The sequence below is a fragment of the Bradyrhizobium sp. AT1 genome, assembly GCF_001590795.1.
In the GTDB taxonomy this organism is placed as follows: Bacteria; Pseudomonadota; Alphaproteobacteria; order Rhizobiales; family Xanthobacteraceae; genus Bradyrhizobium.
This window is the reverse complement of sequence record NZ_JXDL01000001.1, coordinates 7158219-7201486: the sequence shown is the minus strand read 5'-3', so window position 1 is coordinate 7201486 and position 43268 is coordinate 7158219. Positions and strand designations below refer to the sequence as shown.

Genomic DNA, 43268 nt, shown 5'->3' with positions numbered 1-43268 from the left:
CCACCGGCGGAATCGTCGGCGCCCTCACGCAAGCCGGCATCTCCAAGGAAGACGCCTCGCGCTATGCCGAGGGCGTTCGCCGCGGCGGCACGCTGGTCTCCGCGCGGGTGCCCGACCAGGACCGCGCGCGTCTCGATGCGCTTCTCAACGAGCGCGCCGTGAACCTGCAGGATCGCAGCGCGGCCTGGCAGAAGTCCGGCTGGAGCGACTTCGATGCCGCGAGCCCGCCGCTGTCTCCGGAAGACATCGGCCGCGAGCGTGAGCTCTACGGCGCGGGCACGCGGCGATAGGCCCCGTCAAACCCGACACGGAAGGCCCCGCAATGCGGGGCCTTTTTTTGCCGTGAGCGCGAACGAGCCACCTTGCCGCGCCGGGACAAACAGGAATTTCGCGGCAGATTTAGTCAAATCCGACGCATCGGATTCGGCGGAATGAAAGCTCTTCTCGCCATGTTCAAGCATGTCGCTTGCTCTCCTTGCGCGGACGTCATCGGGAGAGCCATGGAGAGATCGCCCATGTACTTCGTCGCCGCTGCATTGCTGGTGCTGTCGGGACTGTTCTACTCCGCGAGCCATCACGAGATCGGCTCGCTCGGCGTCACCATGTGCAGCTATGGCGGTGCGTTCTGCGACAATCCTCTGATCGTCTTTTCCGGCGCGGCGCTGGCCGCCGCCTGGGGCATGTTCGTCAGCGTCAAGTAGCGGCGGCTCGCAAGATATCCATCTCTGCGCTCGAGACCGCGCTCCGGTCCCACCGGAGCATTCGAGACGACTTGCGATGATGGCAATCTACAGGTGTTTTGCCCGCCAGTCAAGATGAATTAGTATTTTCAGAAACTGCCAGATCTTCCCGGCGGTAAGGAACTTATGTTCCCTGCCTGGCTTTTGCTTTGAACACCGCCCCGATCGAGGTCTCCCCTTCCATGAGCGACGACGCCCTCACCCCGACGAAATCCGCGCCGACGCTGCTGCAAAGGCTGGGACCGGGCCTGATCACCGGCGCTGCCGACGACGATCCCTCGGGCATCGCGACCTATTCGCAAGCCGGCGCGCAATTCGGCTATGGGCTCTTGTGGACGGTGTTTCTGACCACGCCGTTCATGATCGCCATCCAGCTCGTAAGCGCGCAGATCGGCCGCGTCACCGGCAAGGGACTCGCCGCCAATGTCATGAAGGTCGCGCCGCGCTGGGCGGTGCTGGGCCTCGTCGCCATGCTGGTGGCCGCCAACACCTTCAACATCGCCGCCGACATCGCCGCGATGGCCGAGGCGCTCTCGCTTGTCATCGGCGGGCTCAACCACGAGCACGCGCTGATCTTCGCGGCGGGCTCCACCATCCTGCAGGTATTTCTGCCCTATCGCCGCTATTCGCCGGTGCTGAAATTCCTCACGCTGGCGCTGTTCGCCTATGTCGCGACCGCCTTCACCGTCAAGATTCCCTGGAGCACGGCGCTGCTCGCCGCGGTGTGGCCGAAGGCCGATGTCAACGCCGATTATCTGATGATGGTGGTCGCCGTGCTCGGCACCACGATCAGCCCTTATCTGTTCTTCTGGCAGGCCTCGCAGGAGGTCGAGGAGATGAACCAGGGCAAGCGCGACAAGCCGCTCCGTGAGCTCAAGCGCGGCGGCACGCACGAGCTCGACCGCATCAAGACCGACACGCTCTCAGGAATGCTGCTCTCCAACGGCATCGCCTTTTTCATCATCCTGACCACCGCCTCCGTACTGCACGCCAACGGCGTCACCAGGATCAGTTCGGCGACCGAGGCGGCCGAAGCGCTGCGGCCGCTCGCCGGGAACTTCACCTTCGCGCTGTTTGCGACCGGCATCATCGGCACGGGCCTGCTCGCGATCCCCGTGCTGGCGGGCTCGGCCGCCTATGGCGTCGCGGAGATCTTCGGCTGGCATGCCACGTTGGAGGCCAAGCCCGACGAGGCGGTCGGCTTCTACACCATCATCGCTGCGGCAACCATCATCGGCTTCGGCCTCGGCTTCACCGGAATAGACTCCATCCACATGCTGGTCTGGAGTGCGGTGCTCAACGGCATCGTCGCCGTCCCCATCATGGCAATGATGATGCTGATCGTCTCGAGCCGCGCGATCATGGGCCGCTTCCGCGCCCGGTCATGGCTGATCGCGCTGGGCTGGCTCGGCACCGCGCTGATGGCGCTGGCCGTTCTCGCCTTGCTGGGCTCGTCGCTGATGGGCTGAGGCTAGGCCGGCGACAGCGCCGCCGAGATCTGCGAGGCGATGATGAAGGCCGCGAATACGGCCGGCACGCTGATGAAGCGCAAGAACTGATCTATCGAAAGCATTGCTGTCCCCCAAAGACACGAAGCGCCTTCGCCCGCCGCGCTATTGCACGGCGTGCGCGACGCGCCGCTCGGCCGTCAGAAGCTGATCGGAAATGGCGGCTCCGCTCATCGTGAGCAGCGCCAGAATCGAAATCACGGCGAGAAATTTCATGGCCGGAAGGTCGGGTCCGATTGTGGCCAAAAGCGTCAGAACCTGGCGCGATTTCGCGACGATCCCAGGAAAGATCATGGCTATCCCCACCGGATTCTACGGATCTTCCCCCCGCAGACGAGCAGGGACTTCTCAAGCTTGGCCGCGAGAGGCTGATGAGGCTAAGGCGTGACGGGATTGACGGTCGGCGACGTCTTCGGCCCCGGCCGCGCCGGCTCGATCGGCGACTTCGGTCTGGTCGGAAGCACGACCGCGCCAGCGGCCCGCGCCGCGTCGCCCGTGGTCGCATACATCGCGACATGAGCCGGTTGGGTCTTCGCGCGATTCCACGGGCCATGGTCGACGATCAGCATGGCCGCGATCGTCACGCCCGCCACGATGAGCGCGATCACGCCGGGATGGCGGAGGGCGTTAGAGATCGAATTGTTAAAGCGACCACTTGTCATCACAGGATCCGCTATTTCCCTATCAATGGATAATTCAAAAGCGCCCCTCCGGTTCCCGGTGCCAACAGCTTGGTTCCAACGTCCGTGATCGACATCGGGCGGCGCCCGCGTGCAGCATTCCATTGCCAGACAATGCGAAGCTTCAAATCAGGAGATCATGGGCCCCCGGCAAAACGCCGTGATGCGGATTGACGTGCTGCGCTGCGTGCTCCTCCGGGACAGGAGCGGCCATCTCGACGATCACCCCGTGGCCATCTTCCTGACCAAGGGCAGCGTGTGGTTTATGAATTTCTCTGGGCTCGGCGAAGGCGACGAGCGTGGGAGGAACGACCTCGCCATCGAAACGGAACATGTGTTGCTGATGGGCCGCGCCAAGCTCGAACGCAGCTTTCGCCGGCTGCGCGGTGTCCGACGGGTTTGCACCGGAATGCGCAGCCTGCTGCGGGTCGCCGCGGTTCATGTTGCCGGGAGGCGCGGCGCTCCCGCCTGCTTCCGCTGCTTTGTCGGAAGCCACGTCGACCGAATTGCTGTGCCCGGCCCCGCCGGACGCGACCGTCTTCGCGGCCCCTGGGGGATTGTCCGAAGCCTGGGAATGGTGCGCATGGTCACCGTTGCCGGGTTTGGATGTGGCTTCGGCCATCTCTGCGTCCAACGCCTTCGCAGACCCAGGCTCCGCGCCATGCTGTGCGTGGCCGTGCTCCGTGTGACCGGGAGGCAGGGCGTTCTCGCCCGCATGCGCTCCCTTCTCGGAAGCCGCGCGGTCCGACTTGCCATGCTCGGCGCCGCCGGACTCTGCCGCCTTCGTTTTTCCTGGCGGGCTTTCGGGCGCCTGATGGTCATCCGCGGCGCTCTTGCCGGGCTTTGACTCCGTCTCAACTTTTGCCGAACCTGGCTCTGGACGGTGCTCGGAGTTACCGTGGCCCGTGCTGTCGGCGGTGTTGAAGTCCGGTTGGACCATCTCGCTCTGCGTCGTCGACGAAGCCCCAGTATTCGGATTCGTCAGGGCATTCTTCCAGGAGAGGTTTTCCGCGGCCGGAGGCGCCGCACCATGATCGGGCGCGACCGATGATCCGTAAGCCGGCACACCGGACGCACCAGCACTCTCCTCTGTTGCATCCGCCGTATCGCTGCTGGAGGCATCGGACTTAGCCGCCGTCCCGGAGCCAGTTCGAACATGCGCGAATCGAAAACCCAAACCGGCATCGGCGGAAGCGCTCCAAACGAACGCCTCGAGCGAATCCTCACTCGCATCGCTGCTGTTCGCCCCCGGAACCGTCTCATCGGTTGCGGCGGTCAAGACCAGCGCTTGTTCGAGTTGCTCCAGCGTAACCGCGACAGCGGCGCCTTCCGATGCCTGAACGAAATCCGCCTCCGCAACGGATACAATTCCCTGCATATGGATTTCGAGCAGGCCGCGATCCCCCACATCGAGGATGCGGTCGGTTGGATTCACATAGACGATCGTCTGATTGCTTGCGGGATCATAGATCCAGGCGAGGGTATGCGGCGGGATGGATTTGGCTGCCGCCGTCAGATGCAGCCAGGCAAGTGCCCCGAAAGCCGCAAGATTGAGCCGGCCCGGCCCGGATGCGACATCCAGAACGGAATCGGAAGATGATGGCGTGGAATCTGTCGGAGAGCGATCAACAATTTCTGCGCCGCTGCCCCCCAGCAGCTGGTCGCGGCCATGTCCATCCGGGCTGGAAACGTGACCAGAGCCCAGTACGCCAAAAGGGGTTTGGAAGTTGTGACCCGCGGCGTCCGGGGCCGCCTGAGCCTGAACGCCTTCTTGCGGGCCGCTATTCGCGGGGATCACAAAGGCGGAATGCAAAGCGACATCGTGCGGAAGAAGATCCGCCGCTGCCTTGCCGGCGTAATTGGCATCGACAGGCGTGACCGCCGCCAGTTGGGTGGTCGCATTGTCTCCGATGCCGGCCAGGAAGCTGTCGATCGAAGCCTGATCCGGTTCGTGCGCCTGCGCGGCGTGCTGAGCATCGCTCAGTTCGTAGATCAATGCCCCCGCGAGAGCGGCGAAAGCGCCATAGCCTGCGTGAATCGACATCTGATCGGAAACAGGCCGCGGAAGGTAATGCTCCCCGGGTGAGTTACTTCCGGTCCGAAGGTCATTGCTTCCTCGCGGCAGGAGTGCTGCCAGGCTTGGCGTGCCCGATCCGATTGCACCACCCTCTTTCCACGGCTTCGCGCCCAGGAATTGCTCCGCTGCGCGTAGCGCTTCCATTGCCGCGGCCGGGTTCGCGTCTTGGCTTGCCTTGGCAAGCAAGTCCCTCTCGGCGAACGGAGAGGTCTCGCCCGACTTCGAGACGATGAGATGCTGCAGGATCGCTTTTTTCCAGACCTCAAATCCGGAGTGCTCGTCCATCCGATCGCGGCTATCATCATCCGCAAGGATGTGGTCGGCTTCCGAGGCCTTGAGCTCATCCGCAATTGCGAAGGCCAGAATGCCCAGCGCGAGCGCACCGAAGCCGGAGGTGCGTTGCAGCCATGAGATGGTCGCGAGCACCGTTCTATTGGTGATCTCGAGCTTCTGAAAGATGTTGTGCAGGTGAACTTTGATTGTCCCCTGGGACACATCGAGACGGCGCGCGATTTCCTTGTTCGACATTCCATTGGAGACCAACCGGGCAATCTGGCGTTCCCGAGGCGTCAACAGCTCCAGCATCTTTTCGATAAGGGCGCCGCCATCAGCTTCCTTGCCGGCCGGCGAGAGATCGGATGGCTCCAGCGACACGCCGCTCTTCGCCATCAGACGCAGTGATTGCAGCATGGCTCCAGGAGCAACATATTTCGAAATTGCGCTGCAGGCGCCGGCAGCGATCGCCGCGGTCAGATCGTCGTTGCCATCGGACTCGGTGAAGAACACAAGGCGTGTGGAAAGCTTCTCGGCTTTTACGAACGCAAGGATGTCGGATGCCGTCAGGTCCGGCAGGTTGTCGGCGATAAGCGCGACGTCGGGCGCTAAATTCCTGAGAGCTTCGAGGCAGCTCGTCCCATCGCTGGCGGACGCGACGACGTCGAAGTCCTGCTGCGTCCCCAATATCGACTTCAGTCCCTGCAGCACGATCGGTTGCCGATCGACAATCACAAGCCGAACGGGTTTGACAATCCCCGGCCTGGCGGACGCGTCCAACATAGGTCTCCCTCGCACCGGCTCTATATCCTTCGGCATATGGCCGCGGCCGGGCGGGATAATAAAATAAGTCTAGTGGATTTGGTTCCTCGGTGAAAATCAGTTGGACGGCTATGATGACAAACGTCTCTTTTGACCCGATGGCTGTGGCGGTCGACTGGCTTGATGCCTATCGCGCCGGCGATATCGAAACGATCCTGGAGCTCCATGCCGACGATGCCGTGGTGCACTGCGGCTGCTCCGGCGTTCAAACCATCACCGGCCGTGAGGCCCTTCGGGCCTATTGGATCGAGCACCTCCGAAAATATCCCGCGACCACGTTGGACGATCTCAATCCTTCAGACCGCGGAACCGTGATCTCCTACCTCACCGGCACGGGCGTCATGAGCGCGGTTTTGGCGTTTGACGCCGCCGGTCGGATCAAGCTCATGGACTGCAGCCCCTCGCGCTAGCCTCTGGCGCAATCCGAACCACCGCTCAACGGTACGGTCCCAACTAACTCTCAAACACAATGCGCAGGGCGATCACGATGATCGCCGAGATGAGAAACGAAATCGCGAGCAGCGTCCAGCTCGGTCTTGTGCTTGCGCGGGCGACCCGCGCGACGAGCATTCTCATGCCCGTCAACATCCGTCGCTGGGAAGCCGGTGCAGATAGGCGATCCCGAAGCTTGCGAGTTCTTCGGCATCGCTCTCGCGCTCTTCCCTCCTCCTGAGCAAATGGCGTTCCAGCAGGCATCGCCGGCTGTCGAACGGATCGACGTCGGGATGCCGCGCCCGGTATACCCTCCAGGCGGTGTCGGCGGCGTTCTTCAAGACGGGGTCGTCCACGATGATGCTCTCCACACACCTGTATCCGGCCTGCCAACCTACAGCATCTTCCATGTTTCCAGTTTTTCCCGAATATCTTTAGTCGAACCGCTGAGGTCGCCTGCGCGAGATCTGATCACACGTCAGATTTTCTGCTGTCACCACGACGAATGACGGTCCGCGATTTTGCAACCATTGCTTATTTATCCCGTTACATGGGCACGGAAGCTAAGCCATGTGAAAAGGTTTCTCGATGAAGAAAATCGCAATGTCGGCCCTGATGGCCGGCGCTCTTGGTCTAAGCTCGATCGCTGCGACGTCTCCCGCTGAGGCCCACTGGCGGGGCTGGGGACCGGGCATTGCCGGCGGTCTTGTCGCAGGCGCCGTGATCGGCGGGATCGCCTCCTCGACATATGGCTGGGGGCCTGGCTACGGCTACTGTCCTGGCTACGGCGGTGGCTATTATCGGGCCGGTTATTATGGCGGTCCATACGCTTACTATGACGATGCGCCGTATGGCTGGGGTGGCGGATACACCACGGCCACCTATTACACGCAGCCTGTATCTTACGGCTACCGCTACCGCCGCGTGGTGCGCCCTGCTTACGCCTATTACAGCGGATCCTATCCGGTCATGCGCCACCGTTGGCACCACCACAATCACTGGTGAGCTGACTTGACCTGAGCCGCGAAGGCCGCGCTCCGGATGAGTGCGGCCTTTGTCGGTGGCGCCGGCGTTTCGCTAGGGTCGCGGCGATTGCGCTGGCGCAGCAGGTTGCTGCGAAGGTGCGGCGGACGGTTTGGGCTGCTCCGCGGGCACAGCTTGATCTCCCCCGCCATGCGGCACACAGGTGCCGACATTGCTCAGCAATCTCTTCGCTTCGAGATCGCGAGCCTTCTTGTAGTCCCTACGCCGGTCTATTCGTGTCGCGGCCAAACGATCCCAGGCATCGAACGCGTCGGAGTAATGCTGCCGCATCTGCTCCTCGGCGGAAAGGCAATCGCTGAACTTGTCGAACACGAGATCGGTATTGACGGGCGCGACGCCACCCACGAGGACCACAAGCATCCATTTCATGGTTTAAGCCTACGTTCTGGGATCAGCGTTCATGATCAATAACCGGTCTCTCCGGATAGGAAAAAGGCCCCAGCCCACCGGATATTGGGGGCATCGGAGCTGGGGCCATCGGGGGTCACCCTTGGGGAAGGGCATCGGGAAAACTTGGCAAATGCGGGAAGGTTCCTGCCCGGATGTAGAAAGCGCGAGCCGCCATCCGCCGCCGAGCGATCCAAAACCACCGCCGGGACAGCAGCGGCGAAGCGACAGGCTGGACGCCTTCGCCAGATCAAGCTCATCGTCTTCGTCAGCGCTTCACTCGCCCGGAGCGATCGCGTTGCTCGGCGTCGGTCGGTCGGTGATCTGCTGGCCGAACAAGCTGCCGATCAGTTCGACCGCGGTGCGCGCCGTCCGGCCGCGTTCGTCCAGGAAGGGATTGAGCTCGACGATGTCGACCGATCCGACCATGCCGGAATCGTGCAACAGCTCCATGATCAGGTGTGCCTCGCGATAGGTCGCCCCACCCGGCACCGTGGTGCCGACGCCCGGGGCCACGCAGGGATCGAGGAAATCGACGTCGAAGCTGACATGCAGCACGCCGTTGCTCGCCTTGACCCGTTCGATGACCCGCCGGATCAACACGGCGACGCCGAACTCGTCGATCTGGCGCATGTCGACGACCCTGATCCGGCGTGCGCGCATCAGCTCCTTTTCCAGCTTGTCGATCGAACGCGCGCCGAACAGGTCGAGCCTATCCGGCTGGATCGACGCGCGCGGATCGTCGCCGAGCAGGCCGTCGAGGCCGGGCTCGCCACACAGGAACGCGGCCGACATGCCGTGCATGTTCGCGGTGATCGTCGTCTCCGGCGTGTTGTAGTCAGCGTGGGCGTCGAGCCAGAGCACGAACAGCTCCCGGCCACGCTCCTGCCAATGACGCGCCATCGCATTGACCGATCCCATCGACAGCGTGTGATCGCCGCCGAGGAAGATCGGCAGAGCGCCGGTTTTCGCGATCTCATGGCCTCGTTGGCTCAGCACGCGCGTCCAGCGCTGGATCTCGCGGTAGTGATTGGCCTTTTCCGGCGGCTTGTCGGTGAGGTCTGAGAGCTCGGTCACGGAAAGATCGCCGTAGTCGACAACCTCGAAATCCAGGCTTTCGAGCAGTGTCGCAAGGCCCGCGGTCCGCAGTGCCGCAGGACCCATCAAGGTGCCGCGCTGCGATGCGCCCATGTCGATGGGAGCCCCGAGCAAGGCGATGCGCCGGCGTCGATCCGTCAGGGCTTGATCGGTCACGGCTGGCTCCTCGCTTCATAAGGCATCGCAAGCCTAACAGAGATTCGCACCCGTCGTTTCCCGGATACTTTCGCTGTCGGAGGATCACCTCGGAACAAAAGCACGTGCGCTGAATTGCTCATTCAAGGCCGGCACCCGCCGTCAACCACGGCGCCTCTCGCGGATAGCCAAAGGTCGTCAGACCCGCTGTTCTAAACGAGCGCTCGCGCGGATAGCCAAAGGTGTCGGCCTCCATCACAAGGTTTGGAGTCGCGCGCTTGAGCACCGAGATACCGCAGTCCCCTTCCCAACCCGGCGTGGCCGAGCGTGCCATCGATGCGGCAGCCGATGTCTCCCGTACGATCGGTGAAGTCGCAGGCGGCCTGCACGCAGCGGTCGGCCGTGTGACCTCTACGATTGAGGAATCGCGCAAGCCCGGCGGAACTCTCGCAACAGTCTCGGCGATCACGCGCGAAGCGCCGCTCGCCGCCCTGTTCGTCGCTTTCCTCTTCGGCGTCGCGGTCGCGCGGCGGCGATAGGCAACGCGGCCGTCCTGCTCAGGCAGCGTCGACTGCGACGAGGTCGGCCGCCAGGAATCGCTTCTCGAATTCCGCGGCAGGCATCGGACGGCCGAAGAAATATCCCTGCCCTTCCTCGCATCCCATGCTGACCAGGAAGTCGGCGGTGGCGCGATCCTCGATGCCCTCGGCCACGACCGTGAGGCCGAGCTGCTTGCTGAGACCGATGGTCGAGCCGACGATCGCCGCGTCGTCGGAATTCGAGAGCAGGCCGGACACGAAGGAGCGGTCGACCTTGAGCCCATCCAGCGGAAACTTCTTCAGATAGCTCAGGCTCGCATAGCCCGTGCCGAAATCGTCGAACAGGACGCGGACGCCCAGCTGCTGGATCCGCTTGAACATGTCGAGCACGCGGGCTTCGTCATGGAGCAGGATGTCCTCGGTGACCTCGATCTCGAGCAACGCCGGCGCAAGCCCCGTCGATGTGAGCAGCGCCGCAACCGAATGGGCGAGATCGCCGGAGTGAAGCTGCGAGGGCGAGAGGTTGATCGCGACGCGCACGCCGTTGCCCGACAGCTCCCAGTGACGGGCCTGACGACAGGCGGTCTCCATCACCCAGTTCGCGATCCGCTCGGACAGGGCCGAAGAGTTGACCACCGGCATGAACTCTCCCGGCGACACGTAGCCGCGCACGGGATGCCGCCATCGGATGAGCGCCTCGGCCCCGACCAGGCTGCCGTCGATCAGGCGAACCTGGGGCTGGTAGAACAGTTCGAACTCACCGCGATCGGCGGCAAGCGCCAGTTCGCTCTCCAGCGTCAGCCGGTTCTCCAGCTCCTGCCTGATCGCAGCCTCGAACAGCACATGGCCGCCCCGCCGCGTCGCCTTGGCACGGCTCAGCGCGAGATGGCCATTGCCAAGGAGATCGTCGGCGTTGTGTCCGCCCTCGGGATAGACGGCAACTCCGATGCTGATCCTGACGCGGTGCTGCCGCGTGCCCGTCGCGAGCGGCGCTTCGAACGCAGACGCGATCCGCTCGGCCAAGGCCGCGATCGGCTCACCGGCCTCTGCACAGTCGAGCGCGATGGCGAATTCGTCGCCGCTGAGCCGGGCAACGACCGCCTTGCCACCGGCTTCGATCCGGAGTCGCTCGGCGACGGCCCGCAGCACGAGGTCCCCGGCCGAATGTCCAAGCATGTCGTTGATTTGCTGGAAGCCGTCGAGCCCGATCACGAGCAGCGCGACCTCGCGAGGTTGTCGCTCCGCATCCGCGATCATGCCGACCAGTCCGGCATGCAGCGTGTTGCGATTGGCAAGACCGGTCAGCGCGTCGTGCTCGGCAAGATATTTGACGCGTTCGGCCTCGCGTTTGCGCACCGAGATGTCGCGCAGGATCGCGCCATACTGAAAGCCATCCGTGCCCTGCCAACCCGAGAAGCTCGCCTCGACGGGGAAGGTTTCGCCATTCTTGCGCCGGCCCTCGAATTCCACGACGACCGCCCCGCCCGGAACCAGGAGCGCCTGGCGCGCGGCGTCGTGCATGGACGGTCTTGCGTTGCCGTCCGCCGGCGCGGCGCACAGCGTTTCGAAGGGGCGGCCGATCATCTCGGCCGGCATGTAGCCGAAGATCGCACTCGCGCCGGGATTCCAGACCGTGATCCGGTGATCCTCGTCGGTGCAAACGAGGCCGTCGCCAAGCGACATCGCGATGCGGTGGAAGCGGCTCTCGGCGATGCGTCCGAGGAGGCTACGGAAATCGATCTCGTCCAGCGCGATCGCGGTCAGATAGGCGATGATCGCGATGTGGAATAGCGAGGTGTCGATGACCAGGGGCCATCTTGCCTGCACCAGGGCTGCGACCAGTTCGATGGCGGCCCCGGAGGCGATGAGGACAGCGACGCGAATTCCCGGCGCGACGCGGCGCCAGGAATACATCATCAACAGGCAGATCACGCCCAGGCCCAGGATCATGCCGATATCGGACGTCCAGCGCAGCATCCGGCCCTGAAGGATCGATTCGGCGGCAAGCGCCTGGAGGACTGGCCCCGAGACGATCCTGCCGTTGGGAACGCTGAAGCGGTCGCCGAGCTCGAGCGCGGTGGCGCCGACGATGACCTTCTTGTCTCGAAGCTTGCCGACAGCGGCGGCATCGCCGTGCAGCACATCGACATAGGAGACGACGGGAATGGAGGCGGCCCGAATGCTGAAATCGATCAGGAAGGGCGGCCGCCGATTGGCGTCTTTCCCGGCCAGCACCACCGCCATCGACGGTATCAAGGCATCGCCGAGCTTCTCGCCGAATGGATAGCGGCGCACGAGTCCGTCGGATTCGACAGCGACGTTGACGACCGCCGGCCACGACTGGTTGCTGAACGGCTTCAAGGGGCGATTGATGTGGGCCGCGCCGCCATTTGGCGTCGGCTGCTTGAAGGACGGCAGGACCGTCGAGCCGCCGACCTCGCGAAGCGCCTTGAGAAAGGACTCGTCGGACGCCGCATCGGACGGCGTGCTGAAGTCGACGTCGAAGGCAATGTCCGCGGCTCCCGCCGCCGCAAGCCCGTGCAGCAGTTCCGCGTGCAGCCGTCGCGGCCAGGGCCACACCCCGATTTTCTCGATCGACGGTGCGTCGATAGCCACCACGACGACGCTGCCGCTGGCGTCACGCGATTGCCAGGCAAACCGCAGATCGGTGAGCGCATTGCGAAGCGCACCATGCCATCCCGTGGACAGCACGATCGCAAGCGCGATCACAACGAGAATATGCGGCCGATAACGTTTCACTCCGATCCTCCCGTGCGCCCGCTTCTGCAGGCGCGCCCTTCATTCCCCCAGCGAAACCGCCTCAGCGTCTGCCGTAGGCGTGACCATGGCCGTTGCTGCCATTACCGCCGCCGTTCCCATTGCCATTGCCGTTGTTGCCCCTGCCGTTGCCGGTGGCGCCATTGTTGCCGTTACCGTTGTTGCCGCTATTGCCGGCATTGCCGTTGTTGCCATTATTGCCGTTGCCACCGCCATTTCCGTTGCTGGCGCCGGGGCTGTCGCTGGATGCGCCGGCTGTCGCCGCAGCGATCACACCTGCGCTCGACGCGCCGCTGCCGGCCGGTGCGGCACCGCTGGTCGTCACCGCAGTCTGGACGGAGCTGTTGGACGCGGGCGTGCCGGTCGTGCTGTCGCTCCAGACCGTCGCGGTAGAAGCGTTGGCGTTCGCGTTGCGCACCTGGCCGGGAGCCACCGCGCCATGAGCGAGACCGCGCGTGACCTTATGGACGTTCAGCTTGACCTCGCCCAGCGAGCTCGAGATGCGCACGACACCGGCTTTGGGACCATGATGCCCTGCCGCCTGATGCGTCGGCTTCGGAGCGCCCGCCGCCTTGGTCCCCTTGTCGATCGGGCCAAGCGCGTGGATCGCGTGGCCGTTCGCGGCATTGCGCGGCGCCGTCAGGCCGGACTTCGGCACCGGGATGCGCTCGATCGTCGGAGCGCGCGGCTTGCCCTGCTCGATCGCGTTGAACGTCCCCGCGCCGCTCAGGCTGAGACCGGGCTTGCCGTGCTCGGAGACGGTGGCCGCCTGCCCCGGCATGACCTGGGCAATCTGCCCCGTCCTGAAGTCGGAGACCTCGACCTGGCCGCGGACAACGCCGACCTTGGTGCTGCCAGCCGCCACCGTGACGCTGAACTGCGTTCCCTTGACCACGGCGGCGAGATAGGGCGTCTCGACCTCGAAATGCTTGACGTTACGCTTCTCGACCTCGAGCAGGATCGAGCCCGCCTGTTGCATGATGGTGGTCGAGAGCCCGTCCTTCTTCTCCGCCGGCAAGCCGACCACGGAGTTGGGAGAGATCAGGATCGTTTCCTCACCGCGGACGAGCAGAACGCGACCGTTGCGCCCGGTGCGAATGGTGTCTCCCGGTTTCAGCGCGCCGTCCTGGCTCAGCGACACCTGCTGCGCGCCGCTCGTCGCAAGCCAGACCTCGCCCGAGGACTTGCTGACCGACCAGGCTCCGTCATCCGCGGCAGATGCGCCGGTGGCCATTCCCAGGATCAGCGCTGCCAGCAAAGCGCGCCGCATTCCAATTTTGCCCAACATGACAACCCTCAGTCCGCGTGACAGCCAAGCCTGAGGGGTATCCGAAATCACTCAAGATAGAATTAGCGGGAAGCGGCCAGCGGAGGGACCGGATTAACCAATCATTGACCATAAAAAACTATGAAAAATCATGCGCCTAACGAAGCCTTACCGCCGCATGGCAATTTCTCCGTGGAATCACGGGGAAAGAGTCCCCGCGCGCGGTAGGAAGCGGCACCTCATTACCGCGTTGGTATTGTTGGCACCGATTTTTGCTGAAGTTTCCCAGGCGTTCGCACAGCAGGCGAACCAGCCGGGCTTCGATCCGCGCCAGCCCGAGAAATACTTTGAAAACCAAACCGAGCGGGAAACGCTGAACCGCCCTCCGGTCCGGCTGCCCACGGTCGGCCAGCCCAACACGGGCGGCGATACAAGGCCGCAATTCGTGCTGCGCGGCGTCAGCGTCAGCGGCGCTCACGCCGTCGCTCCCGATCGCATTGCCGCGGTCTATCAACCGTATCTCGGCAAGAAGGTCTCGCAGGCGGATCTCGCCGGGATCGCAGGCGCGATCAGCGATCTCTACCGCGCCGACGGTTTCCATCTGAGCCGGGCGATCGTGCCGCCGCAGGACGTTGCCGACGGTCAGGTCCGGATCCAGGTGATCGAAGGCGCCATCGTGCAGGTCGAGCTGAAGGGCGACGGCGCCGAGCAGTTCGGCGTCAGGCCGATGCTCGGGCCGGTTCTGGCCGAGCAGCCGTCGCGCCTGCCGACGCTCGAACGCCAGCTCTTCCTCATCAATGGCAGGCCGGGGGTCCGGATCGCCGACACCGCGCTCGAAGAGATCGGCGGCGCCTCCGGCCGCTTCCGTCTCACCGTCTATTTGAAGACCTGGCACGTCTTCTCCTCGCTCGGACTGGACAATCTCGGATCGTCGTCGGTCGGCCCATGGCAGACCTATGCCACCGGCGCGTTCAACTCCTATCTCGCGCCGGGCGATACGCTGGCGGTCAACCTGTCGACGATAGCCAACGATCCGCGCCAGCTCGGCTTCACGCGCCTGTCTTACGACGCGCCGGTCGGGGTCGATGGTTTGCGCCTTGGCGGCTCGGTGCTGTACAGCGCGGTCCGGCCGGGCGATGCCCGCCGCCTCGACAACGACATCACGACGACCGAGGCCTTCGAGCTGCGCGCGAGCATCGTTCCGCTGCAATCGCAATCCTCCACGCTCACGCTGACTGCGGCGACGACCTTCAGCAACGTGTCGGAGCACGATCGTTACGGCCCCTGGTACAACGACCACATCAGGACCGCGAGCCTGACCGCCGACTACAGGCTGCAGGATCAATTCGGCGGCACCAATTTCGCAACGCTGACATACCGCCAGGGCCTCGACATCTTCGGCGCCTCGCATGTCGACGACGATCTGTTGTCACGCGATGGCGCCTCGTCGAACTTCTCGGTGCTGAACCTCTGGTTCACGCGCTACCAGACACTCAACGATGCCTGGTCGCTCAAGCTCGCCGCGGCGAGCCAGACGGCGTCGCGGCCGCTGTTCACCTCGCAGCAATTCTATCTCGGCGGCGCGGCCTTCGGCCGGGGCTATGGCGCAGCCGAGATCAGCGGCGACAACGGCCTTGCCGGCTCGCTCGAACTGCGCTTCGACCAGAAGCTCAGTTTCCGCTACTGGACCGGCTATCAGCTCTACGCCTTTGGCGACGCCGGCGCCGTCTGGAACGACGGTTACCGGCTGAGCGAGGGCCTGTCGCTCACGTCGGCCGGCGCGGGTGTGCGCTTCTTCCTGCCGGACGATCTCCAGGCGGATCTCGGCGTCGCCGTGCCCTTGAGCTATCGGGCGCCGGACAACGAGCGCCGCAGTCCGCGCTTCCTGTTCACGCTGTCGAGCGCATTCCGGCTCTGCCCCGAACGCGGCAAGGGCGGCTGTCTCTAGACGAGCCGCCCCGCCGTTCGCGCAATGGCCCCGGCCTGCAGCCGTCTTGCCGCCTGTTCAAAGGCTTGCCTAAATTTAATCCCGTAACCTGCTCACGATCGCTCGATCCGGGAGTTCCCAATGACCATGTTCAGCCGAATGTGATTTGGGACGAAACCATGAAGAGGGTGTTTGCAATTCTGGCGTTTCTGTGCGCTCTCGGCGTCGGGGAGTATTTCCTCGTCAGCCGGTTCGCGATCCGCCATGAGGCTGTGGCGCTGTTCGACGCCTCGCGCCAGCGGCCGATCGCCGTCGAGATGGCCGTCCGGCGTGACTACGAGACCAAGGCCAATCTCGGCCTCTGGAAGCTCCCCGTCGCCATCATCAGCAACGGCAACACCGTCAAGGCCACCGAATATTCCTTCCTCGCCAACGTGCTCGCCGCGCGCGGCTATCTGGTTGTCAGCATCCAGCAGGATCTGCCGAGCGATCCGCCGTTGATGACCCATGTCGGTCAGCAATATGTCGGCCGGCGTGACGTCTATATCCGCTGTGAGGCCAACATTCTTTTCGTGCTGAGCGAACTGAAGAAGCGGCAGGAGAACGTCGATTACGACCACATCACCCTTGTCGGCCATTCCAACGGCGGCGATGTCTCGATGTATGTCGCCCACCAGCATCCGGAATTGGTGTCGAAGGTGATTACTCTCGACAATCTCAGGGTGCCCTTCGTGCTCAGCGACGGCCTGAAGATCCTGTCGTTCAGGTCGAAGGACCCGCATTTCGTGACCGATCCCGGCGTGCTGCCGACGCCGGAAGAGGCAAAAGCACGTGGTATCGACATCGTCCACACCGGCGCGCAGCACACGGAGATGAGTGATCGCGGCCCCAACTCGGTCAAGGAGAAGATCCAGGAAACGCTCGACCGCTTCCTGCGTGACAGCGCCAGCAGCGCGCTCGCGCCGGCTGACACCAAAAGCCCGATGATCATGAATCCGGGCGACTATTAGCCGGCAATGCTTTGCGACAGATCAAGGCGGCTCCGGCGCGGCGGGATAGAAGAGCCCTATGGCCTCGGAGACGCACGTGTCGCATTATACTGAAAGTCTTGATACGAAAGGTCTGTCCGCTGCGAGGATGCCGGCTCCCGTACGGCATCTCTATCGTTCGATCCGCAAGCTGCTGCGGTCGATCATCGCCCGCATTGATCTCTCGCAATTTCCGGGATCGTGCTGCGGATAAGCGTGGCGCCGCCAACGAATGCATGAAGGTTACCCTATGCACCAGCATTTGAGACGAATCTGCCTGCTGCTTGCCGTAACCTCGAGCCTCGGCACATCGTCCGCACTCGCCGCCGATGCCGATCACGGTGCCGACCTCGCCAAGCGCTGGTGCGCAAGCTGCCATGTCGTCGCGAACGGCCAGACCCAGGCCAGTGCCGACGTTCCCTCCTTTGCCTCCGTTGCGCGCAGGCCGGACTTCAGCCCGGAGAGGCTCGCCTTCTTCCTGCTCGATCCGCATCCGAAGATGCCGAATTTCCCCCTGAGCCGGACCGAAGCCGGCGACATCGCGGCCTACATCGCATCGCTGCGTTAGAGCATGATCCGGCCCCGAAGGGCCCCCTCGGCACAATGCGGAGGCGCGTCACGCACCACATCTGCCACAAATGCAAATCCCTGCCGGAGGACCGACAGGGATCAGCAGAAGGGATGCCAGACGGCGAATGAGGTCATTCGGTGGCCCGGCATGGATCCGCTTCAACATCGAAGTGCGGATCGCCAAGCCATGCAAGTTCAATTTATGGGCACGCTGTGCACAGCCCTGAGAATCAGGACTTGCCCTTGCCCGGCTGCATGAGACTGCCGGTCATCTGGCGCATGTGATCTCCGGCGCTGGTGAACTGGCTGCGCAGGAAGTCGGACTGGATTCGCATCGCTTCCTGGAGGTCGGTGGCATGAACCAGCTTGCGCGCATGCTCGAAGGCCGACTTCATGTTCTGCTCGGTGAAAACCAGCGCCTGCTTCGACACCTCCGTCCCTGCCCCTGGAACGGACGATATCGATTTGGTGGCGGCTTCGAAAAACATGCCGAATGCTTTTTCCGCCTGGTCAATTGTCTTCTCGGCCAGGTCGCGCAGTTCGGCCGGAACTTCGAGCTTCGGTTCGATCATGGTCGCACTCCCTCTGTTTTCCCGTCTGAATACCACACTTGCCGGATCGCCTTCCAGCGCCAGCCTCGGGGAAACGTCCGCGGAGGGTCCGGCTCCGGCGGCAGAACGAAGCGGGAGAGCGAAAGAGACGGCGCGCAGCCCGGCTCAGGACAAGGGGTGCTCGGGAAGAGCTTCTTCGGTGGCGAGGTCTTCCACCAGCTTGATGACCTCGAAACGCTGTCGAGGCGCGAGCTTCAGGAACGCACGGAGCAGGCGCAGACTTTCGACCGTGCCGCTTGCGGGCACACCGAGCTTGAGGTGCAGTTCACCGGCGAAATTGAGGTTTTTCATCTCGCACCTATGACAAGCATCGGCCTTCGTGACCCACTCAGAAATCGAACACCACGACAAGACGCCACAACGGGACCGTATCGCGACGAGCTCCGGACCGGGTGGCGGGCCCGCCCCGTTGGCACGCTGAACGACATGCCCAAACAACGGGCTCAACCAGAGGGTTGCAACTATGTCAAAGAACAACCCGCCCGGCAAGTCCAACGATGGCTGCAGCGATGCTTCGTCTGCATCGTACCATGGCAATTCCGGATAACAGGAATATCGACCGCAGTCACCCACCTGCGTCAAGAAGCGGCATCAATCACGCACACGGCCCCGGCCGCTGTCAATCGGCGCAACGTTTCGGGATGTTTCCGATATGAACGGACGTTGGCTGCGAATGAGCGCCCCACCAGCGCATACACGCAATTGTTGCGCCCGCGCCCGGCGGTTGTATCAGCGGCGGAATGACGCTCGATCCCACAGCCGATCTCCAGCGTCCTGATCGCGGCACGACTGCCGCCTTGGGATTCACTGGTCCGGAAATGTCTTTTGCTCATGAACTTTTGTCCATGAGCGAACGACCAAGCCGTTGCGACACGGCCACGCAGACGACGGCGCCATGGCTGACAATTCTTCGATTCGGGCGCGCGTCAGCACCAAAGGACGACGGCATGCTTTCTCGCTGCGATCTCATCAAGGGCGCCGCGGCCGCGCTTTTCACCCTCTCGATACAAGGCGCATGGGCGCAGGAGACCAAGATGAACCTGTTCAAGATCATCACCGTCAAGGACGAGATCGTCGTCGGGTTATCGACTGAGGAGCTCCAGGCGCTCGGCGGCAACGATGCGAGCGCGGTCGCGCACGCACTGGCGCAGAAGGGCGATCTCACGGTCTGGCAATACAACGTGCATCGCGGCCCGAGCGGTGAATTGCAGCAGGCGCCGACGGCGAAGATCGGGCTCCTGGCCAACGCCTCGCTCCGGGTCGAGCCCTACACGACGCCGTACCAGATCGTACCGCACCCCTAGGCAAAAGAATGGCACGCCGGAAGCCGAGGCCGCCGGCGTGCCGTCTTCATCTGCGCCGCTCTGCCCGTTGCGCCCCCGTTTCCGTCGCAAAGCCGTAGACCAGCGCCAGCCGGTCCAGGCATTCGCGAAAGCGCCGCGCAAAATAATCGTTCCAGCGCTGTGTCCGAACGGCGCGACGCTCCCCGATCTGATCCATGGTCAAGCCCAATATCAGCACGTCATATGCCAGCGCGGCGCCGTCGGTGCCGAGTTCGCGCTCGACCCGGTTCAGCCGCAACACCGCTTGGCGCTGGCTGTCGGTGACGGGCTCGCGCGTGCGCGTCCCATCGACATATTCCCGGGTTGGGTCTATCGCCTGAGGACCCCGCTCCGCTCTCTCCCAATCGTTCTGAAAGGCGCGCCCGCCGCGGTATTGCGCCTCGTCGATCTGGTGGTGCGCGTGCAGCCGGCCCAGCGGGTCGCCGCGGATCGACCGGATGGCCAGGATCTTCTCTCCGACATCGAGCGCCAGCGGATTGTCGACCTCGACCTCCGCCACCTCGCCATTGAACGGCACCTCGCGGGACCGCCGGTCGTAAATTCGCGCCAATTTGTAGGATCTGTTGCGTCGGACACGTGCCACTCAAATACTCCTTGCAAGATTAACGATGGAACGGGGCCGACGAACTCAGGCGGCCGAGACCAGCTTCAGCACGACCGGACCGGGGACGCGGACGGACGCAGCACCGGAGCGGCGGGTCAGGCGCGCATGTGGCGCGCAATAGCTGGAGCCCTGCTGGCAGGGATGCCCACAGAAGGCGATCCCCTCCCCGTCCTTGTCGCCCCCATAGGGATAGCGGCAGTCGGCCGGCTCGAGCTCGACCAATTGGATCAGGCGCGGCTGAACGCCGACGCAGCGCAACTTCACTGCCACCGCAGGCTTCATTGCGGACTTCGGCGGCACATTCAGGTTCGGTAACACCGCGCGGCGCGGCGAAACCGGAGCCTCACCCTGCAGATACGGCGCGAGCGACGGGCTCGCGATCCATTCCGGTATGACGAGCCGGAGCCGCTTGGCGCGGCCGATCACCGCACTGCGCGTGTAAGCCGTTCCAAACCTTGCGTTAATCTGTCGTCCGATCTCCGCATAAGACATGCCCATGCGAAAATAGTCGCGAAGCGCGTCGGAATGCTCCGACGGCCAATGGCCCGGTTCCATGTTGCTGCCCTGTGATGCGCCTCCCCCGATCGCATGACCGGGAGGCGACACGCACATTCCGGTATTCCGAAGCGCAAGTCAAGCAATAATTCTGATATTCATAATTGCAACAATTCCGAATTTCGGATTACAAGAGCGGGACGGTGCGCAAGCGAGGGAATCACCATGTTGGACGTTGCAATGATCGAACGGGGCCTGGAGAAGACGGGCAAGAGCAAAGGCGGCCTGGCGGCGGCCATGGGCGTGCGGCCCGGCGCGGTCTCGGAGATCCTCGGCGGTGAACGCCTGGTGAAGGCCTCGGAAATCATTCCGATCATGGAATATCTCGAGCTCAATCTTGCGCCAATCATGGGTCGCGTCGGCGCCGGGGCCGTCATCGAGCCCGATTTCGAGCAGGTTCCGCCGGAGGGGCTCGGCGACATCGCGCTGCCTTTCCCGATCATGGAAGAAACCGTCGCCTTCGAGATCGTCGGCGATTCGATGCTGCCCAAATACGAGAGCGGCGACGTCATCGTGGTCTACAAGGACCAGCGCCATCCGCTGTCGAGCTTCTACGGCGAAGAGGCCGTGGTCCGGCTCAAGACCGGCGAGCGCTATCTGAAGACCATCGAGCGGGGCAAGAGCCCATCCGTCGTCAATCTCACCAGCTTCAATGCCAAGCCGATCGTCGGCGTCAAGCTGGACTGGGTCGGGGAGATCTGCCTGTCGATGCCCAAAGGGCAGCTCGAGCGGCTGCGCGCGAAATCGGCGCGCCCCCGCAAGAAAGGGAAGTAAGGGCTCCGCCCCGTTGATTTCGATTTTTTAGAAATACGGCTTGACTCGATTCCGTTTTTCGGAAATACTCTGCCGCGTGCCCGCAAAGGGACGCGGCAGGGTCGTTTTCATGCAATATTTGGTCGTGATGATCGACTATGGACGGCGGGGCCGCGAGGCAATCGTCGACCCTGAGATCACGCGGCGAGAGGTCATCTCCCGCATCGCCTCAGGTGAATACCGGAACGTTTCGTTCATCCACGAAGTTGACGGGAATTCGGTGGAAGACGTCACCGAGGCCATCCTGACCGAGGCGGCTCTTCCCCAGATCTCGCCTGAAGAGGTCGACCTCCAGGCGGTCCGTCTCGATCACACGCATGATCTGCGCAAGCACGAACGGACGTGACGCGGGCCAGACCGCCCGCGCCGCCGTCCGGCCGGACATCACACCAGAAGGACGGTCGATCCCGTGGTCTTGCGCGCGGCGAGATCGGCATGCGCCTTGGCGGCGTCCTTCAACGGATAGGTCTGGTGCACCTCGATCTTGACCGCACCGGATTTGACGACGTCGAACAGCTCGTTCGCCATCGCCACCAGGTTTTCCCGCTTGGCAGCGTAGGTGAACAGCGTCGGGCGGGTGACGTAGAGCGAGCCCTTCTGGGCCAGCAGGCCGAGATTGAGCGGCTCGACCGCGCCGGAGGATTGACCGAACAGCGCGGCGACGCCGAGCGGCGCGAGGCAATCCAGCGACTTTAGGAACGTGTCCTTGCCGACGGAGTCGTAAACCACCGGCACCTTCTTGCCGCCGGTGATCTCATCGACCCGCTTCACGAAGTCCTCGCGCGTGTAGATGATGACGTGGTCGCAGCCATGCGCCTTGGCGAGCTTGGCTTTTTCGTCGTTGCTGACGGTGCCGATCACGGTCGCGCCGAGATGCTTGGCCCACTGCCCCAGGATCAGACCGACGCCGCCGGCCGCGGCATGCAGCAGGATGGTGTCGCCGGCCTTCACCCGATAGGTCTGCCGGATCAGATATTGTGTGGTGAGCCCCTTGAGCATCATCGCCGCCGCGGTCTTGTCGTCGACGCCGTCGGGCAACTTCAGCAGGCGGTCGGCGGGAATCAGCCGCGCCTCGGAATAGGCACCGAGCGGCGAGGCGCCATAAGCGACACGATCACCCGGCTTCAGATCGGTGACACCGGGCCCGACTTCCTCGACCACGCCAGCCGCCTCGCTGCCGAGCCCGCTCGGCAGTTGCGCCGGGTACAGGCCCGAGCGGTTGTAGATGTCGACGAAGTTGAGGCCGACGGCGGTGTGGCGGATGCGCGCCTCGCCAGGACCCGGCTTGCCGACGCTGACCTCCTCCCAGACCAGGACTTCCGGACCGCCGGTCTTGTGAAAACGAATGGCATGCGTCATGGGTATTTGCTCCCTTATCGTTGGTTGAGGATCCGAAGAGTCGGATTGGCCGCAGAAATAGGCATTCAGTCCGCCAGTTACAGTGCGGACACGTAACAAGAATGTCACAGCGCGCGACAAACCTCCGCCGTTCCATCTCCGTTCGACAGAGTTAATGACGCGCCTGACGCGACCGGCAGTAGTTTCGGCACGGGGTTTGGTGGTCGCCTGCGAAGGAGAACCGAGATGCCAGCTTATGTACAGCATCATCAGGATGTCGAAATCGCGCCCGTGAATTGCCCCACCTGCATGGGGTTTCTGCCGATGTATGTGCGAGAGGTCGAGCCGCATTGGAGCCTTGCCAAGATCGACTTCGTCTATGAATGCGCCGATTGCGGCGCCGAAGTCAGACAAACCATCCGCAAGCCGGAGCTGCTGCGGCACTGATTGCGCGAGCGGCGAACCGCTCAACTATTTGCGTTCAGCGGAAAAACGCCGTTCACGCGGGTCTGATGCCTCCCAAACGAGGCTTGTTCTTTGCCGGGAACGCAGGCAGAACAAGCCTCAAGCAAGACCTTTGGGAGCGCCTTTTCGTGGCTGATCAGAAGGCCTCGACCTCGATCGAGGCAGTGCAGAGCGGCCTCGCCGCGCAGGGCTACATCGCGAGCCGGCAGATCGCGACCGCCGTCTATTTGTCGCAGCAGATCGAGAAGCCGATCCTGGTCGAGGGCCCTGCGGGCGTCGGCAAGACCGAGCTTGCCAAGGCGATCGCGGCCTGGCGCGGCATGAAGATGATCCGCCTGCAATGCTATGAGGGCCTCGACGAGGCCAAGGCGCTGTACGAGTGGAAATATGCCAAGCAGCTCCTCTATACGCAGATCCTCAAGGACAAGCTCGGCGAAGTCCTTGGCGGTGCGCAGACGCTGCATGCCGCACTTAACCAGTTGCACGATTTCGGCGACGTGTTCTTCTCCAAGGAATTCGTCGAGCCGCGTCCCCTGCTCCAGGCGCTGGAGCAGCCCGGCGGCTGCGTGCTGCTGATCGACGAGATCGACAAGTCGGACGCCGAGTTCGAGTCGCTGCTGCTGGAGATCCTGTCCGACTTCCAGGTCACGATCCCCGAGCTCGGCACCGTCTCTGCGATCACGCCGCCGACGGTGATCCTCACCTCCAACAGCGAACGCGACCTCGGCGACGCCCTGAAGCGGCGTTGCCTGCATCTGCATATCGGCTTCCCCGAGCAGCGGCTCGAAGAGCGCATCGTCGAAAGCCGCGTGCCCGGTATCTCGCAGACGCTGCGCCGGCAGATGGTCGGATTCATCCACGAGATCCGCTCGCTCGATCTGAAGAAGCTGCCCTCGGTCAGCGAGACCATCGACTGGGCGCGCGTCCTGGTGCTGCTCCAGGCTTCCGAGCTCGACACTGACATCGTCAAGGACACGCTCAACGTGCTCCTGAAATACGAAGCCGATATCGAGGCCGCATCGCCGCAGCTGACGACCTTCATTGCCAAGGCGGCACGGTCCAACGTCTTCGGTTGACGCCGATGCGCGAGAATCTCCATCGTTTCTTTCGGGCGGCGCGCGGTGTGGGCGTCCACGTCTCGCCTGCGGAGAGCATCGATGCGATGCGCGCGGTCAAGCAGGTCGGCTTTTCCGACCGGGCCATCCTGCGCGATTCACTGCTGCTGACGCTCGCCAAATCCCAGGACGAAAAGCTCGCACTCGGCGACTGTTTTGACCTGTTCTTCAGCCAGCCCGAGCCGCCGCAAGACCAGCCCGAGGCGAGCAGCGAGAACGCTTCGCAGGATGCGGATCCGCCGCCCTCGTCTGCGGCGGCCGCCGAAACGGGTGAAGGCCAACCTCCGCAGGAGTTGGGTCCGCTTGCGCAGATGCTGCTGTCGCAGGACCGCAATGCAATCGCAGCCGCCATTGCCAGTGCCTCCGGGGCCGCCTCACTGTCGGATATCCGCTACTCCACCCAGCGCGGCATCTTCTCCAGCCGCATCCTCGACGCCATGGGCCTCCAGCGCCTGCGCGACGATCTCGACCAGCTGACCGCGACCAATCCTGCCCTTGCGGAGCGACTGCGCGCCGCGCTCGACGCCTTGCGCGAGGCGGTGCGCGACACCGTCTCGCAAGGCCTCGCGCTCTACGCCCGCGAGGAGGCCGAAAATCTTCGCAACGAGATCTTGCGCAACGCCCCGCTCGCCCGCATCGAGCGTCGCCAGGTCGCCGAGATGCGCGCGCTGATCCGCCAGATCGCGCGCCGCCTGCGCGAGCGCTACTCCAAGCCGCGCAAGCGTCAGCGCCGCGGCCATCTCGACGTCCGCCGCACGCTCCGCCGCAATGCGGCCTGGGGCGGCGTGCCGTTCCTGACCGCATGGAAGCGCAAGCATCGTGACCGGCCGAAGATCGTAGCACTCTGCGACGTTTCGGGCTCGGTCGCCCAGGTCTCCGATTTTTTCCTGCTGCTGATCCACTCATTGCACGAGGTGGTCGACGACGTCCGCTCCTTTGCCTTCTCCTCGCACCTGATCGAGGTCAGCGAGATCCTGAAGAAGAACTCGCCGGAAGAGGCGATGGCCGAGATCATGTCCAAGGTCGGCTTCGGCTCGTCCGACTACGGCTCCTCGCTGGTCGATTTCGAGAAGGAGTTCATGAGTACGCTGACGCCGCAGACCACGGTGATCGTGCTCGGAGACGCCCGCAGCAACAATCTCGATCCCCGCGCCGACATCCTGCGCCGCATCTCCGAGCGCTCGAAGCGCCTGGTCTGGCTCAATCCCGAAGGACGCCTCGCCTGGGGCTTTGGCGATTCCGAGATGCCCCGCTACGCGACCTTTTGCACGGTCGTGCGTCAATGCGCCACCGCGCAACAGCTCGAGCGCGCCGTATCCGACATCGTGGCGACTTATCAGTAGGTCTCGCTCGCGGCCATCCTCAGTCGAGCGAAACGTCAGTTTCGCGCAAGCTCCGCCTGACCGACGTTACACTCCCGGAAGTGATAGGCGATTTCGTCGAGCGCGCGCTGCTCCCATTCCTCGGCTTGCGCAAGCCAGAACAGCCGGCGATTAAAATCGAGCGCCGCGCGCTCCCGGCACAGGGATTCCTGACTGCGAATTTCAACCAGCCTGTTCATGCACTCCACTCCTGCCATGTGAAGTCATTCCCCGCGAATCAACGTAGCAGAGTCACGAACATTTCGTCTCATGGTTTCTGTGCCTATCGCGTCGCAGAATGGGACAGCGATACTTCCCGTGCACTGCAGTAGCTTGCAGCGCAACATCAACTGCCGATCATCAATTAGTGATCGCTGCGCGGGACGATCTTCGCGATTGAACGATCTATGTCTCGCGTCGCAACGAAGTGCCGCAATTTGTGAAGAGATGTTCTAAACAGCTCACCGAATTCCCGACTCATTGTCGTCGCACGGTCTTCATGCGGCGTCGCTAACAGAGGCGCCAACGGTACGATCACTTGAGGCAACATGAGCAACGATTTCGACTTCGAACTTGCGCCGGACCAATGGGAAGCTCTGCGCACACTTCGCAACCCGCCGTCGAACGGTCGCCTCTCGAAGTCCTATCTCATCGAAGGCCTCGTCGAACTCGGCCTCGTCGTCGTCAATGACGGCGTACCCGCGATGACGCCGGCCGGGCGCAAGGTGCTCGTGCGCGGATCGTGCCGGCTGCTGGATCTCGTGGCGTGAAGTTCGCGCCGATCATCGGCGCCCTTCCCTCGGCGCCACGTCACCGCGCGAGTCAGTCATTCCACTGGAGAAGCGGCGATCCATACGCCCTTCTCCAGACTGACAGGAAGCGCGGAAACCAGGAGTGAGCCACCGCGCCCTTGTAGGCCCAGGTGCGATATTTCAGACCCTGCTCGGAGATCAGCTCCTGATATCCGCCGTGGAGCTCGGTCGCGGTACGAATGTCCTTCAATATCCCTTGCGCGCAGGAACGGTAGGTATCGCTCCCCGAGAGTTCGTCATAATCCAACATGCGATCCGCAAATTCGACGTTGAACGTCGGCCAGGAGGAACGCCCCTGATAGGCGGGAGCCGCAATCTTGTGGATCATCTTGTTGCGCGGATTGTCCGCGGACACCAGGAAGTGGAACGTGCGGGGGATGCGAAAGCGCGGCTCCGCTATGATCAGATCCGCCGTGGCGGCGAACAATGCCCGCTCGCTCGCATCGTTCAGATCCCAGAAGCCGCGATGCACGCTGACGAAATCCAGCGCAACCGAAGACGCCGGCGAGCTCACCGGGCCATCCAGGGAATGCCTGACATATCCGTCCCTGCCGAACAGGCGGAGCAGGTCCTTCTTGTACTGCGCAAGGTCGCGCCCCAGCAACCGCTTCAGCTCATTCTCGTCGACGAGTCCGAGCTGTACGCTCCACGCGAAGGTCGTATGGACACAGGCATTGGTCACGAAACGCCGGCGCTCGGCACGAGTATCCGTCGCGGCGGAGCGAGGTGCATGCGCGTCACACAGCAGATACCTGCTGCCGCCGTCGTCGAGCGGCTCGAGCTCGCTTGCAAGCTGCAGGATCGCACGCTTCAGGTCACCGCCATATTCGGCCAGCAGCAGGCGGCCGGCATGCGCGCATTGCGACATTGCCAGATAGGACGGCGCCCTCTGGTCGGCGGAGATCATCTGCTGCAGGCCGGCCAAAATGCCGAGCAGCGTGTCCGACGGACGCGAGAAGTAGTTCACGCCGAGATATCGGCCCCGCCCCGCCGGCACGATGGTCGTCGTGACGACGCCGGCGCGAACAGCCTCCAGCAGCAAACGGATGCTCTTGTCGAGCAGCCGGGCCCGCCGCACCGCGTCTTGTGCATCCATGATGGTTTCGGGGTCGAGGACATCAGGATAAAACCAGGCGAAGTCGCGGGGATAATAGGCCGATGCGTGTGGTGCGCCCGTGACGAGGAAAGCCTCGGTGACCGAAAAGGCGCTGTCCATCGAGTGCCGGTAAAGATCCTCGATGGCCGACAACGAATGATGCGATTCTCTCAGGAATCGATCCCCAAGAAAATTGACCGCCTGGAGCGCGTTGGCGAAAAACGTCGCAGCCACGCCTTGATAGAACCGGTTTCCGCGATGTGAGGGCAACGAGATATCGCTATTCATATGTGGGCCAGGCCAACTCCGATGGTGCGGCCACCATCCAAAGCATGGCTGATTCGTGTTTCGTCCAGATGACGTGCCGGCCTCCGGCGAGGCGTCTTCAACCAGCCCCGGCGACGACAATCTTCGATCGGCCGGTAGTGAGTTCACCCGAATTCGTTTATGAAACACGACAGGCGACGCTGCGGTCGGCTGGCGCGTGGCGGGGTACTGACCAGGGAGCGGCGATGAGTGGCGCATCCGAACGCGACGAGCGCTTTCTGCGCCTCTCCTTCGACGTTGCCCGGCGCTCCATCACCCATGGCAATCATCCGTTCGGCTGCATCGTCGTCGCGGGCGACAAGGTGCTGATCGAGGCCGAGAACGGCTACATGCCGGATCACGACGGCACCGCGCATGCCGAACGTCTCGCGGCCACCCAGGCCTGCCGCACACTCGGCCGCGATGTGCTGGCAACAGCGACGCTGTATTCCTCCGCGGAGCCCTGCGCGATGTGCGCCGGTGCGATCTACTGGGCCGGCATCGGCCGCGTCGTCTACGGTCTCAGCGAGCATCGCTTGCGCGGCATCACCGGCAACCATCCGGAGAATCCGACGCTCGACCTGCCGTGCCGCGAGGTCTTTGCCAGCGGCCAGCGACCGACCGAGGTCATTGGCCCGCTGCTCGAGGACGAAGCCGAAGCGCTGCACGACGGCGCGTGGACGAGGTAAACACCAACTCCAATCAGTAACAGGGTTAGCTGGCGGCTGCGCGGAGCGCAGTCCGCCGGCGTAACCCACCAGGCTTCCAGGCTCGCCAGCCGAAGTAGGTGGATTACGCCTGCAGCTAATCCACCCTACGACTGCCGAGCGGTGGCGATCAGAACTTCACGGTGATACCGGAGTAGAGCGAGGACTCGGTGCACGACCCCGTGCTCACCGTCCGGCCACCGACGGCCGTGGTGCAACCGACGGCGAGGTTGTGATCGAGACCGAACTTGTTCTGCCAGTAGCGGTAAGCCACCCAGACGTCCACAAAGTGCGAGTACTTGTCACCCCAGACGGCCTTCGAAGCATCGAAGGTCAAGCGGATCGGCTCCGAATTCAACTCCACTGCCGTATTGTAGACGCCGTTCGCCGGGCTGTAGGGAAGCGGTTCGGTGTCGGTCCCCTTCTTGCCGTACCAGCCGGCGCGACCGCTGATCGAGAAATATTGCATGTTCGGCGGCAGGAAACCGAGGTCCATGTAGTAGTTGATCTCGACGGCCCAGGTCGGCTTGAACGAGGTGTTGCCATCCGCGATGCAGGTCACGCCGGGAACGCCCGGACCGAACAATCCGCACTGGCTGAACGCGTTGTGATTGGCGAACTCCCAATACACCAGCGGCGCGACGTTGATGTAACCCTTGTAGGGCAGATCAAACGCAAACTGCAGGCCGCCGACGACGTCACGCTTGGCGGCGCCGAAATACCTGTTCTCGGTATTGGCATCCATGCCGACCTCGAACGAGATATTGTGCAGCGGTCCCGCACTGAACGCCTTGGTGTTGAAGAGTTCATTCCAGCCGAAGGTCGAGCGGAACAGCCCGTAGATTTCGGTCGCACCCGCGCACGTCGCCGGCGCACCGAAGATCGTCCCCGCATTCGTGCACGGCCCGGCCGGGTCATTGTGGTCGGACTTGAACATGGAGATGGTGAAGAAGTTCGTGCCATACGCCCAGGCGTCGAAATGGGTGAATGAGTACACCTGCTTGGTGGTCTTGCTGTCGATCGACCCATCCGGCCGGAACGACCACGCACCGGGTTGAGAGGCGTTGAAGATGTACGAGAAGGTGACGCGGTTATCGATCACCAGGAAGAACGGAAGCTCCGACGCTTTCTTGGCAGCTTTGACCGGCAAGTCCGCCGCGTAAGCCTGGCCACCGGTGGCCAGCGTAGCAAGTGACAGCGCCGCTGCTGCCATTGCCGTGTAACGAAACGACATCCTGAATACCCCCGAGTTTGCACACGTCAATGAACGCCCTTGGGTGCGACAGTTGCGCCGATCACCGGGAGTGAGAAGCCTCAACTTTTTTCAGGCCATGCCGCTTGTTTCGGCACGAGGCGACGCTTCATCGCGGAATCCGGAAGGTTCTTGCGCGCCACCACCGCGGGACATAGGGCCGGGCGAGGCCGTCCATTGCCGGACATTTCTGCTTGATTTCCCTTTTCTTTTTTGCCGAACGGAGCTTGCGAGAGCGATGGGTCGGCAGCCGGTGGTGGGGCGAGCCGCAGTGCATGGGCGCGGTGGCGCTATTCTGCTCACTGCGACGTCAAGTCTGCTTAGCGGGTTCCGATTTGGCTTGGACCGTCACAAATCTGCAACAGGCGTCCACGGAAGCCGCGCGCTGCACCCACCACCCGGTGCCTGCCAACGCGTTGAGCAAGGGATGACGCATTTTCACACCTTACGCCGCGGTTCAAACTGGCTCACTATTGGGGCACTTCACCATGCAAGCGCGTCAGCGAATGTTGGATTCGACAATTGACAGCCTGAATTCCGGCGAGTCCCCGCTGCTGCGGACGATCGGACTCACCAAACGCTATGGCGATTTCCTCGCCAACGATTCCATCGACATCGATATCCGGTCCGGCGAAATCCACGCATTGCTCGGCGAGAACGGCGCCGGCAAGTCGACGCTGGTGAAGGCGATCTACGGCCTGATCCAACCCAGCGCTGGCGAGATTCGCTGGCGGGGCGAACGAATCACTCTGTCCGGTCCCTCGGACGCGCGCCGCCGCGGCATCGGCATGGTGTTCCAGCATTTCTCGCTGTTCGACAACCTCACCGTCGCCGAGAACGTCGCGCTCGGCCTCGACGGCAAGGAGTCCTTCAAGGACATGTCGGCGCGATTGGAGCGGGTATCGAAGACTTACGGCCTTCCTCTCGACCCCCGGCGCGAGGTCTGGCAACTATCGGTCGGCGAGCGCCAGCGCATCGAGATCGTCCGCGCACTGATGCAGGAGCCGAAATTCCTGATCCTCGACGAGCCGACCGCGGTGTTGACGCCGCAGGAGGCCGATCAACTCTTCGTCGTGCTGGAGCGCCTCAAGGCGGAAGGCCGCGCCGTCCTCTACATCAGCCACAAGCTCGAAGAGGTGAAGCGGCTTTGCGATACCGCCACGATCCTGCGCGGCGGCAGGAAGGTCGCGACCTGCAATCCCGGGCTCGAGACCGCCGCCTCGCTCGCGCGCATGATGGTCGGCGGCGAGATCAAGGAGGTGAAGGCGGCATCCGGCCGGAAGACCACCGTGCCGCGGCTCGTCGTCAACGATCTCTCACTCGCGCCGGGCGAAGCACACGGCGTACGGCTAGAGCACATCTCGTTCGAGCTGAAGGGCGGCGAGATCCTGGGCATCGCCGGAGTTGCCGGCAACGGCCAGGACGAATTGTTCGCTGCGCTATCCGGTGAGCGGTTGTCGAAGGACCCGGGCACGGTGGTGATCGAAGGCATCGCCGCCGGCCATCTCTCGATCACGCAACGGCGCAAGCTGGGTGCCGCCTTCGTGCCGGAGGAGCGGCTCGGCCATGGCACCGCGCCGCGCATGAAGCTGTCGGAGAACGCGCTGCTCACCGGACACGCCGCGAGCGGCATGGTCCATCGCGGCTTCATCAATGCCGCCGCCACGCTTGATACCGTCGACCGGGCGACTGAGACGTTCGACGTGCGCAAGGCCAAGCGCGATCCGGAGGCTGCATCGCTGTCCGGCGGCAATTTGCAAAAATTCATCGTCGGACGCGAAATCCTGCGCAATCCCGCGGTGCTGGTGGTGAACCAGCCGACCTGGGGCGTCGACGCCGGTGCCGCCGCCGTCATTCGCCAGGCGCTGCTCGATCTCGCAGCCGCGGGCGCCGCCGTGCTCGTGACCAGCCAGGATCTGGACGAACTCACCGAGATCGCCGACCGCATCGCGGTGATGTTCCACGGCAAACTATCGGCGCCGCTCGCCACCAGCGAGGCGACCCGCGAAAGGCTCGGCCTGCTGATGGGCGGCAGCAGCCTGGAGCCGAAGGAGGCCGCGCATGCAGTTGGTGCTTGAGAAGCGCGCCGAGCGCTCTGGCACGATCGCGCTGGTCTCCCCGCTGATCGCGATCGGCCTCACGATTCTGACCATGGTCATCCTGTTCGCGATCCTCGGCAAGAATCCGCTGCTCGCGCTGCACGCCTATTTCATCGCGCCCTTGACCGACGGCTATTCACTGCAGGAGATCGCGGTGAAGGCGACGCCGTTGGTGATGATCGCGATCGGACTGTCGCTGTGCTACCTCGCCAACGCCTGGAATATCGGCGCCGAAGGTCAATTCCTGATCGGCGCGGTGGCCGGAAGCTGGATCGCGGTGAGGACGCAAGGCACCGACGCCGGCGCCTGGGTGCTGCCTGCCATGCTCGTGCTCGCCGCAGCAGCAGGCGCGCTCTATGCCTTGATCCCCGCGATCTGCAAGGTGAAGTTCGGCGCCAGCGAGATCCTGACCAGCCTGATGCTGGTCTATGTCGCCGACCTCTTCCTCGATTATCTCGTGCGCGGGCCATGGCGCGATCCGCACGGCTTCAACTTCCCGACCACGGCGGAGTTCGACCCGGTGGCGACAGTGCCGCTGCTGATCGAAGGCGGCCGGCTGCATCTCGGCTCCATCATCGCGCTGCTCGTCGTCGCCGCGGCCGCCATCCTGCTCGCTCGCACCATCAAGGGGTTCGAGATCCGCGTCGTCGGCGCCGCGCCCCGTGCGGCCCGGTTCGGCGGCTTCAACGCCAACCAGCTGGTCATCCTGACCTTCGCGGTCTCGGGGGCGCTCGCGGGCCTTGCCGGCGTCATCGAGGTCGCGGGTCCGGTCGGACACCTCCAGCCCGGCATCTCACCTGGCTACGGTTTTACGGCGATCATCGTTGCCTTCCTTGGCCGGCTGAACCCGCTTGGAATATTAATTGCAGGCCTTTTTCTCGCACTGACCTTTATCGGCGGCGAGCAGGCCCAGATCGCGATGAAGATCCCGTTGGACGTCACCAAGGTGTTTCAGGGCATTTTGCTGTTCTACGTGCTCGCCTGCGATTCCCTGATCCTCTACCGCTTCAAGCTGGTCTTCCCGAACCGACAGGTGACCCGTGGAGCTGGTTGAGGCCATCATCCTTTCGGTGCTCGCCGCCTCGACGCCGCTGCTGATCGCCGCGACCGGCGAGCTCGTCACCGAACGCTCCGGCGTACTCAACCTCGGCGTCGAGGGCATGATGATCGTCGGCGCGGCCTGCGGCTTTGCCGGCGCCTGGCTCACCGGCTCGATTTTCATCGGCGCGCTGTTCGGCATCGTCGCAGGCACGATGATGTCGTTGATCTTTGCATTGATGGCGCTCGGACTCGCGGTCAACCAGGTCGCGACCGGTCTCGCGCTGACCATTCTCGGCGTCGGACTGTCCGGCCTGATCGGAGCGGGGTTCGTCGGCGAACGCATCACGCCTGCGGTTCATCTCTTCATTCCGGGCCTCACCGACATTCCGCTGGTCGGCCGCGTGCTGTTCGGCGAGGACGGCTTCGTCTATGTCTCCATTGCCCTCGTCCTCGGCGTCTGGTGGTTCCTGTACCGCACGCGGGCGGGACTGATCCTGCGCGCCTGCGGCGACAACCATGTTTCCGCGCACGCGCTCGGCTATCCCGTGCTGCGCATCCGCACCTTCGCCGTAATGTTCGGCGGCGCCTGCGCCGGACTTGCCGGGGCCTATTTGCCGCTCGCCTATACGCCGTTCTTCATCCCCGGCATGACCGCGGGCCGCGGCTGGATCGCGCTGGCACTGGTGGTGTTCTCGTCCTGGCGACCGGGCCGGCTCGTGGTCGGCGCCTATCTGTTCGGCGCAGTGACGATCCTGCAGCTGCACGCGCAAGGCTGGGGCGTCGGCATTCCCTCGCAATTCATGTCGGCGCTGCCTTATCTCGCGACCATCATCGTTCTGGTTCTGCTTTCCCGCGCGCGCAGCGGCGGCTCGACCGCACCGGCCGCGCTCGGCACCGTGTTCGTTCCCGACCGCTGAACTTCATTCTCGCGACGCGCGCGATGGGGCGCACGCGTTGCGGATCGTGGCTTTCCCCTGATGTTTGGAGATCGATGATGAGGAAATCGTTTCTTGCGCTGGCCGCCGGACTCTTGCTTGCCGGAAGCGTCGATGCGGCCTCCGCCGCCGACAAGCTCAAGGTCGGCTTCATCTATCTGGGTCCGATCGGCGACTTGGGGTGGACCTATCAACACGATCTGGCGCGCCAGGCGCTGGTGAAGGAATTGGGCGACAAGATCGAGACCACTTATCTCGAGAACGTGCCCGAAGGCCCCGACGCCGAGCGTTCCATAGAGCAGCTGGTCCGCGCGGGCAACAAGCTGATCTTCACGACGTCGTTCGGCTACATGGACCCGACGCTGAAGGTCGCCAAGAAATATCCGAACGTACATTTCGAGCACGCCACCGGCTACAAGCGCAACCCGAACATGTCGACCTATTCGGCCAGATGGTATCAGGGCCGCTACATTCAAGGCTTGATCGCGGCCAAGATGTCGAAGTCAGGCGTGCTCGGCTATATCGGCTCGTTTCCGATTCCGGAGGTCGTCTCCGGCATCAATGCGACGATGCTGGCGGCGCAGACCATCAACCCGAATATCAAGGTCAAGATCATCTGGGCCAACACCTGGTTCGATCCCGGCAAGGAAGCCGACGCCGCCAAGGCGCTGATCGACCAGGGCGCCGACGTCATCATGCAGCACACGGATTCGCCTGCCGCGATGCAGATCGCCAGCGAACGCGGCAAGCTGGCTTTCGGCCAGGATTCCGAGATGATCAAGTTCGGACCCAAGACCCAGCTCACCTCGATCCTCGACACCTGGGGCCCCTACTACATCGAGCGCGTCAAGGCCGAGCTCGCGGGAACCTGGAAGTCCGAGGACAGCTGGGGCGGCCTCGACAGCCACATGTTCGCGATGGCGCCCTATACCAACATGCCCGACGAGGTGAAGAAAATGGCGGAGGATGCCCAGGCGGCGATCACCGCGGGCAAGCTGCATCCGTTCAAGTGCCCGATCGTTGGGCAGGACGGCAAGCCGGTGGAATGCAAGGGCGGCGATCACCTCGACGACGGGCAAATCCTCGGCATGAATTTCTACGTCAAGGGCATCGACGACAAGCTTCCGGGCAAGTAGCACGCTTCTTGCTTTACCCAAATCACCTGCTCCTCCCGGAGGAGGTTCGGAGGGGGTGGCCAGAAGCACCCGGCACTTGTGGTCGCCCCCTCTTTCAATTCTCTCCCTATCCGGCCTGCATGGCCCGCGCCGCCGAGCTATGGCGGCGGATAAGGTCGGCGACGTCCTGGCCCGGGATCGCACCGTCGATCACGGCCCATCGTCCGGCCACCATGACCCGGTCGGCCCGATGCGCCCCGCACAGCACCAGTGCGGCCAGGGGATCGCCGTGGCCGGAGAAGCGCAATTCGTCGAGCTTGAACAGCGCGAGGTCCGCAGCCTTGCCGACCGCGATCTCGCCGAGTTCCGGACGGCCGACGCAGGCCGCCGACCCCTTGGTGGCCCAGCGCAGCGCATCCTTGTGGCTAACCTTGGTTACCCCGTAGCGCGCCCGTTGCAGCAGGAAGGCGGCGCGGACCTCCTGCATCAGGTTCGAACCGTCGTTCGAGGCCGAGCCGTCGACACCGAGCCCGATGCCGACACCGGCTTCCTCCATCTCGCAGACCGGGCAGCAGCCGGACGCCAGCAACTGATTGCTGCACGCGCAATGGCTGATGGTCGTCCCGGCCTTGCCGATCCGCTTCATCTCGTCAGCATTGAAGAAAATGCCGTGGGCGAGCCAGGTCCGTGCATTGAGCCAGCCGCACTGCTCGAGATAGTCGAGCGGACGGCAGCCATACATCTGCTCGCAGAATTTGTTCTCGTCCTCGGTCTCGGCGAGATGGGTGTGCAGGCGCACGTCGAGCTTGCCGGCGAGATCGGCGGTGGCGCGCATCAGCGACGTCGTCACCGAGAACGGCGAGCACGGCGCCAGCGCGATCTGCACCATCGCATCCGCGCCGCGCTGGTGATGCTTGGCCACCACGCGCGCGCTGTCGGCGAGGATCGTGTCCTCGTCCTGCACGACGCTGTCAGGCGGCAGGCCGCCGTTGCGCTGCGACAGGTTCATCGAGCCGCGCGTCAGCAACACGCGCACGCCCAGCCGATTTGCAACGCCGACCTCGACATCGACGGCGTCCTCGAGGCCTGCCGGGAAGACGTAATGATGATCGGTCGTGGTGGTGCAGCCCGACAGCAACAGCTCCGACATCGCCACGGTGACGCCGAGCTCGAGCGCTTCAGGCGTCAGTTTCGCCCAGACCGGATAGAGCGCCTGCAGCCAAGGGAACAGCTCGCGGTCCATCGCCGCCGGCAGCGCCCGCGTCAGGGTCTGGTAGAAGTGATGATGGGTGTTGATGAGGCCCGGCAGCACGACATGTTCGGCCGCATCGAACACCGCCACGTCCGCCGTCGCAGGCGTGCCGCCGGCCGGCACCAGCTCGACGATCCGACCATCCTTCACCACGACCCCGCGCGTAGCGCCATCGGCGAGGATGGCCAGGGGATCCCTGATCCAGATCGGCTTTGTGTCGCCCATGTCCCGCTTCTCCTTCACATCCGCTGACAGGCCAGCCAGATAAACGCCGGCCCGGACACCTTCGCGCCACGACTTGTTTGTTGCGACTTGGCTCCGGTCTTGCAAGACTCGTCTGTACGATTCACCGACGGAAGCGTTGGCGCAGCCATGGATTTGAATACCATCACAGCGGTCGCCCATCCGCAAACGCGCATGCAGCTGCCGGTCTGGACCGCAGGTGATGCTTGGCTCGCGGGCGGCACCTGGCTGCTCTCCGAGCCGCAAGCGCACCTGACGCGGCTGATCGATCTCACCGATTTGAAATGGCCGGCGCTGACGATCACCGACAGCCATCTCTCGATCGCCGCCACCTGCACCATCGCAGAGCTCGATGGTCTCACCTGCCCGCCAGACTGGCTCGCCGCGCCGCTGATCAACCAGTGCTGCCGCGCCTTCCTTGCCTCGTTCAAGATCTGGAAAACAGCGACCATCGGCGGCAATCTCTGCATGTCGCTGCCGGCGGGACCGATGATCTCGCTCACATCAGCGCTCGACGGCGTCTGCACCATCTGGAAGGCCGGCGGCGGCGAGCAGCGGATCCCCGTCGCCGAGTTCGTCACCGGTAACCAGCGCAATCGCCTGACGCCGGGCGACCTGCTCCGCCAGATCGACATTCCCATTTCCGCGTTGAAACGCCGCACGGCGTTTCGCCAGATCTCGCTGGCGCCAGTCGGCCGCTCGGCGGCGCTGCTGATCGGCAGCCTTGACGTCGACGGCACGCTGAACCTGACCGTCACCGCATCGACTGTGCGGCCGATCCAGCTGTCCTTCGGCAAAGCCCCGGACGCGAACGCGCTGCGCGACGCGATCGCACAGCAAGTCACGGACGAGCTGTACCACACCGACATCCACGGCCGGCCGTTCTGGCGCAAGCACATGACGTTCCGACTTGCCGAGGAGATTCGCCGCGAGTTGCTGGAGACAATGCCGTCATGAGCTTCGAGGTCAACGGCAACACATTTGCGCAGCAGCCGCGCGCCGGCCAGTGTCTGCGCACGTTCCTGCGCGAGCTCGGCCATTTCGGCGTGAAAAAGGGCTGCGACGCCGGCGATTGCGGTGCCTGCACCGTGCTGCTCGACGGCGAACCGGTGCACAGCTGTCTGATTCCGGCATTTCGCGCCGAGGGCCGGGCCGTCACCACGATCGAGGGTCTCGGCGGCGACCACGGCACGCACCCGATGCAGCAGGCCTTCCTCGACGCTCAGGGTTTTCAGTGCGGCTTCTGCACCGCCGGCATGATCCTGACCTGCGCTTCGCTCAACCAGGCCCAGCGCACCGATCTCGGGTCGGCGCTGAAGGGGAATATCTGCCGCTGCACCGGCTATGGCGCGATCGAGGACGCATTGCTCGGCAGGACCAATGTCGAGGCGAGCGTCGAGGCCGGCGCTGCCTTCGGCCGCAGCCTGCCGGCGCCGGCGGGCCCGGACGTCGTGCGCGGCAAGGCACGCTACACTTTCGACGCCGCGATCGACGGCCTGCTTCACGTCAAGCTTGCGCGCTCGCCTCATGCCCACGCCAGGATCGTGGCGATCGACGCATCGGACGCGCTGAACGTTCCCGGCGTGCACGCGGTGCTGACACATGAAGACGCACCTTCGATCCTGATCTCGACCGCGCGGCACGAAAAGGACTGGATGGACCCCGAGGACACCCGCGTTCTCGATGACGTCGTCCGCTTCATCGGACAGAGGATCGCCGCGGTCGTGGCCGAAAGCGAAGCCGCGGCCGAGGAGGCGTGCCGGCGGCTCAAGGTCGACTACGAGATTTTGCCTGCCCTGATTGATCCGGAGTTGGCGATGACGCCGGGCGCGCCGATCATTCACCCCGACCGCACCACCGCGAACCGCATGGCCGATCCCCAGCGCAACCTCGCGGCGGAGACGCATGGCGAGTTCGGCGACGTCGCGGCGGCGCTCGCGACCTCCGCCGTCACCTATGAGGCCACCTTCCACAGCCATCGCGTGCAGCATGCGGCGCTGGAGACCCATGGCGGCCTCGCCTGGCGCGATGAGGCAGGCGTGCTCAACGTGCGCACCTCGACGCAGGTGCCGTTCCTGACCCGCCGCGCGCTGTCTGATATCTTTGAGCTTCCGATCGACAAAGTCCGCGTGTTCTGCGAGCGCGTCGGCGGCGGCTTTGGCGGCAAGCAGGAGATGTTCGTCGAGGACATACTGGCGCTTGCCGCGCTCAAGACCGGACGTCCCGTGAAGCTGGAGTTCACCCGCGAGGAGCAGTTCGTCGCGACCTCGACGCGGCATCCGATGCGGGTGCACATCAAGGCCGGCGCCGATGCCAGCGGCAAACTCACCGCGCTCCAGCTCGACGTGCTCTCCAACACCGGCGCCTACGGCAATCACGCCGGACCCGTGATGTTTCATTCGCTGTCCGAATCGATCGCCGTCTACAATTGCCCGAACAAGCGGGTCGACGGCTACGCCGTCTACACCAACACGGTCCCGGCGGGCGCGTTTCGCGGCTACGGCCTGCCCCAGACCCTGATCGCGATCGAAGCTGCGATCGACGAGCTGGCCAGGCAGCTCGGCATCAGCCCCTACGAGATGCGCCGGCGCAACATCGTGAGGGAGGGCGATCCCATGCTGTCGCCGCCGCCATCCGAATTTCACGACGTGCTCTACGGCTCCTACGGCCTCGACCAGTGCCTCGACCTCGTCGAGCGCGCCATGCAGGCCGACGTCCCTCAGCCGGAGCTTTCGCCGGACTGGCTGATCGGCGACGGTATCGCCCTCACCATGATCGACTCCGCGCCGCCGGCCGGCCATTTCGCCGACGCCACGATCGCGCTCAGCGAGGACGGCTTCGACCTCACCGTCGGCACCGCCGAGTTCGGCAACGGCACCAGCACCGTGCACCGGCAGATTGCCGCGAACACGCTGGCGACCACCGTCGACAGAATCCATTTGCGCCAATCCGACACGGCCCACGGCGGGCACGACACCGGCGCCTATGGCAGCGCCGGCACCTTCGTCGCCGGCAAGGCGACCCATGCGGCTTCCATGCAGCTTGCGGACGAGCTGAAGGCGGCGGCCGCCGCTGCGTGGCTGTGTGACGTCGGGACTTGCGTGCTCGAGGACAACGCCGTCGTCAGCGGCGTCCGGCGCATGAATTTTACGGAGCTGGCGAAGCTCGCGCGCGAACGCGGTCAGCCGTTCGCGGGCAGCGGCAATTCCGCGGGCACGCCGCGGTCGGTCGGCTTCAACGTCCAGGGCTTTCGTATCGCCGTGAACAAGGGCACGGGCGAGCTCAGGATTCTCAGGAGCGTGCAGGCGGCGGACGCCGGAATTGTCGCCAATCCCATGCAGTGCCGTGGCCAAGTCGAAGGCGGCGTCGCGCAGGCGATCGGTGCCGCGCTCTACGAGGAGATGGTGATCGATGCCGAGGGGCGCGTCACCAACCCGAAATTCCGCGACTACCACCTGCCCTCCTTCGCCGACGTGCCGCGCACGGAGGTGTACTTCGCCGACACGTCCGACACGATCGGGCCGCTGGGGGCGAAGTCGATGAGCGAGAGCCCGTACAATCCGGTCGCTGCCGCGCTCGGCAACGCGATTGCAAACGCCACCGGCATCCGCTTCACCGCGCCGCCGTTCAAGCCGGACCGGCTGTTTCCGGCGCTGCACGATAAGTTCGGCGACTAGCTGCCGCGATAGGTCGAATAGCTCCACGGCGTGACCAACAGCGGCACGTGGTAGTGGCCCTCCGGCTCGCTGATCGCGAAGCGTAGCGGAATTTCGTCGAGGAAGGGCGGGTCGGACAGCGGCACGTTGCGTTCGGCGTAGTACTTGGCAACGCTGAATTTGAGCTCGTAGCGGCCGATCGGCAGCGGGCGGCCGCCGATCAGCGGCTGGTCGGTGCGACCGTCCGCGTTGGTGATGGCGCGCGCGATCACGCGGCTCTCGCCGAGCGCGGCGAGCTCGACGAGTTCGACCGGAATCCCCGGCGCAGGCTTGCCGATGTGATTGTCGAGCACATGCGTCGACAGCCGGCCGTGCACCTTCAACTTGTCGTCGGCGGTGACGAGCTGATCGAGCCGCAGCGCGGAGATGCGGCCGATTTCCTCGATCGCGCGCCGCGTCTCGGTCTTGGCGATGTTGCGCAACCGGATCTCGAAATCGCGCAGCACGGAATCCTTGGTGTGACGGCGCACGCAGACGATATAGGGGAAGCCGAACTTGTCGCGATAGGCGGTGTTGACGCGTTCGAATGCCGCGTATTCGGCCTCCGACAATCGGTCGAGCCCGGCCCCGTTCTGCTCGTCGGTCGATTCTGCCGTCAGCCCCGCCGCGCGCTGGGTCTTGTTGGCGAGATCAGGGTGCGCCCGGATCAGCGCCAGTTGCGCGTCCGGCTCGGCGCTCTGGATCGCCGCCATCAGCGCTGCGTGCAACTGGTTGATCCCGGCGAATGGCCGCTGCCCGGCAAGCTTCTCCGCGATCCACGGCGAGTATTCGACGACATTGGCGAGCGCCGCGACGAAATCGGCTTGGCTTGCTGCGTTGAGATCTGCGAGCGAGATTTGTGTCATCGTTCTCAACCGATCTCGAACGCATCAGTCGCGAGATGCGCATGCTTGTCATGCCAGTGCTGTGCGATCTGCAATCGCGTCGGCACCCAGACGCGCTCGTGCTTGCCGATATAGTCCAGGAAGCGGATCAAGCCGGCGGCGCGGCCGGGCCGGCCGGCGAGGCGGCAGTGCAGGCCGACCGACATCATCTTCGGTGCGCTCTCGCCTTCGGCATAGAGCACGTCGAAGGCGTCTTTGAGGTAAGTGAAGAACTGCTCGCCTTCGGCAAAGCCCTGCGGATTGATGAAGCGCATGTCGTTGGCATCGAGCGTATAGGGAATGATGAGCTGCTTGCCGCTCGCGCCCTTGATCCAATAGGGCAGATCATCGGCATAGGAGTCGCAGAGATAGAGGAAGCCGCCTTCCTCCATCAAGAGACGGTTGGTGTTGATCGAGGAGCGCCCGGTGTACCAGCCGAGCGGACGCGAGCCGGTGGCTTCAGTGTGGACGCGGATCGCCTCGGCGATCTCGGCGCGCTCCTGCGCCTCGCTCATGTCCTTGTGCTCGATCCATTTCAGGCTGTGGCTGGCGATATCCCAGCCAGCCTCCTTCATCGCCGCGACGATCTCGGGGTTGCGCTTGAGCGCGGTGGCGACGCCGAACACGGTGGTCGGCCAGTTGCGCGCGCTGAACATCCGCCACAGCCGCCAGAAGCCGGCGCGCGAGCCATATTCGAACATCGATTCGATATTGGCATGGCGCTGGCCCGGCCAGGGCTGCGCCCCGAGCACGTCGGACAGGAAGGCTTCCGAGGCGCGGTCGCCGTGCAAAATGTTGTTCTCGCCGCCTTCCTCGAAATTGACGACGAACTGCACGGCGACCTTGGCATCGCCGGGCCATTGCGGGTGCGGCGGGTTGCGGCCGTAACCACGGAGATCGCGCGGGTAGCTTGTGTCGGTCACTCAGACTTCCTCGAAACGAATCGGCAGCGCGCCATTCCACAGCACGCTCTTACCCAGGGTCGCGAGATTCTCCAGGCCCGAGGTCAGCGTGATGAAATGGTTGCCGGCGAGCTGGCCCATCTTGCTCGCGAAATGCACGCTGCCGTAAGCGAGTAGGATCTCGGTCTCGCTGATGCCGCCGGGATAAAGGATGATCTGACCGGGCGCAGGGTAGCTGGTGTGGTTCTCGTAACCGACGCCGAAATCGCGATCGCCGAGCGGCATCCACACGCCCTCGCCGCTCCAGCGCACATGGATGATGTGGCTCTCGAACGGCAGCGCCGGGCGGAAGGCGGCGACGGTCTTGGGGGCCAGTTGCTCCTCGAAGCGGGCGTCGAAGGTGAAATCACCCGCGCGGATAACGAGTTTGCCCATCCTCATCTCTCTGGATCGGGGCCGGTGGCCCGCGGAACACTCTCAAGCAAAGAGCACTCCCGACGGTTTCGCGCAAGTGGCGCGGCGCATCACCTGCGGTCGTAGGACCAGCCGAAAATGCCGCTCCGCCGCGTCTCCGGTTCCACTTCGGCGGCGGGCGGCGGCGCCTCCTTCAGCTCCGCCTGCGGCGGCGGTGCGGGCGGTGCCGGCAGGGTCTCGCATTTCATCGAGTAGACCAGCTTGCCATCCGCGGTACGGCCGATCGGGGCACAGGGATCGGGGTGCGCCGCATTGGTCTTCGGCGTCATCTTGACTTGCGCGACCGCCGGCGAGGCCATCAGCAGCAGGACCAGCAGATATCTCGACATCATTGTCGCCTGGAAACTCGATTGGCCCATTGAACCGGATTGCCGCGGGCAAGTCCATCGGCGCCAGCGGGCATGACTGCCGAATATTTGATCGGCACGTGCCGGCAGACTTCGCATCGGATTGCCCGTCGCGCACTCGTGTCCCGGACAAGCCGCAGCGCACCGCTTCCGGACGATGCTTCGCATCGCCGGGAGAGCGCTGCGTTGCGTCCGGGGCACGTGAGTGAGGTGGGATGCGCGCTCTCTCCACGTCATTGCAATGACGGTGTGAGGCGTGGCAGCTTGCTTCTCCAACCAGACTGTCATTCCCCGCGAAGGCGGGGAATCCAGTACGCTGCGGCTTCTCGGCTCTATCACTGCCGCCTCTGGAATACTGGATCGTCCGCGTTCGCGGGCGATGACACCTTGTGTATGGCTGCAGACATGCCTTGTCGTTCTCGCGGCTTGTTTGCCCGAGCTTTGCTTCATCTTCGCACCCTCAAATCCAAGAGGGCACAGGGAAGGCCGGGTGCCGACTGGCACCCGCGGTCCGCTGCGCGAAATGCACACGCAGGAAGAACCGCACAGCAGCATACAGGTGACGCCGATCACTCGGCCTTCCCTGCGCGATGGTCGG

General features: G+C 64.0%; 43 protein-coding genes and 1 pseudogene. 23 read left to right on the top strand and 21 right to left on the bottom strand.

Annotated elements, in window-relative coordinates; genetic code table 11:
* Window positions 1-290 (top strand): annotated as a pseudogene (locus SE92_RS33185) (hypothetical protein); the annotation flags it as partial.
* 6 nt (window positions 291-296) lie between these two features.
* On the opposite strand, the gene SE92_RS37015 reads toward SE92_RS33185, so the two are convergent.
* Window positions 297-461, bottom strand: coding sequence for a hypothetical protein (locus SE92_RS37015; protein ID WP_210183127.1), 165 nt, complete (start codon window positions 459-461; stop codon window positions 297-299).
* A gap of 54 nt (window positions 462-515) precedes the next feature.
* Between SE92_RS37015 and SE92_RS33180 the strand changes: the two genes are divergently transcribed.
* Window positions 516-701 (top strand): hypothetical protein, encoded by a 186-nt coding sequence (locus tag SE92_RS33180; protein ID WP_063202869.1) that lies wholly within the window; start codon window positions 516-518, stop codon window positions 699-701.
* A 221-nt stretch (window positions 702-922) separates the two neighbouring features.
* Window positions 923-2209 carry an NRAMP family divalent metal transporter gene (locus tag SE92_RS33175; RefSeq protein ID WP_063202867.1) on the top strand — a complete coding sequence of 429 codons (1287 nt, stop codon included), beginning with the start codon at window positions 923-925 and terminating at the stop codon, window positions 2207-2209.
* A 416-nt stretch (window positions 2210-2625) separates the two neighbouring features.
* Here the strand turns inward: SE92_RS33175 and SE92_RS33165 are convergent, their stop codons facing one another.
* Both SE92_RS33165 and SE92_RS34720 read right to left on the bottom strand, forming a co-directional pair.
* Window positions 2626-2910 (bottom strand): hypothetical protein, encoded by a 285-nt coding sequence (locus tag SE92_RS33165; RefSeq protein WP_063202863.1) that lies wholly within the window; start codon window positions 2908-2910, stop codon window positions 2626-2628.
* A 142-nt stretch (window positions 2911-3052) separates the two neighbouring features.
* Entirely contained in the window at window positions 3053-6061 is a 3009-nt protein-coding gene (locus SE92_RS34720) for a LuxR C-terminal-related transcriptional regulator (RefSeq protein WP_063921237.1), read from the bottom strand.
* A 113-nt stretch (window positions 6062-6174) separates the two neighbouring features.
* On the opposite strand from SE92_RS34720, the gene SE92_RS33155 reads away from it, so the two are divergent.
* Complete coding sequence (locus SE92_RS33155; protein WP_063203891.1) at window positions 6175-6510, top strand: nuclear transport factor 2 family protein; 336 nt, start codon at window positions 6175-6177, stop codon at window positions 6508-6510.
* A 171-nt stretch (window positions 6511-6681) separates the two neighbouring features.
* Here the strand turns inward: SE92_RS33155 and SE92_RS33150 are convergent, their stop codons facing one another.
* Window positions 6682-6903 (bottom strand): hypothetical protein, encoded by a 222-nt coding sequence (locus tag SE92_RS33150; protein ID WP_245324771.1) that lies wholly within the window; start codon window positions 6901-6903, stop codon window positions 6682-6684.
* Window positions 6904-7120: 217 nt separating this feature from the next.
* On the opposite strand from SE92_RS33150, the gene SE92_RS33145 reads away from it, so the two are divergent.
* Window positions 7121-7537, top strand: coding sequence for a hypothetical protein (locus SE92_RS33145; RefSeq protein ID WP_063202861.1), 417 nt, complete (start codon window positions 7121-7123; stop codon window positions 7535-7537).
* 72 nt (window positions 7538-7609) lie between these two features.
* Here SE92_RS33145 and SE92_RS33140 read toward each other — a convergent pair whose 3' ends face one another.
* Entirely contained in the window at window positions 7610-7945 is a 336-nt protein-coding gene (locus tag SE92_RS33140) for a hypothetical protein (protein WP_063202859.1), read from the bottom strand.
* A 294-nt stretch (window positions 7946-8239) separates the two neighbouring features.
* A complete protein-coding gene (rocF, locus tag SE92_RS33135) occupies window positions 8240-9217 on the bottom strand; it encodes an arginase (RefSeq protein ID WP_063202857.1) in 978 nt (325 codons plus the stop codon).
* Window positions 9218-9474: 257 nt separating this feature from the next.
* Here rocF and SE92_RS33130 point away from each other — a divergent pair, with 257 nt between their 5' ends.
* Window positions 9475-9735, top strand: a complete 261-nt coding sequence (locus tag SE92_RS33130) for a hypothetical protein (protein WP_063202854.1) — start codon at window positions 9475-9477, stop codon at window positions 9733-9735.
* 18 nt (window positions 9736-9753) lie between these two features.
* Here the strand turns inward: SE92_RS33130 and SE92_RS33125 are convergent, their stop codons facing one another.
* Both SE92_RS33125 and SE92_RS33120 read right to left on the bottom strand, forming a co-directional pair.
* Window positions 9754-12495: an EAL domain-containing protein gene (locus SE92_RS33125; protein ID WP_063202852.1), complete on the bottom strand. Its 2742-nt coding sequence runs from the start codon at window positions 12493-12495 to the stop codon at window positions 9754-9756.
* A gap of 61 nt (window positions 12496-12556) precedes the next feature.
* Complete coding sequence (locus tag SE92_RS33120; RefSeq protein WP_063202850.1) at window positions 12557-13801, bottom strand: FecR family protein; 1245 nt, start codon at window positions 13799-13801, stop codon at window positions 12557-12559.
* Between the two features lie 130 nt (window positions 13802-13931).
* Here SE92_RS33120 and SE92_RS33115 point away from each other — a divergent pair, with 130 nt between their 5' ends.
* The 3 genes from SE92_RS33115 to SE92_RS33105 all read left to right on the top strand — a co-directional run bounded on the left by SE92_RS33115 (window position 13932) and on the right by SE92_RS33105 (window position 17303).
* Window positions 13932-15728, top strand: a complete 1797-nt coding sequence (locus tag SE92_RS33115) for a ShlB/FhaC/HecB family hemolysin secretion/activation protein (protein WP_063202848.1) — start codon at window positions 13932-13934, stop codon at window positions 15726-15728.
* A 158-nt stretch (window positions 15729-15886) separates the two neighbouring features.
* A complete protein-coding gene (locus SE92_RS33110) occupies window positions 15887-16717 on the top strand; it encodes an alpha/beta fold hydrolase (protein WP_063202846.1) in 831 nt (276 codons plus the stop codon).
* Between the two features lie 268 nt (window positions 16718-16985).
* Window positions 16986-17303, top strand: a complete 318-nt coding sequence (locus tag SE92_RS33105) for a c-type cytochrome (RefSeq protein WP_063202844.1) — start codon at window positions 16986-16988, stop codon at window positions 17301-17303.
* 232 nt (window positions 17304-17535) lie between these two features.
* Here the strand turns inward: SE92_RS33105 and SE92_RS33100 are convergent, their stop codons facing one another.
* Together SE92_RS33100 and SE92_RS33095 are read right to left on the bottom strand one after the other, a co-directional pair.
* Window positions 17536-17877 (bottom strand): phasin, encoded by a 342-nt coding sequence (locus tag SE92_RS33100; RefSeq protein ID WP_063202842.1) that lies wholly within the window; start codon window positions 17875-17877, stop codon window positions 17536-17538.
* Between the two features lie 144 nt (window positions 17878-18021).
* Window positions 18022-18207, bottom strand: coding sequence for a hypothetical protein (locus SE92_RS33095; RefSeq protein ID WP_063202839.1), 186 nt, complete (start codon window positions 18205-18207; stop codon window positions 18022-18024).
* A gap of 656 nt (window positions 18208-18863) precedes the next feature.
* Between SE92_RS33095 and SE92_RS33090 the strand changes: the two genes are divergently transcribed.
* Entirely contained in the window at window positions 18864-19220 is a 357-nt protein-coding gene (locus SE92_RS33090) for a hypothetical protein (RefSeq protein WP_063202837.1), read from the top strand.
* Window positions 19221-19266: 46 nt separating this feature from the next.
* Here SE92_RS33090 and SE92_RS33085 read toward each other — a convergent pair whose 3' ends face one another.
* Both SE92_RS33085 and SE92_RS33080 read right to left on the bottom strand, forming a co-directional pair.
* The gene (locus SE92_RS33085) at window positions 19267-19842 is read right to left on the bottom strand and encodes a hypothetical protein (RefSeq protein WP_063202836.1); all 576 of its coding nucleotides are present in this window, start codon (window positions 19840-19842) and stop codon (window positions 19267-19269) included.
* A 45-nt stretch (window positions 19843-19887) separates the two neighbouring features.
* Window positions 19888-20418 carry a GcrA family cell cycle regulator gene (locus SE92_RS33080; RefSeq protein ID WP_063202834.1) on the bottom strand — a complete coding sequence of 177 codons (531 nt, stop codon included), beginning with the start codon at window positions 20416-20418 and terminating at the stop codon, window positions 19888-19890.
* 165 nt (window positions 20419-20583) lie between these two features.
* On the opposite strand from SE92_RS33080, the gene SE92_RS33075 reads away from it, so the two are divergent.
* Both SE92_RS33075 and SE92_RS33070 read left to right on the top strand, forming a co-directional pair.
* Entirely contained in the window at window positions 20584-21192 is a 609-nt protein-coding gene (locus SE92_RS33075; RefSeq protein WP_063202832.1) for a S24 family peptidase, read from the top strand.
* A gap of 109 nt (window positions 21193-21301) precedes the next feature.
* Window positions 21302-21577, top strand: a complete 276-nt coding sequence (locus SE92_RS33070) for a hypothetical protein (RefSeq protein ID WP_063202830.1) — start codon at window positions 21302-21304, stop codon at window positions 21575-21577.
* 38 nt (window positions 21578-21615) lie between these two features.
* On the opposite strand, the gene SE92_RS33065 is transcribed toward SE92_RS33070, so the two are convergent.
* Window positions 21616-22590, bottom strand: a complete 975-nt coding sequence (locus SE92_RS33065) for a quinone oxidoreductase family protein (RefSeq protein ID WP_063202828.1) — start codon at window positions 22588-22590, stop codon at window positions 21616-21618.
* A gap of 225 nt (window positions 22591-22815) precedes the next feature.
* On the opposite strand from SE92_RS33065, the gene SE92_RS33060 reads away from it, so the two are divergent.
* The 3 genes from SE92_RS33060 to SE92_RS33050 all read left to right on the top strand — a co-directional run bounded on the left by SE92_RS33060 (window position 22816) and on the right by SE92_RS33050 (window position 25492).
* A complete protein-coding gene (locus SE92_RS33060) occupies window positions 22816-23016 on the top strand; it encodes a hypothetical protein (RefSeq protein WP_027545881.1) in 201 nt (66 codons plus the stop codon).
* A gap of 146 nt (window positions 23017-23162) precedes the next feature.
* Entirely contained in the window at window positions 23163-24110 is a 948-nt protein-coding gene (locus SE92_RS33055; protein WP_063202826.1) for an AAA family ATPase, read from the top strand.
* 5 nt (window positions 24111-24115) lie between these two features.
* Window positions 24116-25492, top strand: coding sequence for a vWA domain-containing protein (locus SE92_RS33050; protein WP_063203889.1), 1377 nt, complete (start codon window positions 24116-24118; stop codon window positions 25490-25492).
* 35 nt (window positions 25493-25527) lie between these two features.
* Here SE92_RS33050 and SE92_RS33045 read toward each other — a convergent pair whose 3' ends face one another.
* Window positions 25528-25710 (bottom strand): hypothetical protein, encoded by a 183-nt coding sequence (locus SE92_RS33045; RefSeq protein WP_063203888.1) that lies wholly within the window; start codon window positions 25708-25710, stop codon window positions 25528-25530.
* Between the two features lie 348 nt (window positions 25711-26058).
* Between SE92_RS33045 and SE92_RS33040 the strand changes: the two genes are divergently transcribed.
* Complete coding sequence (locus SE92_RS33040) at window positions 26059-26280, top strand: hypothetical protein (protein WP_063202824.1); 222 nt, start codon at window positions 26059-26061, stop codon at window positions 26278-26280.
* A gap of 52 nt (window positions 26281-26332) precedes the next feature.
* Here the strand turns inward: SE92_RS33040 and SE92_RS33035 are convergent, their stop codons facing one another.
* Window positions 26333-27706, bottom strand: a complete 1374-nt coding sequence (locus tag SE92_RS33035) for a hypothetical protein (protein ID WP_063202823.1) — start codon at window positions 27704-27706, stop codon at window positions 26333-26335.
* A 224-nt stretch (window positions 27707-27930) separates the two neighbouring features.
* On the opposite strand from SE92_RS33035, the gene SE92_RS33030 reads away from it, so the two are divergent.
* Window positions 27931-28413 (top strand): nucleoside deaminase, encoded by a 483-nt coding sequence (locus tag SE92_RS33030; RefSeq protein WP_063202821.1) that lies wholly within the window; start codon window positions 27931-27933, stop codon window positions 28411-28413.
* Between the two features lie 148 nt (window positions 28414-28561).
* Here the strand turns inward: SE92_RS33030 and SE92_RS33025 are convergent, their stop codons facing one another.
* Complete coding sequence (locus SE92_RS33025) at window positions 28562-29665, bottom strand: hypothetical protein (RefSeq protein ID WP_063202819.1); 1104 nt, start codon at window positions 29663-29665, stop codon at window positions 28562-28564.
* A 506-nt stretch (window positions 29666-30171) separates the two neighbouring features.
* On the opposite strand from SE92_RS33025, the gene SE92_RS33020 reads away from it, so the two are divergent.
* The 4 genes from SE92_RS33020 to SE92_RS33005 all read left to right on the top strand — a co-directional run bounded on the left by SE92_RS33020 (window position 30172) and on the right by SE92_RS33005 (window position 34894).
* Window positions 30172-31761: an ABC transporter ATP-binding protein gene (locus SE92_RS33020; protein ID WP_063202817.1), complete on the top strand. Its 1590-nt coding sequence runs from the start codon at window positions 30172-30174 to the stop codon at window positions 31759-31761.
* Window positions 31745-32836 (top strand): ABC transporter permease, encoded by a 1092-nt coding sequence (locus SE92_RS33015; RefSeq protein ID WP_063202815.1) that lies wholly within the window; start codon window positions 31745-31747, stop codon window positions 32834-32836. Before SE92_RS33020 ends, SE92_RS33015 begins: the two co-directional genes overlap by 17 nt.
* Window positions 32823-33740 carry an ABC transporter permease gene (locus SE92_RS33010; RefSeq protein ID WP_063202813.1) on the top strand — a complete coding sequence of 306 codons (918 nt, stop codon included), beginning with the start codon at window positions 32823-32825 and terminating at the stop codon, window positions 33738-33740. The genes SE92_RS33015 and SE92_RS33010 overlap by 14 nt, the downstream gene beginning before the upstream one ends.
* A gap of 77 nt (window positions 33741-33817) precedes the next feature.
* Window positions 33818-34894, top strand: a complete 1077-nt coding sequence (locus SE92_RS33005; RefSeq protein WP_063203887.1) for a BMP family ABC transporter substrate-binding protein — start codon at window positions 33818-33820, stop codon at window positions 34892-34894.
* A gap of 106 nt (window positions 34895-35000) precedes the next feature.
* Here SE92_RS33005 and SE92_RS33000 read toward each other — a convergent pair whose 3' ends face one another.
* On the bottom strand, window positions 35001-36350 hold the full coding sequence (locus tag SE92_RS33000) for an 8-oxoguanine deaminase (protein ID WP_063203886.1): 1350 nt from the start codon (window positions 36348-36350) through the stop codon (window positions 35001-35003).
* 147 nt (window positions 36351-36497) lie between these two features.
* Here SE92_RS33000 and SE92_RS32995 point away from each other — a divergent pair, with 147 nt between their 5' ends.
* Both SE92_RS32995 and SE92_RS32990 read left to right on the top strand, forming a co-directional pair.
* Window positions 36498-37325, top strand: a complete 828-nt coding sequence (locus SE92_RS32995; protein WP_063202811.1) for an FAD binding domain-containing protein — start codon at window positions 36498-36500, stop codon at window positions 37323-37325.
* Window positions 37322-40045, top strand: a complete 2724-nt coding sequence (locus tag SE92_RS32990) for a molybdopterin-dependent oxidoreductase (protein WP_063202810.1) — start codon at window positions 37322-37324, stop codon at window positions 40043-40045. Before SE92_RS32995 ends, SE92_RS32990 begins: the two co-directional genes overlap by 4 nt.
* Here SE92_RS32990 and uraD read toward each other — a convergent pair.
* From uraD to SE92_RS32970, 4 genes are all read right to left on the bottom strand, one after another.
* A complete protein-coding gene (uraD, locus tag SE92_RS32985; protein ID WP_063202808.1) occupies window positions 40042-40929 on the bottom strand; it encodes a 2-oxo-4-hydroxy-4-carboxy-5-ureidoimidazoline decarboxylase in 888 nt (295 codons plus the stop codon). The genes SE92_RS32990 and uraD overlap by 4 nt on opposite strands.
* Before the next feature lie 5 nt (window positions 40930-40934).
* Window positions 40935-41870 carry an allantoinase PuuE gene (gene puuE, locus SE92_RS32980; protein WP_063202806.1) on the bottom strand — a complete coding sequence of 312 codons (936 nt, stop codon included), beginning with the start codon at window positions 41868-41870 and terminating at the stop codon, window positions 40935-40937.
* Window positions 41871-42284, bottom strand: coding sequence for a DUF3830 family protein (locus tag SE92_RS32975; RefSeq protein ID WP_063202804.1), 414 nt, complete (start codon window positions 42282-42284; stop codon window positions 41871-41873).
* 89 nt (window positions 42285-42373) lie between these two features.
* Window positions 42374-42652: a hypothetical protein gene (locus tag SE92_RS32970; RefSeq protein WP_198172858.1), complete on the bottom strand. Its 279-nt coding sequence runs from the start codon at window positions 42650-42652 to the stop codon at window positions 42374-42376.
* Window positions 42653-43268 lie beyond the last annotated feature (616 nt).

Bases quoted from the DNA above. Each gene is read 5' to 3' on its own strand.
- SE92_RS32995 (WP_063202811.1), top strand. From the start codon at position 36,498: ATGGATTTGAATACCATCACAGCGGTCGCCCATCCGCAAACGCGCATG.
- SE92_RS33100 (WP_063202842.1), bottom strand. From the start codon at position 17,877: ATGATCGAACCGAAGCTCGAAGTTCCGGCCGAACTGCGCGACCTGGCC.
- SE92_RS33115 (WP_063202848.1), top strand. From the start codon at position 13,932: ATGCGCCTAACGAAGCCTTACCGCCGCATGGCAATTTCTCCGTGGAAT.
- SE92_RS32970 (WP_198172858.1), bottom strand. From the start codon at position 42,652: ATGTCGAGATATCTGCTGGTCCTGCTGCTGATGGCCTCGCCGGCGGTC.
- SE92_RS33015 (WP_063202815.1), top strand. From the start codon at position 31,745: ATGCAGTTGGTGCTTGAGAAGCGCGCCGAGCGCTCTGGCACGATCGCG.
- SE92_RS37015 (WP_210183127.1), bottom strand. From the start codon at position 461: ATGCTTGAACATGGCGAGAAGAGCTTTCATTCCGCCGAATCCGATGCG.
- SE92_RS33165 (WP_063202863.1), bottom strand. From the start codon at position 2,910: ATGACAAGTGGTCGCTTTAACAATTCGATCTCTAACGCCCTCCGCCAT.
- SE92_RS33050 (WP_063203889.1), top strand. From the start codon at position 24,116: ATGCGCGAGAATCTCCATCGTTTCTTTCGGGCGGCGCGCGGTGTGGGC.
- SE92_RS33110 (WP_063202846.1), top strand. From the start codon at position 15,887: ATGAAGAGGGTGTTTGCAATTCTGGCGTTTCTGTGCGCTCTCGGCGTC.
- SE92_RS33000 (WP_063203886.1), bottom strand. From the start codon at position 36,350: ATGGGCGACACAAAGCCGATCTGGATCAGGGATCCCCTGGCCATCCTC.
- SE92_RS33075 (WP_063202832.1), top strand. From the start codon at position 20,584: ATGTTGGACGTTGCAATGATCGAACGGGGCCTGGAGAAGACGGGCAAG.
- SE92_RS33005 (WP_063203887.1), top strand. From the start codon at position 33,818: ATGAGGAAATCGTTTCTTGCGCTGGCCGCCGGACTCTTGCTTGCCGGA.
- SE92_RS33120 (WP_063202850.1), bottom strand. From the start codon at position 13,801: ATGTTGGGCAAAATTGGAATGCGGCGCGCTTTGCTGGCAGCGCTGATC.
- SE92_RS33105 (WP_063202844.1), top strand. From the start codon at position 16,986: ATGCACCAGCATTTGAGACGAATCTGCCTGCTGCTTGCCGTAACCTCG.
- SE92_RS33090 (WP_063202837.1), top strand. From the start codon at position 18,864: ATGCTTTCTCGCTGCGATCTCATCAAGGGCGCCGCGGCCGCGCTTTTC.
- SE92_RS33025 (WP_063202819.1), bottom strand. From the start codon at position 29,665: ATGTCGTTTCGTTACACGGCAATGGCAGCAGCGGCGCTGTCACTTGCT.
- SE92_RS33155 (WP_063203891.1), top strand. From the start codon at position 6,175: ATGACAAACGTCTCTTTTGACCCGATGGCTGTGGCGGTCGACTGGCTT.
- SE92_RS33080 (WP_063202834.1), bottom strand. From the start codon at position 20,418: ATGGAACCGGGCCATTGGCCGTCGGAGCATTCCGACGCGCTTCGCGAC.
- SE92_RS32975 (WP_063202804.1), bottom strand. From the start codon at position 42,284: ATGGGCAAACTCGTTATCCGCGCGGGTGATTTCACCTTCGACGCCCGC.
- uraD (WP_063202808.1), bottom strand. From the start codon at position 40,929: ATGACACAAATCTCGCTCGCAGATCTCAACGCAGCAAGCCAAGCCGAT.
- SE92_RS33140 (WP_063202859.1), bottom strand. From the start codon at position 7,945: ATGAAATGGATGCTTGTGGTCCTCGTGGGTGGCGTCGCGCCCGTCAAT.
- SE92_RS34720 (WP_063921237.1), bottom strand. From the start codon at position 6,061: ATGTTGGACGCGTCCGCCAGGCCGGGGATTGTCAAACCCGTTCGGCTT.
- SE92_RS33045 (WP_063203888.1), bottom strand. From the start codon at position 25,710: ATGAACAGGCTGGTTGAAATTCGCAGTCAGGAATCCCTGTGCCGGGAG.
- SE92_RS33180 (WP_063202869.1), top strand. From the start codon at position 516: ATGTACTTCGTCGCCGCTGCATTGCTGGTGCTGTCGGGACTGTTCTAC.
- SE92_RS32990 (WP_063202810.1), top strand. From the start codon at position 37,322: ATGAGCTTCGAGGTCAACGGCAACACATTTGCGCAGCAGCCGCGCGCC.
- SE92_RS33145 (WP_063202861.1), top strand. From the start codon at position 7,121: ATGAAGAAAATCGCAATGTCGGCCCTGATGGCCGGCGCTCTTGGTCTA.
- SE92_RS33095 (WP_063202839.1), bottom strand. From the start codon at position 18,207: ATGAAAAACCTCAATTTCGCCGGTGAACTGCACCTCAAGCTCGGTGTG.
- SE92_RS33020 (WP_063202817.1), top strand. From the start codon at position 30,172: ATGCAAGCGCGTCAGCGAATGTTGGATTCGACAATTGACAGCCTGAAT.
- SE92_RS33070 (WP_063202830.1), top strand. From the start codon at position 21,302: ATGCAATATTTGGTCGTGATGATCGACTATGGACGGCGGGGCCGCGAG.
- SE92_RS33065 (WP_063202828.1), bottom strand. From the start codon at position 22,590: ATGACGCATGCCATTCGTTTTCACAAGACCGGCGGTCCGGAAGTCCTG.
- SE92_RS33175 (WP_063202867.1), top strand. From the start codon at position 923: ATGAGCGACGACGCCCTCACCCCGACGAAATCCGCGCCGACGCTGCTG.
- SE92_RS33030 (WP_063202821.1), top strand. From the start codon at position 27,931: ATGAGTGGCGCATCCGAACGCGACGAGCGCTTTCTGCGCCTCTCCTTC.
- SE92_RS33040 (WP_063202824.1), top strand. From the start codon at position 26,059: ATGAGCAACGATTTCGACTTCGAACTTGCGCCGGACCAATGGGAAGCT.
- SE92_RS33035 (WP_063202823.1), bottom strand. From the start codon at position 27,706: ATGAATAGCGATATCTCGTTGCCCTCACATCGCGGAAACCGGTTCTAT.
- SE92_RS33060 (WP_027545881.1), top strand. From the start codon at position 22,816: ATGCCAGCTTATGTACAGCATCATCAGGATGTCGAAATCGCGCCCGTG.